The 41,285-nt window shown below is 69.9% G+C and carries 44 protein-coding genes (1 of these 44 running past the window's edge); 12 read left to right on the forward strand and 32 right to left on the reverse strand.

Going from position 1 to position 41,285, the window contains the following annotated elements; all coding sequences use genetic code 11:
• Window positions 1-124, reverse strand: the 5' end (the start) of a protein-coding gene (gene petA / locus RHOOR92_RS0115005; RefSeq protein WP_027490624.1) for a ubiquinol-cytochrome c reductase iron-sulfur subunit. It extends 482 nt beyond the left edge of the window; only the first 124 of its 606 coding nucleotides appear in the window; it begins with the start codon at window positions 122-124; the stop codon falls past the left edge of the window.
• Between the two features lie 160 nt (window positions 125-284).
• Between petA and RHOOR92_RS0115010 the strand changes: the two genes are divergently transcribed.
• Window positions 285-1,466 carry a trypsin-like peptidase domain-containing protein gene (locus RHOOR92_RS0115010; RefSeq protein WP_027490625.1) on the forward strand — a complete coding sequence of 394 codons (1,182 nt, stop codon included), beginning with the start codon at window positions 285-287 and terminating at the stop codon, window positions 1,464-1,466.
• Window positions 1,467-1,477: 11 nt separating this feature from the next.
• On the opposite strand, the gene RHOOR92_RS0115015 is transcribed toward RHOOR92_RS0115010, so the two are convergent.
• Entirely contained in the window at window positions 1,478-2,479 is a 1,002-nt protein-coding gene (locus tag RHOOR92_RS0115015; RefSeq protein ID WP_231378401.1) for a lytic transglycosylase domain-containing protein, read from the reverse strand.
• A gap of 358 nt (window positions 2,480-2,837) precedes the next feature.
• Here RHOOR92_RS0115015 and miaB point away from each other — a divergent pair, with 358 nt between their 5' ends.
• Both miaB and RHOOR92_RS0115025 read left to right on the forward strand, forming a co-directional pair.
• Window positions 2,838-4,190 carry a tRNA (N6-isopentenyl adenosine(37)-C2)-methylthiotransferase MiaB gene (gene miaB, locus RHOOR92_RS0115020; protein ID WP_081660250.1) on the forward strand — a complete coding sequence of 451 codons (1,353 nt, stop codon included), beginning with the start codon at window positions 2,838-2,840 and terminating at the stop codon, window positions 4,188-4,190.
• Entirely contained in the window at window positions 4,187-4,681 is a 495-nt protein-coding gene (locus RHOOR92_RS0115025) for a GNAT family N-acetyltransferase (RefSeq protein WP_027490628.1), read from the forward strand. The genes miaB and RHOOR92_RS0115025 overlap by 4 nt, the downstream gene beginning before the upstream one ends.
• A gap of 27 nt (window positions 4,682-4,708) precedes the next feature.
• Here the strand turns inward: RHOOR92_RS0115025 and RHOOR92_RS0115030 are convergent, their stop codons facing one another.
• Genes RHOOR92_RS0115030 through RHOOR92_RS0115045 form a run of 4 tightly spaced genes read right to left on the reverse strand, consistent with a single transcriptional unit; the run spans window position 4,709 to window position 8,407 of the window.
• Window positions 4,709-5,818: an ABC transporter permease gene (locus tag RHOOR92_RS0115030; RefSeq protein ID WP_027490629.1), complete on the reverse strand. Its 1,110-nt coding sequence runs from the start codon at window positions 5,816-5,818 to the stop codon at window positions 4,709-4,711.
• Complete coding sequence (locus RHOOR92_RS0115035) at window positions 5,815-6,765, reverse strand: ABC transporter ATP-binding protein (protein ID WP_231378402.1); 951 nt, start codon at window positions 6,763-6,765, stop codon at window positions 5,815-5,817. Before RHOOR92_RS0115035 ends, RHOOR92_RS0115030 begins: the two co-directional genes overlap by 4 nt.
• Window positions 6,762-7,736, reverse strand: coding sequence for an HlyD family efflux transporter periplasmic adaptor subunit (locus RHOOR92_RS0115040; RefSeq protein WP_027490631.1), 975 nt, complete (start codon window positions 7,734-7,736; stop codon window positions 6,762-6,764). Before RHOOR92_RS0115040 ends, RHOOR92_RS0115035 begins: the two co-directional genes overlap by 4 nt.
• On the reverse strand, window positions 7,733-8,407 hold the full coding sequence (locus RHOOR92_RS0115045; RefSeq protein ID WP_037115554.1) for a TetR/AcrR family transcriptional regulator: 675 nt from the start codon (window positions 8,405-8,407) through the stop codon (window positions 7,733-7,735). The genes RHOOR92_RS0115040 and RHOOR92_RS0115045 overlap by 4 nt, the downstream gene beginning before the upstream one ends.
• Before the next feature lie 110 nt (window positions 8,408-8,517).
• Here RHOOR92_RS0115045 and RHOOR92_RS0115050 point away from each other — a divergent pair, with 110 nt between their 5' ends.
• The 6 genes from RHOOR92_RS0115050 (at window position 8,518) to RHOOR92_RS0115075 (ending at window position 13,839) form a co-directional block, all read left to right on the forward strand.
• Window positions 8,518-9,498 (forward strand): PhoH family protein, encoded by a 981-nt coding sequence (locus tag RHOOR92_RS0115050; RefSeq protein ID WP_027490633.1) that lies wholly within the window; start codon window positions 8,518-8,520, stop codon window positions 9,496-9,498.
• Window positions 9,495-9,956, forward strand: coding sequence for an rRNA maturation RNase YbeY (gene ybeY / locus RHOOR92_RS0115055; protein ID WP_015448474.1), 462 nt, complete (start codon window positions 9,495-9,497; stop codon window positions 9,954-9,956). The genes RHOOR92_RS0115050 and ybeY overlap by 4 nt, the downstream gene beginning before the upstream one ends.
• A 117-nt stretch (window positions 9,957-10,073) precedes the next feature.
• Complete coding sequence (locus RHOOR92_RS0115060; protein ID WP_027490634.1) at window positions 10,074-10,913, forward strand: transporter associated domain-containing protein; 840 nt, start codon at window positions 10,074-10,076, stop codon at window positions 10,911-10,913.
• A gap of 14 nt (window positions 10,914-10,927) precedes the next feature.
• Window positions 10,928-12,145, forward strand: a complete 1,218-nt coding sequence (locus RHOOR92_RS0115065) for a DUF4105 domain-containing protein (RefSeq protein ID WP_027490635.1) — start codon at window positions 10,928-10,930, stop codon at window positions 12,143-12,145.
• 40 nt (window positions 12,146-12,185) lie between these two features.
• On the forward strand, window positions 12,186-13,202 hold the full coding sequence (locus tag RHOOR92_RS0115070; protein ID WP_027490636.1) for a magnesium and cobalt transport protein CorA: 1,017 nt from the start codon (window positions 12,186-12,188) through the stop codon (window positions 13,200-13,202).
• Between the two features lie 76 nt (window positions 13,203-13,278).
• Entirely contained in the window at window positions 13,279-13,839 is a 561-nt protein-coding gene (locus RHOOR92_RS0115075) for an NUDIX hydrolase (RefSeq protein ID WP_027490637.1), read from the forward strand.
• A 51-nt stretch (window positions 13,840-13,890) separates the two neighbouring features.
• On the opposite strand, the gene RHOOR92_RS0115080 is transcribed toward RHOOR92_RS0115075, so the two are convergent.
• Entirely contained in the window at window positions 13,891-14,253 is a 363-nt protein-coding gene (locus RHOOR92_RS0115080) for a hypothetical protein (RefSeq protein WP_027484452.1), read from the reverse strand.
• Between the two features lie 203 nt (window positions 14,254-14,456).
• Here RHOOR92_RS0115080 and RHOOR92_RS0115085 point away from each other — a divergent pair, with 203 nt between their 5' ends.
• A complete protein-coding gene (locus tag RHOOR92_RS0115085; RefSeq protein WP_027490638.1) occupies window positions 14,457-14,807 on the forward strand; it encodes a hypothetical protein in 351 nt (116 codons plus the stop codon).
• Between the two features lie 96 nt (window positions 14,808-14,903).
• Here RHOOR92_RS0115085 and RHOOR92_RS0115090 read toward each other — a convergent pair whose 3' ends face one another.
• The 11 genes from RHOOR92_RS0115090 to RHOOR92_RS0115145 form a co-directional block, all read right to left on the reverse strand.
• Entirely contained in the window at window positions 14,904-15,203 is a 300-nt protein-coding gene (locus RHOOR92_RS0115090; protein ID WP_007507420.1) for an STAS domain-containing protein, read from the reverse strand.
• Between the two features lie 10 nt (window positions 15,204-15,213).
• On the reverse strand, window positions 15,214-16,392 hold the full coding sequence (locus RHOOR92_RS0115095; protein WP_015448479.1) for a methyl-accepting chemotaxis protein: 1,179 nt from the start codon (window positions 16,390-16,392) through the stop codon (window positions 15,214-15,216).
• 17 nt (window positions 16,393-16,409) lie between these two features.
• Window positions 16,410-17,501, reverse strand: coding sequence for a chemotaxis response regulator protein-glutamate methylesterase (locus tag RHOOR92_RS0115100; protein ID WP_027490639.1), 1,092 nt, complete (start codon window positions 17,499-17,501; stop codon window positions 16,410-16,412).
• A gap of 77 nt (window positions 17,502-17,578) precedes the next feature.
• Window positions 17,579-18,229, reverse strand: a complete 651-nt coding sequence (cheD, locus tag RHOOR92_RS0115105; RefSeq protein WP_015448481.1) for a chemoreceptor glutamine deamidase CheD — start codon at window positions 18,227-18,229, stop codon at window positions 17,579-17,581.
• Window positions 18,226-19,110, reverse strand: coding sequence for a protein-glutamate O-methyltransferase (locus RHOOR92_RS0115110; RefSeq protein ID WP_015448482.1), 885 nt, complete (start codon window positions 19,108-19,110; stop codon window positions 18,226-18,228). Before RHOOR92_RS0115110 ends, cheD begins: the two co-directional genes overlap by 4 nt.
• Before the next feature lie 2 nt (window positions 19,111-19,112).
• Window positions 19,113-20,834 carry a methyl-accepting chemotaxis protein gene (locus RHOOR92_RS0115115; protein ID WP_027490640.1) on the reverse strand — a complete coding sequence of 574 codons (1,722 nt, stop codon included), beginning with the start codon at window positions 20,832-20,834 and terminating at the stop codon, window positions 19,113-19,115.
• Between the two features lie 18 nt (window positions 20,835-20,852).
• Window positions 20,853-21,359 carry a chemotaxis protein CheW gene (locus tag RHOOR92_RS0115120; protein ID WP_027490641.1) on the reverse strand — a complete coding sequence of 169 codons (507 nt, stop codon included), beginning with the start codon at window positions 21,357-21,359 and terminating at the stop codon, window positions 20,853-20,855.
• A 138-nt stretch (window positions 21,360-21,497) separates the two neighbouring features.
• Complete coding sequence (locus RHOOR92_RS0115130) at window positions 21,498-23,201, reverse strand: methyl-accepting chemotaxis protein (protein ID WP_027490642.1); 1,704 nt, start codon at window positions 23,199-23,201, stop codon at window positions 21,498-21,500.
• Window positions 23,202-23,347: 146 nt separating this feature from the next.
• On the reverse strand, window positions 23,348-25,339 hold the full coding sequence (locus RHOOR92_RS0115135) for a chemotaxis protein CheA (protein ID WP_027490643.1): 1,992 nt from the start codon (window positions 25,337-25,339) through the stop codon (window positions 23,348-23,350).
• Window positions 25,340-25,349: 10 nt separating this feature from the next.
• The gene (locus tag RHOOR92_RS0115140) at window positions 25,350-25,712 is read right to left on the reverse strand and encodes a response regulator (RefSeq protein ID WP_015448487.1); all 363 of its coding nucleotides are present in this window, start codon (window positions 25,710-25,712) and stop codon (window positions 25,350-25,352) included.
• 13 nt (window positions 25,713-25,725) lie between these two features.
• Complete coding sequence (locus tag RHOOR92_RS0115145) at window positions 25,726-26,127, reverse strand: STAS domain-containing protein (protein WP_231378403.1); 402 nt, start codon at window positions 26,125-26,127, stop codon at window positions 25,726-25,728.
• 122 nt (window positions 26,128-26,249) lie between these two features.
• Between RHOOR92_RS0115145 and RHOOR92_RS0115150 the strand changes: the two genes are divergently transcribed.
• Entirely contained in the window at window positions 26,250-27,392 is a 1,143-nt protein-coding gene (locus RHOOR92_RS0115150; RefSeq protein ID WP_007506929.1) for a flagellar hook-length control protein FliK, read from the forward strand.
• Window positions 27,389-27,643 carry a hypothetical protein gene (locus tag RHOOR92_RS0115155; RefSeq protein ID WP_027490644.1) on the forward strand — a complete coding sequence of 85 codons (255 nt, stop codon included), beginning with the start codon at window positions 27,389-27,391 and terminating at the stop codon, window positions 27,641-27,643. The genes RHOOR92_RS0115150 and RHOOR92_RS0115155 overlap by 4 nt, the downstream gene beginning before the upstream one ends.
• Window positions 27,644-27,679: 36 nt before the next feature.
• Here RHOOR92_RS0115155 and RHOOR92_RS0115160 read toward each other — a convergent pair whose 3' ends face one another.
• The 14 genes from RHOOR92_RS0115160 to fliQ all read right to left on the reverse strand — a co-directional run bounded on the left by RHOOR92_RS0115160 (window position 27,680) and on the right by fliQ (window position 40,616).
• On the reverse strand, window positions 27,680-28,033 hold the full coding sequence (locus tag RHOOR92_RS0115160; protein ID WP_007506937.1) for a DUF2802 domain-containing protein: 354 nt from the start codon (window positions 28,031-28,033) through the stop codon (window positions 27,680-27,682).
• Window positions 28,023-28,502: a chemotaxis protein CheW gene (locus RHOOR92_RS0115165; RefSeq protein ID WP_007506943.1), complete on the reverse strand. Its 480-nt coding sequence runs from the start codon at window positions 28,500-28,502 to the stop codon at window positions 28,023-28,025. The genes RHOOR92_RS0115160 and RHOOR92_RS0115165 overlap by 11 nt, the downstream gene beginning before the upstream one ends.
• A 37-nt stretch (window positions 28,503-28,539) precedes the next feature.
• Window positions 28,540-29,547, reverse strand: coding sequence for a flagellar motor protein MotD (motD, locus tag RHOOR92_RS0115170; protein WP_027490645.1), 1,008 nt, complete (start codon window positions 29,545-29,547; stop codon window positions 28,540-28,542).
• On the reverse strand, window positions 29,544-30,284 hold the full coding sequence (locus RHOOR92_RS0115175; RefSeq protein WP_007506948.1) for a flagellar motor protein: 741 nt from the start codon (window positions 30,282-30,284) through the stop codon (window positions 29,544-29,546). Before RHOOR92_RS0115175 ends, motD begins: the two co-directional genes overlap by 4 nt.
• A 5-nt stretch (window positions 30,285-30,289) precedes the next feature.
• Window positions 30,290-32,164: a chemotaxis protein CheA gene (locus RHOOR92_RS0115180; RefSeq protein ID WP_027490646.1), complete on the reverse strand. Its 1,875-nt coding sequence runs from the start codon at window positions 32,162-32,164 to the stop codon at window positions 30,290-30,292.
• A gap of 13 nt (window positions 32,165-32,177) precedes the next feature.
• Complete coding sequence (locus RHOOR92_RS0115185) at window positions 32,178-32,819, reverse strand: protein phosphatase CheZ (RefSeq protein WP_027484459.1); 642 nt, start codon at window positions 32,817-32,819, stop codon at window positions 32,178-32,180.
• The gene (gene cheY, locus RHOOR92_RS0115190) at window positions 32,816-33,223 is read right to left on the reverse strand and encodes a chemotaxis response regulator CheY (RefSeq protein ID WP_007506954.1); all 408 of its coding nucleotides are present in this window, start codon (window positions 33,221-33,223) and stop codon (window positions 32,816-32,818) included. Before cheY ends, RHOOR92_RS0115185 begins: the two co-directional genes overlap by 4 nt.
• Before the next feature lie 62 nt (window positions 33,224-33,285).
• A complete protein-coding gene (locus RHOOR92_RS0115195) occupies window positions 33,286-34,014 on the reverse strand; it encodes an RNA polymerase sigma factor FliA (protein WP_007506956.1) in 729 nt (242 codons plus the stop codon).
• Window positions 34,011-34,967 (reverse strand): P-loop NTPase, encoded by a 957-nt coding sequence (locus tag RHOOR92_RS0115200; RefSeq protein ID WP_027484460.1) that lies wholly within the window; start codon window positions 34,965-34,967, stop codon window positions 34,011-34,013. The genes RHOOR92_RS0115195 and RHOOR92_RS0115200 overlap by 4 nt, the downstream gene beginning before the upstream one ends.
• Window positions 34,964-36,217 carry a flagellar biosynthesis protein FlhF gene (gene flhF / locus RHOOR92_RS0115205; RefSeq protein WP_027484461.1) on the reverse strand — a complete coding sequence of 418 codons (1,254 nt, stop codon included), beginning with the start codon at window positions 36,215-36,217 and terminating at the stop codon, window positions 34,964-34,966. Before flhF ends, RHOOR92_RS0115200 begins: the two co-directional genes overlap by 4 nt.
• Before the next feature lie 112 nt (window positions 36,218-36,329).
• Window positions 36,330-38,423, reverse strand: a complete 2,094-nt coding sequence (gene flhA / locus RHOOR92_RS0115210; RefSeq protein ID WP_027484462.1) for a flagellar biosynthesis protein FlhA — start codon at window positions 38,421-38,423, stop codon at window positions 36,330-36,332.
• Between the two features lie 15 nt (window positions 38,424-38,438).
• Window positions 38,439-39,575: a flagellar biosynthesis protein FlhB gene (gene flhB / locus RHOOR92_RS0115215; RefSeq protein WP_007506960.1), complete on the reverse strand. Its 1,137-nt coding sequence runs from the start codon at window positions 39,573-39,575 to the stop codon at window positions 38,439-38,441.
• Between the two features lie 4 nt (window positions 39,576-39,579).
• On the reverse strand, window positions 39,580-40,350 hold the full coding sequence (gene fliR / locus RHOOR92_RS0115220) for a flagellar biosynthetic protein FliR (protein ID WP_027490647.1): 771 nt from the start codon (window positions 40,348-40,350) through the stop codon (window positions 39,580-39,582).
• Entirely contained in the window at window positions 40,347-40,616 is a 270-nt protein-coding gene (gene fliQ, locus RHOOR92_RS0115225) for a flagellar biosynthesis protein FliQ (RefSeq protein ID WP_007506969.1), read from the reverse strand. The genes fliR and fliQ overlap by 4 nt, the downstream gene beginning before the upstream one ends.
• Between the last annotated feature and the right edge of the window lie 669 nt (window positions 40,617-41,285).

The raw sequence follows: 41,285 nt of genomic DNA on the forward strand, positions 1-41,285 counted from the left end.
GCGCGCTGGGTTCCCACGACTTGATGAAGGGCACAGCCGCCGACACGATTCCGATACCACCAACCACCGCGGTGGTTGCTGTCAGGAAGCGGCGGCGGCCATGATCGACGACTTCGTTCGCCATCAGGCTCTCCGGTACTTGCGATGTCATGCCAGGTGGGGTTTGGGCCCCGCAAAAATCGCGTTAGTGTAGCGTCAGGCCCCGCCCCGTACAATAAAGCGCATCGCGGCGAAGTCCAGACGCCGCAACACTCGCCACGACTGCCGGGACCTCTCCTTTCGACATGAAACATGCCGCCGGCACGCTCCTCTTCATCGCGCGCTTTGCCATCCTCGGCCTCGCGATGGCCTTCGTGGTCGGCCTGTTCTGGCCAGGCAGTGGCGAGCACCTGCGCGAACGCTTCGGGCTGGGTGCGGCAGCGCCGACCGCGCCCGCGGCCAGGTCGCCCCATCCAGGCAGCGGGCCGGTCTCCTACGCCGACGCCGTGGCGGCCGCGGCGCCCTCGGTGGTCAACATCTACGCCAACCGGATCGTCACCGAGCAGGCCGTGCGGATGTACGACAACCCGGTGCTGCAGCAATTGTTCGGCGGCCAGCCCACCACCTTCCAGCACCGCGAGCAGACCCTCGGTTCCGGCGTCATCGTCAGCGCCCAGGGCCAGGGCTACGTGCTGACCAACAACCACGTGATCGCGCACGCCGCCGACATCCAGGTGTTGCTGTACGACGGGCGCATCGCCAAGGCCAGCCTGGTCGGCGCGGACGAGGAATCGGACCTGGCGGTGCTGAAGATCGACGCCAGCAACCTGCCGGTGATCCACATCGCCGGGCAGCCGCTGCGGCCCGGCGACGTGGTGCTGGCGATCGGCAACCCGCTCGGCCTCAACCAGACCGTCACCATGGGCATCGTCAGTGCGATCGGCCGCCAGTTGAACAGCTCCAGCGCCGAGGATTTCATCCAGACCGACGCGGCCATCAACCTGGGCAATTCCGGCGGGGCGCTGGTCAACGCCGAAGGCGAACTGGTCGGGATCAACACCTTGCTGATCGGCAAGGCCGCCGGTGCCGAAGGCATCGGCTTCGCGATCCCGGTGACCACGGCCAAGAAGGTGCTGGACCAGATCATCGCCACCGGCCACGTGGTGCGCGGCTGGCTCGGGGCCGACTATGCGTTCGTGCCGGTGGCCGCCAACGGCGGCCTGCCGGGGGCAGCACGCGGTGCGCTGGTGACCATGGTCTACCCGGGCGGCCCGGCCGCGCTGGCGGGCATTCGCCCGCGCGACATCCTGTTGCGCATCGGTGCCGACGACATCCTCGACCCGGCCGACCTGCGCCGGCGCGAGGCGGCGCTCAAGCCGGGCAGCACGGTGACCGTCTCCGGGCTGCGCAACGGCACTCCGTTCCACCTCGACGTCACTCTTGTCCAGCGCCCCGCCATGAGCGCCGGCAGCATGCCGGACGGCTGACAGCCGACGGCTCAGCCCGGCCCGCGCGACGCCAGCGGCGGATGGATCGCCGCGCCGTAGCGCCGGCGCAAGGTGTCCACCCGTTCCACGTAGACCTGGGTTTCGGCGTACGGCGGCACGCCCTTGTAGCGCTGCACCGCACCGGGGCCGGCGTTGTAGGCGGCCGCGGCCAGCCGCTCGTTGCCGTCGAAGTCGCGCAGCAGCAGGCCCAGGTAGCGCGCGCCGCCGCGGATGTTCTGGTCGGAGTCGAACGCGTCCAGCACACCCATGTCGCTGGCCGTGCCCGGCATCAGCTGCATCAGTCCTTGTGCGCCCTTGAGCGACAGCGCGCGCGGATTGAACGCGCTCTCCGCGTGGATGATCGCGCGCAGGAACGCCTCGTCGACGCCGTACTCGATGCTGGCGGCACGGATGGTGTCGGCGTAGGCGATCAGGTTCAGCCGTGTCGAATTCCAGTGGATCGGCGAGTGCAGGTCGCAGGCGGCGCAGGTCCTGATGTACTCGACGAAGGTCTTGGTCAGCACGTCGCCTTTCTGCAGCGGCGGCGAGTGGTCGCCCAGATACATGCTGCCGTCGGCGTGCACCACCTTATAGTAATAGGTGCGCCCGATGGGCCCGTTCGCCGATGCCTCGGCTTTCCGGGCATCCCATGCCGGCTGCGCCGCAGTGGGCGTTTCCGTTGCCGGAGGAAGCGGCACGCCACCGGTCACCACCGAGCCCCGGACCGCGGCCAGTGAAGCCCGCTCCTGCGGCTGGGCGTCTAGGCGGCGGGCACGGGTCTCGACCACCGCGCCGCGCACGCCGGCCAGCGAAGCCACCCCCGCTGCTTGCGCCTGCAACGGGTTGGCCGTGGTCTGCACCGTGCCGGCCACCCGGTTCAGCGCGGCCCGCGGCGGCGCCGCGCGGCGCCGAGGCGCGGGGGCGGCATAGCCGCCGATCGCCTTGCAGCCGTGGTAGCCGACCTTGCTGGAGCTGTACACCGCCTCGCCGCTGGCGCCGGCGCACTGGTACAACGTGCCCGCCCGTGCTGTCGGCCACCACAACAGCGCGCAGCCGAACGCGATCCCGCAAAGGATCGAACGTGTTGGGAAGCCCCCGGCAGGCCGATCGGCGCTTCCCCCTTGGCTTGCGACGCCGAACATGGGGCGCAGTGTGCCGCCATGCACCCGCCAACGCCAAGTGCGCACGTCTCATTCCATGACCTTTGCCGGGCAGGCACGCCCTCGCGGCCCTGCCGCTTGGAAACGGCGGGTGGCAGCCGCCCTGCAAAGCCCGCAAGTGCTTGATCTGGCAGGTGCGTCCGCGCGGGGGTAAACTGCGCGGTCGATCGGATGGCCAGTCCGGCCTCACGCACCACGGTACCCCACGCCCATGAGCGGCAAACTTTTCATCAAGACCCACGGCTGCCAGATGAACGAGTACGACTCGGCCAAGATGGCCGACGTGCTGAAGGCCTCGCACGGCCTGGAGCTGACCCAGGACGAGTCCGAGGCGGACGTGATCCTGATCAACACCTGCTCGATCCGAGAGAAGGCGCAGGAAAAGGTCTTCAGCCAGCTCGGCCGCTGGAAGCAGCACAAGCAGGACGGCAAGCCGGTACTGATCGGCGTCGGTGGCTGCGTGGCCTCGCAGGAAGGCGCGGCGATCGTCAAGCGCGCGCCCTATGTGGACCTGGTGTTCGGGCCGCAAACCCTGCATCGCCTGCCCCAGCTGATCGAGGCGCAGCGCGCCAGCGGCTTGCCGCAGGTCGACATCAGCTTCCCCGAGATCGAGAAGTTCGACTGCCTGCCCGAGCCGCGCGCGGAAGGCCCGACCGCCTTCGTCTCGATCATGGAAGGCTGCTCGAAATACTGCAGCTACTGCGTGGTGCCGTACACCCGCGGCGAGGAAATCAGCCGTCCCTTCGACGACGTGCTGGTGGAAGTGGCCAAGCTCGCCGCACAGGGCGTGCGCGAGGTGAACCTGCTCGGCCAGAACGTCAACGCGTACCGCGGCCCGACCCACGACGGCGGCGTCGCCGACCTCGCCGTGCTGATCCACGCGATCGCGCAGATCGACGGCATCGGCCGCATCCGCTTCACCACCTCGCATCCGCTGGAGTTCTCCGACTCGCTGATCGAGGCCTACGCCAACGTGCCGCAACTGGCGAACTACCTGCACCTGCCGGTGCAGGCCGGCTCCGACCGCATCCTCGGCGCGATGAAGCGCGGCTACACCGCGCTGGAGTTCAAGCAGAAGATCCGCAAGCTGCGCGCGGTGCGGCCGGACATCTGCGTGTCCACCGACATCATCGTGGGCTTCCCCGGCGAGACCGACGAGGATTTCGCCAAGACCATGAAGCTGGTCGACGACGTCGGCTTCGACCAGAGCTTCACCTTCATCTTCTCCTCGCGCCCCGGCACGCCGGCGGCCAAGCTCGCCGACGACACCCCGATGGCGGTGAAGCACGAACGCCTCGCGCGCCTGCAGGCCGCGATCAACGCGAACGCGAGGAAGATCAACGGGGCGATGGTCGGTTCCGTGCAGCGCGTGCTGGTGGAAAAGCCCAGCACGCGCAATCCGGACGAACTCAGCGGCCGCACCGAGAACATGCGCTACGTGAACTTCGCCGGCCACCCGCGCCTGATCGGCCAGTTCGTCGACGTGGTGATCACCGATGCGATGAGCAACTCGCTGCGTGGACGCGTAAAGCTGGCCGACGAACCGGCCGCGCTCGCTTCATGAGGGCTGGGCTGGTGCTGCGGGAGATCGGTGCGGACGAGTTCGCGCGGGTGTGGCCGCTGTTCCGAACGGTCCTCGCCGGCGGCGATACGTACATGTACCCACCCGATCTGGGCATGGATCAGGCGTGCGCGATGTGGACCACGTCGCCGTCGCGATGTTTCGTCTGCGAACGCGACGGCGAAGTGTTGGGTTGCTACCGGCTGGCGCCGAACCAGATCGGCCTCGGTGATCACGTGGCCAACGGCAGCTACATGGTGGCGCCCGAGGCGCGCGGCCAGGGCATTGCCTCGGCCATGTGCGAGCACTCGCTGGAACAGGCGCGCCAGACCGGCTTCACCGCGATGCAGTTCAACTGCGTGGTGGCCAGCAACACCATCGCGGTTCGCCTGTGGCAGCGCCACGGCTTCCGCATCGTGGGCACCGTGCCCGGCGGGTTCCGCCACGCACGACTCGGCCCCACCGACCTCTACGTGATGCACCGCACGCTGTGACCGGGTGGCCGCACGCGGCATGCCGGCTCAATCCAGCCGTTTGCGGAAGCGCCGGATCGCCAGCGCCATCATCACCAGGACGAACGCCGCCAGCGCCAGTACGTCGCCCCACATTTCCCCCAGCCCCGCGCCGCGCAGCATCACGCCGCGGATCAGGCGCAGGAAATGGGTCAACGGCAACACCTCGGCCAGCCACTGCACCAGCTTCGGCATGCCGGCAAACGGGAACATGAAACCCGACAGCAGGATCGACGGCAGGAACACGAAGAAGGTCATCTGCATGGCCTGGAACTGCGACTGCGCGCGGGTGGAGATCAGCAGGCCGAGCGCGAGGTTGGCCAGGATCAGCAGGCCGGAAGCCAGGTAGACATCGAGCACGCTGCCGCGGATCGGCACCTCGAACAGCCACGTGCCGAGCGCCAGGATCACGCTGGTCTGCACCAGGCCGATCGCAACATACGGCAGCACCTTGCCGACCATCAGCTCGGCGCTGGTCAGCGGCGTGGCGATCAGCAGCTCCATGTTGCCGCGCTCGCGTTCGCGCACGACCGCGATGGCGGTGAACAGCACCATCGTCATGGTCAGGATCACGCCGATCAGGCCAGGCACGATGTTGACCGCGGAGCGCCGCTGCGGATTGTAGAAGCCGACCACGCTGATCCGCCCGTCGACCGGCGTGCTGGTCAGCGGCGCGCGCGTGTCGGGCGCGGCGCTGTCGATCGGCACCTGCATCAATTGCGCGGCGGCGCCCTGCACTGCCGTGTCGCTGCCGTCGACCAGGATCTGCGCCACGGCGCGTCCGTCGATGCGGCGGCGCTCGAAATCCGCCGGCAGCACGATGCCGATGCTGATCCGGCCGCGCCGGATCATCGCCATCAACTCCTGCGGCGTATCCGCCCTGGCCACCGGCGCCACCACGCCGGTAGCCAGCATGTCCAGCACCAGTGCGCGCGAACCGGCGCTGTTGGCCTGGTCGACGATGCCGGCGTCGAGCCCGCGCAGATTGGTGTTGATCGCATAGCCGAACAGCACCAGCTGGATCACCGGAATGCCCACGATCATCGCCAGCGTGATGCGGTCGCGGCGCAGCTGGCGCAGCTCCTTGACCACGATCGCCCACAGCCGGCGCCAGTTCATGCGGCGCACTCCTCGCCGTCGCCCCTGTGCGTGGCGGCGACGAACACGTCTTCGAGATTCGGCGGTGCCGCCGCCAGTCCGGCTTCCTGCCCGGCCGCAGCCAACGCCTTGTCCATGTCCGGCGTCGCGCCATCGGCGCCGGTCAGCACGCGCAAGGTATTGCCGACCTGGGCCACGCCGAGCACGCCCGGCACATCGGCCAGCGCGCGCTGGGCGGCGCGCGGGTTGCCCGTCTCGACGAGGAAGGTGCGCCCCTCCAGTTGCGCGGTCAGCTCATGCGGCGTGCCGTCGGCAACCAGCACGCCCCGATCGAGGATCGCCAGCCGGTGACAACGCTCCGCCTCGTCCATCAGGTGGGTCGAGACCAGCAGGGTGGTGCCGATGTCGGCCAGTTCAAAAAGCTTCTCCCAGAAATCGCGGCGCGATTCCGGATCGACCGCGCTGGTCGGCTCGTCCAGTAACAGCAATTCCGGCTCGTGGATCACCGCGCCGGCCAGCGCGAGGCGCTGCTTCTGGCCGCCACTCAGGGTGCCGGCCAGCTGTTTCTGCCGATCGCCAAAGTGGTATTGCCCGATCAGCTCGTCGATGCGGCGCCTCGTCTTCGCCTTCGGCACGCCCTGGATCGCGGCCAGGAACTCCAGGTTCTCGCGCACGCCGAGGTCCTCGAACAGCGAGAAATTCTGCGTCATGTAGCCGATGTGCGGACGCAGCGCGTCGGCCTGCGCCGGGATGCGCAGGCCGAGCACCTCGATCTCGCCCTCGCTCGGCGTCAACAGGCCGCACAGCATGCGGATCGTGGTCGACTTGCCCGAACCGTTCGGGCCGAGGAAGCCGTAGACGCGTCTGGCCGGCACTTCGAGATCGACATGATCGACCGCCACCAGCTTGCCGAAGCGCCGGGTCAGGCCGCGCGCGCGGATCGCCACGCCGTCGGCATCGGTGGTCATTTCGCGGACCCGCGAAATTCGACGCGCACCGGCAGGCCGGCGGGAAGCTCGGCCGCATCCGCGCCCAGCGCGACTTCGGCCAGATAGCTCAGTCGCGCCGCGTCGTCGCCGATCAGCGCGTAGTACGGGGTGAAGTCCGGCTCGCTGCGGATCATCCGCAGCTTGCCGGCATACGGTTGCGCGCGGCCGGCCACGAAGACCCGGATCGCGTCGCCGATGTGCACGCCGGCGCGCTGCTGCACCGGCACGTAGATGCGCGCGTACGGCGCGTCACCGGCCAGCAGGATCGCCAGCGGCGCGCCGACCGGCGCCTGGTCACCGAGCTTGTACGGCAGGCTGTCGACGCGCCCGGCACGCGGCGCCACGACGGCCAGCTTGCCCAGCAGCACCTGCTGCGCACCGGCCTGCGCCTGCGCCGCCGCCACGGCGGCCTGCGCCTGCGCGATCTGCTCCGGACGGGTGCCGTGCAGCAGTTCGTCCAGCGCGGCCTGCGCCGCCGCCAGCTGGCCCTCGGCGTTGCCGGCCGCGGCGCGGGCACGGTCGAGGTCGGCGGCGGCCGCGTAACCGTTGCCCCCGAGCGGCACCAGTCGCGCGTAGTAGGCCCGCGCCTCGCGCGCCTGCGCCTGCGCGGCGGCGAGGTTCGCGCGCCCCCGGTCGATGTCCTCGCGGCGCGGCCCGGTTTCGAGCTCGGCCAGCAGCTCGCGCTGCTGCCGCGCCTGTGCCTGCGCCGCAGCGAGTTCGGCGCAGGTGTGCGCGGGATCGAGCTGCAGCAGCGACTGGCCGGCCTTGACCCGTTCGCCCTCGCGCACGTCGATCGCCACGATGCGCTCGGCGGCCGGCGCCGGCAGGGTGATGCGGTCGAACTCCAGCGTGCCCAGCGCCTGCGGCGGCGGCTTGCTGCAGCCGGCCAGCGCCGCCACGGCCAGCAGGAAGACCGCTGGCAGGCGGTGAATCGTGCGTGCGACGTTCATGCGGCTTCTCCGGATTTGCGGGTGCCCACGCCATGACCCAGCAGCGCGAGCGTGTGTTGCGACATCGCCGCGGACTCCAGCCCTTCGGCACCGAACATGCGCCGCCAGATCGGCGCGCCGGCAGCGGGAAACAGGGTCAGCCCGACCAGCGAGACGACCAGCAGGCGCGGATCGAGATCGGCATTCAGCCGTCCATCCGCCTGCGCCGCTGCGAAGCGCCGGGCCAGCAGCTGCGGCAGGCCCGGCACCGCCTGGGTGAACAGCACCTCGCGCAGCGCACCGCCGTCGCACAGCACCTCGCGCACCCATAGCGGCGGCAGCCATGGATGTCGCGCCACCACTTCGCCGATGCCGCGCACGAAAGCTTCGATCAATACCCGCGGATCGTCGCCGGCCCGTTCCAGTTGCACGCGCAACGGCGCCAGTGCCGGCAACAGGCGCTCCTCGACCAGCGCCTGGACCAGCCGTGGCTTGTCGCCGAAGTAGTAATGCAGCATCGCGGGCGTGACCTCTGCCTCGCCGGCGATCGCGCGCAATGACGTCGCGCCTATTCCCGCCCGGGCGAACTGCGCGATCGCGACATCCAGCAGGCGCGCGCGCAGGTCCAGGTCGTCGCCGCTGGGACGCCCGGCGCGGCGCCCGGCTTTCGCGCGCTTGGTCGAAGTAGCCATGCACATAAATTAATTCAACATTTAATTTCATGCAACTGGCGACATCGCGGCCGTCACGGCCGACTGTCGTCATGGCTCTTCCCGCAGCGGCGCGCTACTCTCGCGCCCCTATGAGCGAACTCAACCAGCGCGACTTCACCCTCGACCCCGAAGACAACGCCCGCCTCGCCAACCTGTGCGGGCCGTTCGACGAACACCTGCGCCAGATCGAGCTGCGCCTCGGCGTGGAAATCAACCACCGCGGCAGCATCTTCCAGGTGATCGGCGAGGACGCTCCCGCCAAGGCCACCGAGAAAGTGCTGCGCACGCTGTACGCCGCCACCGCCGACGAAGCGCTGACCGGCGCGAAGATCAACCTGCAGCTGGCTGAATCCGGCATCGACGCGATCACCGAGGCAGCCGCCGAAGGCGCCCAGGAAGTGGTGATCAAGGTCAAGCGCGGCGTGATCAAGGGCCGCGGCCCGAACCAGGCGCGCTACCTGCACGCGATCGCCAGCCACGACATCAACTTCGGCGTAGGCCCGGCCGGCACCGGCAAGACCTACCTGGCGGTGGCCAGCGCGGTCGAGGCGCTGGAAGCGAACCGCGTGCAGCGGTTGATCCTGGTGCGCCCCGCGGTCGAGGCCGGCGAGAAGCTGGGCTTCCTGCCCGGCGACCTCAGCCAGAAGGTCGACCCCTACCTGCGCCCGCTGTACGACGCGCTGTACGAGATGCTCGGCTTCGAGAAGGTGGCCAAGCTGATCGAGCGCAACGTGATCGAGATCGCGCCGCTGGCGTACATGCGCGGGCGCACCCTCAACGATTCCTACGTGATTCTCGACGAGGCGCAGAACACCACGGTCGAGCAGATGAAGATGTTCCTCACCCGCATCGGCTTCGGCACGGTGGCGGTGATCACCGGCGACGTCACCCAGGTCGACCTGCCGCGCAACACGCGCTCGGGCCTGCGCCAGGCGATCGAGGTGCTGCGCGGGGTGGGCGGCATCAGCTTCACCTTCTTCACCTCGCGCGACGTGGTGCGCCACCCGCTGGTGGCGAAGATCGTGCGCGCCTACGAGGCGTTCGAGCAGAAGGACGAGGACGGCGCATGAGCGCCCCGCTGACGCTCGCCGTGGGCTATGCGGTGCCGCGTGCCGGCCTGCCCGCGCCGGCCAGCTTCCGCCGCTGGGTCGAGGCGGCGCTGCGCGGGGCGAAGCGGCGCAAGGGCACCGAGCTGGCGATCCGCATCGTCGACGCCGACGAAGGCCGCGCGCTCAACCGCGACTATCGCGGCAAGGACTACGCCACCAACGTGCTGTCGTTCCCCGTCGAACTGCCGCCCGGGGTGGCGCTGCCGCTGATCGGCGACCTGGCGATCTGCGCCCCGGTGGTGCTGCGTGAGGCCGCCGAACAGGGCAAGGCGCTACGCGACCACTGGGCCCACCTGACCGTCCACGGCGTACTGCACCTGCTCGGCCACGACCATATCGAAGACGCCGAGGCCGAAGCCATGGAAGCGCTGGAAACCCGCATCCTGGCTGGCCTGGGCATCGCCGACCCGTACGCCTGAGCCACCGGGCGGGCGGCGGGCGAAGCGGAGGCACCTGCGGCGCCTGTGCCTGAACCGTCACGTTTTTTCCGCTAGAATCGGCCTTCCGCCCGGTTTCGGGCAGACTCCCAACGAGTAATGAGCGACGACCCTGGCAGTACCAGCGGCCCGGCCCACCGAACCTGGTGGGATCGACTGGGCCACATGTTTTCCGGCGAACCGCGCAACCGCGACGAACTGATCGAGGAGTTGCGTTCCGCCCAGAGCAACGGACTGCTGTCCGTGAACACCCTCACCATGGTCGAGGGTGCGATCAAGGTCACCGAACTGAGCGTGGACGACGTAATGGTCCCGCGCGCGCAGATCGTGATGCTGGCGGCCGACTCGCCGCTGCCCGACATCCTCGCCGCCGTGGTCGAATCCGGCCACTCGCGCTTCCCGGTGCACGGTGAGGACAAGGACGAGATCCTCGGCATCCTGCTGGCCAAGGACCTGCTGAAGTACTTCGGCGCCGCCGAGCATTTCGACATCCGCGCGATCCTGCGCCCGGCGGTGCTGATCCCCGAGTCGATGCGGCTGAACGTGCTGCTGGAGGAATTCCGCCTCAGCCGCAACCACATGGCGCTGGTGGTCAACGAGTACGGCGGCGTCGCCGGCCTGGTCACCATCGAGGACGTGCTCGAGCAGATCGTCGGCGAGATCGACGACGAGCACGACGACGAGGTGGAGCCCGAGCTGATGCACGAGCAGCCCGGCGGCGACTGGCTGGTCAGCGCATTGACCCCGATCGAGGACTTCAACGAACAGACCGGCGCCAACTTCCCCGACGAGGAATACGACACCGTCGGCGGCATGGTCACCGCCGGGTTCGGCCACCTGCCCGAAGTCGGCGAGGAAGTCGCCATCGGCGATTACCTGTTCCACGTCACCGAGGCCGACGACCGCCGCGTGCAGGCGTTCCGCGTGGTCAAGCAGTAGGCGCGCCCCTGCCGATGCACCGCATGCACCTGATCCGCCGCAAGCTCCTGCTGGTCGCACTGCTGGTCCTGGCCGCGCTTTCGCCGGCCCATGCCGGCGTCGCCAACGCGCCCGGCGCCAACCTCGAGGTCTCGCTGATCACCTACGGCCCCGGCGAAACCTACTGGGAGCGCTTCGGCCACGATGCGATCGAGCTGCGCGACACGGTCTCGGGCGAGGCGGTCAACTTCAACTACGGCGTGTTCGATTTCAGCGAGAAGAACTTCCTGCTGAACTTCGCCCGTGGCCGCATGCACTACCTGATGGACGCCGCCCCCAGTGATGCCGACGAACGCTACTACGTCGAGGCCGGCCGTTCGATCACCCGCCAGCGGCTGGCGCTGACGGCCGAACAGGCCGCCGCGCTGCGCGACTTCCTGCTGTGGAACCTGCGCCCGGAAAACGCCGGCTACGCCTACGACTACTACGTCGACAACTGCACCACCCGCGTGCGCGACGCGCTGGACAAGGCGCTCGGCGGCATGCTGGCGACGCAACTGAAGGCGCATGCCGGCGGCATGACCTACCGCCAGCAGACGGTGCGGCTGATGAGCGCGCAGCCGTGGCTGATGCTGCTGCTCGACCTGGGCCTGGGGCCGTATGCCGACCAGCCGCTGGACGCCTGGCAGGAAAGCTTCCTGCCCGACGTGCTGCAGGCGCAGCTGCGCGAAGTGCGCCTCGACGACGGCCATGGCGGCCGGCGCCCGCTGGTGCTGGACGAACAGCTGGTCTCGCCGAACCGGCTGCAGGCGCCGCCGTCGACCGCGCCCGACCTGCGCCTGCCACTGGCCCTGGCTGGCCTGCTGCTGGCCGCGCTGATCGTGCTCGCCCGCCGCCGCTGGCCTACCGGCTACGCCCTGCTCGGCACGCTGTACCTGCTCGCGGCCGGCGTGACCGGCCTGCTGCTGCTGGCGCTGTGGACGCTGACCACCCACCACTCGGCGTGGGCCAACGCGAATCTGCTGCTGTTCAACCCGCTGGCGTTCGCGCTGCTGCCGACGCTGTGGCGCGCGCGCCGCGGCCTCGCCGCCTCGCGCTTCATCGATGGCGTGATCGCGCTGCAGCTGCTGGCCTGCATGGCCGCCGTGCTGCTGCACCTGCTGCCCGGCACCGTGCAGCAGAACCAGCCGTGGCTGCTGTTCGCCCTGCCGTGCTGGCTGGCGCTGGTCTGGAGCCTGCGTCGCCGCCAGTGATGCAATTGCCCCGTCCACCGGCGCGGGGCATGATGCGCGCATGAATCCGATCACGCCGCCGAGCGCACCGCCGAGCAGCAGCCCGCCGATGGTGGTCAACTGCATCGCCTACCGCAGGGACGGCAGCCGCATCGGCGAGGTCACCATCGATGCGATCAGCGACGTGCTGGCCGAGCCGGACACCTTCGTCTGGGTCGGCCTGTACGAGCCGGACGAGACGCTGCTGGAGAAGATCCAGGACGAATTCGGCCTGCACGACCTGGCGATCGAGGACGCGCACGCCGCGCACCAGCGCACCAAGCTGGAAACCTACGGCGACTCGCTGTTCCTGGTGGTGCAGACCGCGCAGCTGGTCGACGGCGAACTGGCGTTCGGCGAGACGCACATCTTCTTCGGCCCGCGCTACCTGGTCACCGTGCGCCACGGCGCCTCGCAGTCCTACGCGCCGGCGCGGCGCACCTGCGAGCACGCGCCGGAATTGCTGGCGAACGGGCCCAGTTACGGGCTGTACGGCGTGCTCGACTTCATCGTCGACAACCTGCTGCCGATCGTGCGCGACTTCCGCGAAGAGGTGCACCAGCTCGAACACGACATCTTCGGCGAGACGTTCAAGAGCAGCACGGTGCGCCGGCTGTACGACATGCAGCGCGACCTGATGACGCTGCGCCTGGCGGTGGCGCCGCTGCAGGACATCATCAACCAGCTGATCCGGCTGCACCCGCACCTGATACCCGAGGTGCTGCACGCGTACTTCCGCGACGTCTACGACCACGCCTTCCGCGTCAACGAGGCGATCGGCGCGATGCGCGAGATGCTCACCGCCGCGATCAACGTCAACCTGTCGCTGGTCAGCCTGCGCCAGAACGAGGTGATGAAGAAACTCGCCGGCTGGGCCGCGATGCTCGCCGCGCCGACCCTGCTGACCAGCTGGTACGGCATGAACTTCGCGCACATGCCCGAGCTCGGCCAGCCCTGGGCGTACCCCGCGATCATCGTGGTGATGGCCTGCGTGGTGGGTGGCATCTACCTCGGGCTGAAGCGCGCGAGGTGGCTGTAGCGGGCGGCGGGCGGTTGTCGCTGCCGCGCGAACCGTTCAAGATGCCGTTCGATACCCGCCCCGCACGCGACCACCGATGAACGACCCCAGCCGCATCCCCGCCGACGCCGACGCACCGGTGGAAACCCTGTACGAAGGCCGCTGGCTCAGCCTGCGCAAGCGCGGCCGCTGGGAATACGCCGAGCGCAACAACCCCGGCGGCGCGGTGATCATCCTGGCGGTGACGCCGGCGGACAAGGTGCTGTTCGTCGAGCAGTACCGCGTGTCGATCCTGCAGAACACCATCGAGATGCCGGCCGGCCTGGTCGGCGACCTGGCCGGCCAGGCCGACGAGAGCGCGCAACTGGCCGCGCAGCGCGAGCTGGAGGAAGAAACCGGCTGGCGCTGCCGGCGGGTGGATTTCGTCCATTGCGGCCCATCGTCCTCGGGCATGAGCACCGAGATGATCACCTTCGTGCGCGCCCGGGAACTGGAGAAGGTCGGCCCCGGCGGCGGCGACGAGACCGAGAACATCGTGGTGCACGAGGTGCCGCGCCGCGAGGCCGGCGCCTGGCTGTTCGCGCGCGCCGCCGAGGGCTATTCGATCGACCCGAAGCTGTTCGCCGGGCTGTGGTTCATCGAACACGCCGACGGCTGAGCGGCGGCGGGGTTCCGGGCGCAGCCTTGCCGCGCCGCGGCAGCGGGCCGCTCACCAGGTGCGCACGTCGACCACGCTGACCGTGTAGCTGCTCATGCCGGACTGGTAGCGGAACAGACGGCCCAGGTCGAACTTCACCACGTCGCCGGGGGCGATGTTGGCCGTGCCGGCCGGCCACGCCTGCTTGCTCTGGATGACGGAACCGGCATCGTCCTTGATGTCGATGCGGATCTGCGCGGCCGAGGCCGCGGCGCAGTTGTTGACCAGCTCGCCGCGCAGGCTCATGCGGGTGACCGTTCCCGTGTTGTTGACCGCGGGCTTGAAATCCTTGATGGCGAAGTCCTTCGGATTGCAGTCGGCCTGGGCGGCCAGCGGGGCGAACAGCAGTACGGCGGAAATGATCAGCGTCTTCATGAGGTTTGGGCCATCCCGAGGCATGCCTTCGATGCGGGCATGGAAAATCATCGGCATGCCGGCGGAATTCTTTAGCCGGCCCCGCCCGGCGCGTGGCCGCAGAGAGCCGGCCACCCGCCGCTAAAGTTCTTCGCGCTGGCGTCGATAGAGGGAGGTCCCGTCCCCCGCGTTGCGGTCCCCCCACTGTCCGATGGAGTTTCCCCATGAAGGCTCTCGTTGTTTCCGCCGTGTTGCTGCTCGCTCCGCTGGCCGCCCAGGCTGCCTGCGCGCCTGGCGATTTCGCGATCAAGGATTTCAAGCCCGGCGTCGCGGCGTCGCGGCTCAGCCTGCGCGGCGAACTGGTCAACAACTGCGCCGCGGCCTCGGCCGCGCAGGTCCGCATCGAGGTCAAGGACGCCGCCGGCAAGGTGCTGCAGAGCAAGCAGGGCTGGCCGGCCGGCACCGCCAACATCCCCCCCGGCGACGTGGTGAAGTTCGACCTGGGCCGCCTGTTCCGATACCAGCCGGACATCGACAGCTACACGGTCAGCGTGGTCGACGTGCGCACCTGGTGAGGCAGCCGGCAGCGTGACGCGACGAAGGCTCCGCAAGGAGCCTTCATCGTATCCGGCGACGCCGCGTGCACGTCGCGCCGGCAGACAGGCAGGCGGTCAGTGCAACACGAACAGCTTGTCGAAGCCGGCCACGCGCAAGGTGCCGCGCAGCTCGCCGGAGGCATTGACGATGCGGATGTCGGCGCGGTCGGCGCCGGCGTGCTCGCGCAGCAGCAGCAGCATGCCGAGCGCCGAGCTGTCCATCCCGGTAACCTCGCCCAGGTCGATCACGTAGCTGCGCGCGGGCTTGCCGCTGCCCAGGCAGGCGTCGTGGAAATCGCGGTGGATGCTGAAGTCGAAACGCTCGCCCAACTGCAGGGTCAGGCAATCGAGTTCGCTGTCGTGGTGGACGATCATGGGGCCATCCTCAGAAGAGTTCGATTTCGCCGGCGTCCATCGTGTTCTGCAACGCCGGGCCGCGCGAGCGCAGGCGCGCCTTCTCGCGCTGGATCGCCAGCCGGCTGCGCACGCGCTGGGCACGTTCCTCCAGCGCGTCGGCCTCCAGCGGGGCGCACGCCAGTTCCTCGATGTCGCGGGTGCATTCGGTGGTGACTTCCTGCAGCTCGGTCAGCCGGGTGCGGGTCTGGCTGATCAGCTGGCTCAGGATGTCCTCGAACTGCAGCGAGCGGATGGTGGTGGAGACGTCGCTGCCGAGGCCGCGATTGATCTCCACCGCCTGGTCGGCCACCGCGCTGGTGCGCGCGTCGCTCTCGGTGACGTGGGCGGTCATCGCGTCGATGCCGCCCTTGGCCGACAGCGCCACGTTGAGGTCCTGCGAGGCCATCGCGCCGATCAGCCCGCGCAGCTGTTCCATCGCCGAGCGCGCGCGCTCGACATGGCCGCCGATCTGCTCGTTGAGCTGGTTGGAGTTGCTGGCCAGGTTGCGGATCTCGCCGGCCACCACCGCAAAGCCGCGGCCGGATTCGCCGGCGCGCGCCGCCTCGATCGCCGCGTTCAGCGCCAGCAGGTTGGTTTCCTCGGCGATGGTGTTGACGTTGCGCAGCAGGCCAAACACCGCGTCCATCTCCTTCGCCATGCCGTCGATGCGGTAGACGATGCGCAGGCTCTCGCGCGACATCTGCACGATCATGCCGACGAAGTGCTCCAGCAGGTCGCCGGTGCGGGCGGCGAAATCCTGCACGCTGACGCCGCCGTCCTGCACCTCGATGATCTGCTTGAGCAGCGACTGCTGCAGCGCGGTCTTGCTGGACAGCCCGTCGAAACCGCCGCCCAGCTCGGACACCGCATCGCGCAGCAGGTCCAGGCCCTGGTGCAGCTCGCGGGTGGCATGGCCGAGCTCGTCGACCAGCGCGCCGCGCACGTCTTCCAGCGCCTCGCGCACCGGTTCGGCGCGGGCGCCGGCGGCGGCCTGCACGGCCAGCGGCGCGGCGGGCCGTGCCGACAGCGCCCACGCCGCGGTCAGTGCCGCCACCAGCAACGGCGCCAGCCAGGCCGGGTGCCAGGCCAGCGCCAGCAGCAGGGCGACGGCGCTGGCGATCCAGCCGGCGGCTTGGCGTTGGAGCAAGAGAGCGGGAGTGAATGGCATGATCCGGTATCCGCGAGTCAGGCGCCGCCGGCGCCGGTATGGGGGTGGCGGGCCAGCGCCAGCAGGCGCGCCGCCATGTGTTCGATCGACTGCATTTCGCCCGCGGCGTCGAGCTTCCAGGCGGCACCGGGCATGCCCCACACCACCGAGCTGGGCTCGTCCTGCACCAGCGTGGCGGCGCCGGCCTGGCGCAGTTCCAGCAGGCCGCGCGCGCCGTCGTCGCCCATGCCGGTGAGCAGCGTGGCGATGGTGGCGGCGCCGGCGCTGGCCGCCAGCGAGCGGAACAGCACGTCGACGCTGGGGCGGTGCCGGTTCACCGGCGGGCCGTCGTGCAGCCGGCAGACGTACTTCGCGCCGTCCCACATCACCAAGAGGTGGTGGCTGCCTGGCGCGATGTAGGCATGGCCCGACTGGATCGGCTGGCCGTCCTGCGCCTCGCACACGCGCATCGCCGAGCAGCGGTCCATGCGCGCGGCGAACGGGCCGCTGAAGGCGGCCGGAATGTGCTGGGTCACCAGGATCGGCGGCGCGTCCGGCGGCATCGCCTCCAGCACCACGCGCACCGCCTCGGTGCCGCCGGTGGAGGCCCCGATCGCGATGATCGGGCTGCCGCCGCGCGTGCCCGCAGTCTGCGCGCGCGGCAGCACCGCGTCCGCCGACAGCCGTGGCGTCACGTCCAGCTTGCGCACCGTGGTGCGCGCGCGCGGCCTGGCCTGCGCCGCCTGCTTGACCTTGGCGCAGATCTCCAGCGCGTGCTCGCCAAAACTGCTGGCCAGGTCGCTGCTCGGCTTGGCCAGGAAATCCACCGCACCCAGTTCCAGCGCGCGCAGCGTCACCTCGGCACCCTGCGTGGTCAGCGACGACACCATCACCACCGGCATCGGCCGCAGCCGCATCAGGTTTTCCAGGAAGGTCAGCCCGTCCATGCGCGGCATCTCGACGTCCAGGGTCAGCACGTCGGGGTTGAGCTGCTTGATCTTGTCGCGGGCGATCAGCGGATCCGCCGCCGTGCCGACGACCTCGATGCCCGGATCGCAGGCAAGCATGGTCGACATCAGCTTGCGCACCAATGCGGAATCGTCGACTACCAGAACACGCACTCTATCCATTGCTCACCTTGCCATGCAGCCACGGCCCCGTCGCCCGCGACGGTGGCCCGATCGATTGCCACGCCGGAACCGCGACGCTAGAACAGCTCGACCTCACCCTTTATCGGATCGTTTGCCAAACGCTTGAGGTAGCCGCGCTCGTCGGCCACCAGCGCCACGTCGTCGCTGCGGCGCAGCTGGCGCACACGGACCCGCCCGCTGTGCGGGAAGAACTGCACCTGGCGCGGGTAGACGTCGCCCAGGTCCTCGGCCGCCAACTGCAGCCGCTCGGCCTCGATGTAGCGATGCACGAAGTCGATGTTGCGTTGGCCCACGTCGCTCAACTGGGCCAGCACGCGGCCGCCGCCGAACACCTTGACGCGCAGGTTCGCGCGCTGGCCGCCCGCCTTCAGGATCGCGTTGATCAGCTGCTCCATCGCGTCGCTGCCGTAGCGCGCGGCGCGCCCGATGGCCGACGACCAGCTGTCGCGCTCGCCCATCGGCTCGGGCAGCATGAAGTGGTTCATGCCGCCGACGCCGCGCTCCGCATCGTGGATGCAGGCCGACACGCACGAACCGAGCACGGTGCTGACCAGCTCGTCGCTGCCGCTCACGTAGAACTCGCCCGGCAGCACCCTCACCACCATGCGGCCCTGGGCCGGGTCCCAGAACCGGCGCAGGTGCTCGAAGCCGGGCATGGCCTCGGGCAGCGTGGTGGTACGGCGCTCGGCCGTCACTACCGGCGTCATCCGAGCTTCCGGTAGACGGTGCGGCCGATCAGCTCGAAATCGTCGTTGATACCGTGCAGCGACTCGGAGTGGCCGAGGAACAGGTGGCCGCCGGCCGGCAGCAGCGCGGCGTAGCGGCGGAACAGGCGTTGCTTGGTCGGCTGGTCGAAGTAGATCACCACGTTGCGGCAGAAGATCGCGTCGAACGGACCGCGCATGGGCCACTCGTGCAGCAGGTTCAACGGCTGCACGGTCACCAGTTCGCGCAGGCGCGGATGCACGCAGGCGAAGCCTTCGTACTCGCCGGCGCCGCGCAGCATCCAGCGGCACCGGCGCTCGTCGCTGATGCCGGCCAGCCGTTCCAGCGGATACACGCCGTTGCGCGCGGTTTCCAGCGCCTGCGGCGACAGGTCGGTGGCGAGGATCTTCGCGTCGATGCCCGCCGCGCCGTGCCGCTCCAGCGCCTCGGCCAGCACCATCGCCAGCGCATACGGCTCCTCGCCGGTGGAACAGCCGGCCGACCAGATCCTTAGACGGTCGCCGCTGCGGCGCTTCTGCTGCAGCCACTGCGGCAGCAGTTCGTCGACCAGCAGGTCGTAATGGTGCTGTTCGCGGAAGAAGGAGGTGACGTTGGTGCTGATCACGCTGGCGAGGTTGTCCAGCTCGCTCTGCGGGTCGTGCCGCAACAGCTCGCAGTACGCGCCGAAGTGGCGCAGGCCCAGCGCACGCAGCCGCCGCGCCAGGCGTCCCTGCACCAGTTGGCGCTTGTGTTCGCCCAGCGCGATGCCGCAATGCTCATAGACGAAGTCGCGCAGGAAGCGGAACTCGGCATCGCCGAGCGCCACCCCGCCGCCGTCCGCCGGCACGGCATCGCCTTGAACCATGCCGGCAGCGGCGCGCACGTTCAGAACTCCTTCCAGACGCCGGCATCCGCCGTCTCGGCGGCAATGGCGCGCGGCGGCGCCTTGCGTACCGCGGCGAACACCGCCTCGGTGGCGCGGGCCACGTCCTTCGCGCGCTCCGGCGGTGCCGCCGGCGACGCCGCGCCATCATCGGCCAGGCGGAAGAAGCCCACCTGGTTGGACAGGTCGCCGGCCTGCTCCTGCATGGCGCGGGCGGCGGCCGAAGCCTCTTCCACCAGCGCGGCGTTCTGCTGGGTCATCTCGTCCATCTGCATCACGGCGTTGTTGACCTGGTCGATGCCGGCCGACTGCTCCTGGCTGGCCGCGGCGATCTCGGCCACGATGTCGGTGACCTTCTTCACGCTCTCGACGATCTCGGCCAGCGCCTTGCCGGACTGGTTGACCAGCTCCGAGCCGCAACGCACCTTCTCCTCGCTCTCGGCGATCAGGCCCTTGATCTCCTTCGCCGCGCCGGCACTGCGCTGCGCCAGGCTGCGCACCTCGCTGGCCACGACCGCGAAACCACGGCCCTGCTCGCCGGCGCGCGCCGCTTCCACCGCGGCGTTCAGCGCCAGCAGGTTGGTCTGGAACGCGATCTCCTGGATCAGCCCCACGATGTCGCCGATCTTGCGGCTGGAGGCGTCGATCTCGCCCATCGCGGCAATCGCCCTGCCCGCCACCTCGCCGCCACGCTCGGCCTGCTCACGGGCGCCGCGGGCCAGCTGGTTGGCGTGGCTGGCGTTCTCCGCGTTCTGCTTCACGGTGGAGGTCATCTGCTCCATCGACGAGGCGGTCTCTTCCAGGCTGGAAGCCTGCTCCTGCGTGCGCTGGCTGAGGTCGTCGTTGCCGCGCGCGATCTGCTGCGCCGCGCTCGACACCGCATCGGAGCCGTGGCGCACCTCGCCCACGATCGCGCCGAGGCGCTCGTCCATGCTGCGGAAGGCGTCCAGCAACCGGCCCAGCTCGTCCTGCCGCTTGACCTTGATGACATGGCCCAGCCGGCCTTCGGCGATGGCATGCGCCACCTTGACCAGATGCGTCAGCGTGCCGCTGATCGAGCGCACCAGCAGGGTCGACACCAGCAGCGCGAACAGCAGGCCGCCGAGCAGCGCGGCAAGCACCAGCGCCCGCACCAGCTTGTAGCGGCCGACCTGGGTCTGATAGAGCTGCTTCACCTCGTCGCTCTGCGCCTGCATGAGCTTGTTGATGCTGTCCATCCGCAGCATCAGTTCCGGGCGCACCTGCATTTCCAGCAGGTCGCCGGTGCCTTCGTCGTTTTGCGCCAGCGCGTCGTAGATGTCCTTGAGGTTGCTCGCGTAGTCCGCGTCGGTGGCGTGGTAGGCCTTGTACTTCGCCGCGATGTCCGCGCTCATCGGCACCGCCGACAGCTGCTTGTTTACTTCCACGATCTCCTTCTGCAGGCGCACGGATTCGGCGACCTTCTGCTTCACCTGGTCGGGCTTGCCGATCGCCCCGGCCGCTTCGCCGAGCACGATGAAGTCGGTCAGCGACTTGGCGCGCAGGCTGCCGATCAGCTGGGCCGGCACCATCGCCTCTTCGTAGCTGCGCCGCATGCCCTCGTTCTGCCAGGACATCATGCCGAGGCCGACCGCCGCACCGGCCGCGAGCATCAGCCCGAGCAGCGCGAACACGCCGATCAGGCGCGCCTTGACGGACAGCGTCGGCAACTTGGTGAAACGTGCCATGAATTTCTTGATGTTCATCGTGATTCCCGGATCGGATCAGGCGGCAACTTCGACATTCCGGACGTCCGTCAGCGCGGCATCCAGCGTTTCAACGTCTTCCGGACGCATCAGCTTCTCCACGTCCAGCAGCATCACCATGCGCTCGACGTGAGTGGCCAGGCCCTTGAGGTAGCGCGTGTCGACGATCGCGCCCATGTCGGGCACCGGCTTGATCGCCGCCGGCTCGATGTCCACCACGTCGGACACCGCGTCCACCACGATGCCGAACAACCGCTCGGCGACCGCCACGATGATCACCACCGTGCTGTCGCCGTAGCTTTCGCGTGCCAGGCCGAAGCGCAGGCGCAGGTCCATCACCGGCACGATCGCGCCGCGCAGGTTCAGCACGCCCAGCACGTAGTCGGGGGTCTGCGGGATGCGGGTGACCCGCGACCAGCCGCGGATCTCGCGCACCGACAGGATGTCCACGCCGTATTCCTCGCCCGCCAGGTCGAACGTCAACTGCTGGACGGTGGGGGCCGTGGCCGCGTTGTCTTCGTACATGGATCGTCTACCTCGTGATAGGCGCCTGCGGGCGCCCGGCCTCGATGTTGTATCGGCCCCGCCAGAGAGGACTTGAGCACGCCGCCGCAGCCCGCCGCCCGCGCCGCCACGTCACCGCGACGACGCGGACGCCACCGCTCAGAACTCGCTCCAGCCGTCGGCCGCCGCGACGGCGGCGACCGGCCTGGCATGTCGCGCAGGCCGCGACGGCATCGACAGCACGCGCGCGCTCGGCGCGGCGGGCGTGGCTGCCGGCGCGGCCGCGTGCTCGTCAAGGTGGAAGAACGCCACCTGCCGCCGCAGTTCGTCGGCTTGCTCCTGCATCGCCCGCGCCGCCGCCGCCGCCTCTTCCACCAGCGCCGCGTTCTGCTGGGTCACCTCGTCCATCTGCATCACCGCGCGGTTCACCTGGTCGATGCCGGCGGACTGTTCCTGGCTGGCCGCGGCGATCTCCGCCACGATGTCGGTGACCTTCTTCACGCTGTCCACGATGCCCGCCAGCGCCGCGCCGGACTGGTCCACCAGCACGCTGCCGGCGTGCACCCGTTCCACGCTTTCCTTGATCAGGCCCTTGATCTCCTTCGCCGCCGCCGCACTGCGCTGCGACAGGCTGCGCACCTCGCTGGCCACCACCGCGAAACCACGGCCCTGCTCGCCGGCGCGCGCCGCCTCCACCGCCGCGTTCAGCGACAACAGGTTGGTCTGGAACGCGATCTCGTCGATCAGTCCCACGATGTCGGCAATCTTGCGGCTGGATGCGTTGATCTCGCTCATCGCTGCCACCGCCTGCGCCGCCACTTCGCCGCCGCGCTCGGCTTGCTCGCGCGCACCGCTGGCGAGCTGGTTGGCGTAGCCGGCGTTCTCCGCGTTCTGCTTCACGGTGGAGGTCATCTGCTCCATCGAGGCGGCGGTTTCCTCCAGGCTCGACGCCTGTTCCTGCGTGCGCTGGCTCAGGTCGTCGTTGCCCTTGGCGATCTGCTGCGCCGCGCAGCTCACCGCCTGCGAACCGTGCTGCACTTCGCCCACGATGCCGGTCAGCTTGTCGCGCATGCGCACCAGCTCGGCCAGCAGACTGCCCACGGCGAAGGCCTTGCCGCCGTCGTCCCGGCCGAGATCGCCGTTGGCGATGCGCGTGGCCATGGCCACCGCAAAACCCGGCTCGCCGCCGATGCTGCGGCGGATGCTGCGCAGCGACACCCACACTAGGGCGATCACCAGCAGGCCCAGCAGGCCGGCCCGGGCCAGGTTCACCATCAGCGTGTGGCGGAACTGCGCGTCGATGTCGTCGAAATAGGCGCCGGCGCCGAAATGCATGCCCCACGGCTGGTAGCGCTCGGTGTAGGTGAGCTTGCCCACCACCTTCCTGGTACTTGGCTTGAGCCAGTCGTAGTAGGTCACGCCGCGGCCGTCCTTCATGTCGACGTCGTGCATCGCCTGGAAGATCGGCTTGCCGTTCTGGTCAGTCATCTCGCGCACGCTGGTGCCCAGCTTGTCCAGCATCACCGGGTGCTCGGTCAGCACGTAGTTGTCATCGAACGCGAAGACGTAGCCGGCGCCCTTGTCCCACTGCATGTCGTGGATCTGCACCAGGGCCCGCTTCTGCGCCTCGGCCTCGCTGAACTCGCCCTTGGCGGCACGCGCGTGGAAGCTGTTGGCCACCGAAATCGTCGATTCGATCTCGCTGCGCAGCAGGCGTTCGAGCCCTTCCATCTGGCTGGCGCGGCTCTGCAACGCGTTCATCACGGTCAGGCCGAACAGCCCCAGCACGACCACCGACACCACCATGACCAGCCGCGCATTCAGGCTGAGCCGATCGAAGAACCCGCGTATGACGGACAACATGTCGCAAACCTCGACTTCGGAAAAGAAACCCGCCGGCCACGACGGCCATGCGGGGTGGCGCGCAACGGCGCCGAAACCCATCGCAAGAGGAAGCACCCGCTCCGTTCGCGTCCTTCTTCGCGCCGCCGCCGCGGCCACGGCGTGTCTCAGGCGGCCTTGCTGCGCCGCCCCAGCCGCACCACGCCACCCACATCGACGATCAGCGCGACCGAGCCGTCGCTGAGGATGGTCGCGCCGGACACGCCCTGCACCCGCTGGTAGTGCTTCTCCAGCGACTTGATCACCGCCTGCTGCTGGCCGAGCAGGTCGTCCACCAGCAGGCCCACGCGGCGGCTGTCGTCCTCGATCACCACCACGATGCCGCGCTCGACCTCGGTGATCGCGTCGGCGCAGTCGAAGGCGCGGTGCAGCCGCATCAGCGGCAGGTACTCGCCGCGGAACTGGAACACCTCGCCGCCGCCGGCGATCCGCCGCACCGCCTCGGCGCCGAGTCGCTGCGACTCGACGATCGAGGTCAGCGGCACGATGTAGCGCTCGTGGCCCACCGCGGTCACCAGCCCGTCGATGATGGCCAGGGTCAGCGGCAGCGCGATGGTGAACACGCTGCCCTTGCCCGCCTCGCTCTTCACGCCGACGCTGCCGCCGAGGTCGCGCACGTTGCGCCGCACGACGTCCATGCCGACGCCGCGGCCGGACAGGTCGGTGGCCTGCGCGGCGGTGGAGAAGCCCGGCTGGAAGATCAGCTCGGCCACCTCGATGTCGCTGGGTTCCTGGCCGGCGCCGAGCAGCCCGCGCTGCTGCGCCTTGGCCACGATGGCGGCGCGATTCAGCCCGGCGCCGTCGTCGCTGATCTGCACCACGATGTTGCCGCCTTCGTGATAGGCGTTGAGCTTGAGCGTGCCGGTCTCCGGCTTGCCGGCGGCCTTGCGCTGCGCCGGCAACTCCAGGCCGTGGTCGATCGCGTTGCGCACCAGGTGCACCAGCGGGTCGCCGATCTTCTCCAGCACCGTCTTGTCCAGCTCGGTGTGCTCGCCGTGCAGCTCCAGCCGGACCTGCTTGCCGAGCTTGCGCTCCAGGTCGCGCACCAGCCGCGGGAAGCGGTTGAACACCGAGCCGATCGGCAGCATGCGGATGCGCATCACGCTCTCCTGCAGCTCGCGGGTGTTGCGTTCGAGCTGCAGCAGGCCTTCGCGCAGGCGCTCCAGCTGCGAGGGCTGGAAGTTCTCGCCGATGTCGCTGAGCATCGACTGGGTGATCACCAGCTCGCCCATCATGTCGATCAGCGCATCGACCTTGTCGATGCCGACGCGGATCGAACTGCCTTCGCCGGCGGTGGTGGCTTCGCGTGCCGGCGGCGCGGCGGGCGCGGGCGCTGCTGCGGGAGCGGCAACCGCCGCCAGTGCCGCCGCGGCCGGCGATTCCGCGGCCAGCGCCGCGATGGCCAGCTCGCAGTCGCCGTCGAGCCAGTCGAACACGGCGTCGACGTCGCCGCGCGCCACCGCGCCGTGCAGGCGCAGCTCCCAGCCGAGATGGCAATGGCCGGGATCGAGCTCGGCCAGTCGCGCCGGCGCACTGTCGAGCACGAAGGCCCGCCGCACTTCCAGCCGGCCCAGTTGCCCAAGCTCGCGGAACAGCCGCAACGGATCGTTGCCGGTCTGCAGCAGGTGCGGCAGCGCGACGAAACGGATGTCCCAGCCGTTCGCCGATGCGGCCTTCGGCGCGGCCGCGGCGGGCGCCGTCGCCAGCTCGCCGCTGACCCGCCGCACCAGTTCGCCGCGCAGCGCCTCGCTGTCGGCGTCAGCCACCGGCTGGCCGCCGGCGGAGCGCGCCAGCATGGCGCGCAGGCAGTCGACCGAGCGCAGCAGCAGGTCGATCAGCTCCGCATCCACCGCGCGGCGCTCGCTGCGCACTTCCTCCAGCAGCGATTCGACCACGTGGGTGAACGCGGCGACGTCGGCGAAACCGAAGGTCGCCGCGCCGCCCTTGATCGAATGCGCGGCACGGAAGATCGTGTGCACCAGCTCGTGGTCGGTCGAACCCGAATCCAGCGCCAGCAACGCCGTCTCCATCGCGTCCAGCCCTTCCAGGCTTTCCTCGAAGAAGGTCTTGTGGAATTGAGTCAGGTCGACGGCGCCCATGGATCTTCCTTCAGCCCAGCACGCGCTTGACGGTGGCCAGCAGCTGCTCCGGGTCGAACGGCTTGACCAGCCAGCCGGTGGCGCCGGCCGCCTTGCCTTCCATCTTCTTCTCGGTGTGCGACTCGGTGGTCAGCATCAGGATCGGCACGCCCTTGTAGGCGTCCATCGTGCGCAGCTCGCGCACCATGGCGATGCCGTCCATCACCGGCATGTTGACGTCGGCCAGCACCAGGTCGAACGCGCTGCCGCGCGCCACGTCCAGCGCCAGTTGCCCGTTCTCGGCCTCGGCCACCTCGTGGCCGGCGCCGCGCAGGGTGAACGCCACCATGCCGCGCATCGAGACCGAATCGTCTACCGCAAGAATCTTTGCCATGCTGCCACCTCGTTCAGGCCGGCCCTGCGGCCGGCAGTTCCAGAATCCGCGCCAGGCCGAGCAGGCCAGCCGCCTCGTTGAACGCCTCGCTCGCGCCGCGCCAGTCCAGCGCGCCGCCGCGTGCCTGCAGCTCACGCCGCAACAGCACCAGCAGCTGCAGCGCCGCCGTATCGACACGCTCCACCTGGCTGGCATCCAGCACCACGCTGGCGCCATGCTCCAGCGCACCCAGCAGCTGCGTCTTCAGCGCGGCCTGGGCGGCGATGCGGCAGTCAGCCGGAAGCACCACCGCGGCCGCGCCGTCCGGCGCCGCCTGCCGCTCGTCCTGTTGCTGCTTCACCGCCCGTTTGCCGGCCATGCCGCCACTCCACGCGCGCTCGTTGGCGCTGACGAGTTGCTTATCGGCCGTCGCCACGATCGCTTTAGGGATCGCCAGCCGTGCCCCGGCATCGAACGCGGCTCAAGTTCCCCCGCGCGCGGCCGATGTCCTGCTGGACGAACCCGATCGCCCCCACCGGCCCGCGTGCAGGAACCGACTTGATCATCCAACCGACCAGCCTGGCCGCCCTCACCTGGGCCGGTGCCGCTTCCGGCACCAGCGCGCAAAGCTGGCGCATCGGCACGGTGCTGTCGGCGCGGCCGCTGGGGCTGAACCCGCAGGGGCTGCTGGTGCTGCAGGTCGGCGCGCTCGCGGTGGAGACGGAACTGCCCGGCAGCCAGTTGCCGGCGCAGTTCCAGGTCCGCGTGCTGAGCCTGGGTGCGCAGCCGCAACTGGAGGTGCTGTCGCCTCCCGCCGACCCGACCTTCCAGCGCGTGCTGCGCGAACGCCTGCCGCAGCAGAACGGCTATGCACCGCTGCTGGCCACGCTGGGCACGCTGGCGCAGCGGCCGGTATTGCGCCAGTTGCCGCCGGACCTGCGCGCAGCGCTGGCCCTGCTCGAACAATCGCTGCGCACGCCCGCCGAAATCACCCGCGGCGAAGGCCTGCGCGAGGCCGTCAGCCGCAGCGGCCTGTTCTTCGAATCCCGCCTGGCCAGCCCGCACGGCAACCTGGCGGCGCTGGCCGAGGACGACTGGAAGGGCGCGCTGCTGCGCCTGGCCGGGCTGCTCGACCGGCGCGCGCCGGCGCCGGCGCCGGCCAACCGCAGCGATGCCGCACCACCGATGCTGCAGCGTGGCATGCAGGCGCAACCGCGCGTGCCGCTGCCGCTGGTACCGGCCGACGATGGCGTGGACCCGCTGCTGGATCGCCTGCACGGCGACGTCAAGGCAGCCCTGGCACGGGTCGAGGTGGCCCAGCTGGAAGCCGGCACGAGCCCGCTGCCGGCATGGATGATCGAGATTCCGCTGCAGGGCGAGGGCGGGCGCGACGTGCTGCAGTTGCAGCTGGAGTTCAGCGCCGATCCCGTCGACGGCAGTCACGGCTGGACGCTCGGTTTCGCGCTGGACCTGCCCGCACTGGGCCCGCTGCAGGGCGAACTGCAACTGCGCGAGCCGCGGCTGACGGTGCGCCTGTGGGCCGAGCGGGCACAGACCGCGCAACGCATGGAGCGCCAGTTCGGCCCGCTGCGCCAGCGGCTGGCCGCCTGCGGCGTGCTGCTCGACCAGCTGAGCTGCCAGGTCGGCCTGCCGCAACCGCCGGGCCGGCACAGCGCCGTGCTGCTGCAGGCCACCGCATGAATGCCTCGCCGCCCCCGCGCCGGGTCAGCCTGCGGCTGGCCGGCGGCAACCACGCCGAGATCAAGCCGATGCCGCCGGAGGCGCTGGAAACGCTGCTGGCCCGCGCGCAGGTGCTGGGCCTGCCGCTGCATCACGATCCGCAGATCGCCGCCCTGCTGGCCTCGCTGCGCCTGCGCGACGACGTGCCGGTGCTGCTCTACGCGGCCGCCGCCTCGGTGCTGGCGGCCGTCTACGACGCGGCGGAAGAATGACCCGCGCGGCTCACGCCGGCCGGCGACGCAGCGCTTTCAGGAGTTGGCCGGGTGCATCTGCAGCACCAGCCTCGCCTCGTCGCGCGACAGGCCGCAGCGGCTGACCAGCTGGTCGAGGTCGGCGCCTTCGCGCGCCAGCCGTTGGGCCAGTTCGTAGGATTGCCGCAGCGGCGGCGGTTGCTGCTCGATCCGGCCGAGCTGACGCTCCAGCCGCCCCAGCGCGGTCACCAGCATCGAGGTCGGCACGTCGGTACAGGCATAGCCCGCCTCGCGCGACAGCGTGCCGACACGCCGCTGCAGTTCGCGCAGCTGGCGCCAGCCGTGGAACAGCAGCAGCGACTGCACCAGCGCCAGCGCCAGCAGGACGCCCACGCCAAGTTCAAGCCACATGGCCACCCCCGTCCTCGGCCCGGCACAGCCGGCGCACGTCGAGCAGGGCCACGAACCCGCCCTGCCAGGCCAGCACGCCGCTGACCGGATCGTCGTCGCGGCTGGCGCGCCCCGGCGGCGGCGGTGCGACTTCGATGCCGTCGCTGCACAGCAGTTCGCCGACCGCATCCACGCGCAGGCCGACGCGCTGGCCCGCCTGCGACAACATCACCACCCGCACCATGACCGGGTTCGCCGCCGACGCCTCCGCCAGGCCCAGCCGGCGGCGGCCGTCCATCACCGGCACGATGCGCCCACGCAGGTGGCGCACGCCGAGCAGGTCCGGCGCGGCGCCCGGCACCGGGGTCAGGTCGCCGTCGCGGATGACTTCGCTGACATCGTCCAGCGGCGCCGCATACAGCTGCGTGCCGATGCGGAACGACAGCCAGTGGCGGGTGTGTGTCGCGGACGCGGGGACGGCAGCATTCATGCGACTACTCCATGGCCGGTGACGACATGCATCGGATTCATTGGCTCGAACCGGCCTGACGCGCGGCGCCGGCGGCATGCGGCAACACCGCGGCGTCGCTGTCCGGCAACCGCTGGCCGGACGCGCCGCCGCTGACGGCGCGCACAGTCGGCAGTATATCGACCGCCGGCGGCGGCGCCGCCGCCAGGCCGGCGATCCCGCCGACGCTTTCCGGGGTGGCGTGGTCGCGCGGCGCGGTCGGGTGGTCGCTCATCACCACCACCAGCACCCGCCGGTTCTGGTTGCGGCCTTCCTCGGTGGCGTTGTCGGCGATCGGGCGCGTCTCGCCCCAGCCGATGATGCCCAGCCGCGCCGGGGCGATCCCGTTGGTGGAAAACAGCCGCGCCACGCGGGCCGCGCGCGCCGCCGACAGTTCCCAGTTCGACGGGTACAGCGTGTTGCTGATCGGCTTGTCGTCGGTAAAGCCCTCCACCCGCAGCGGGTTGCCGAACCGGGCCAGGATCGTCGCCAGGTCGCGCAGCACCGCCGTGGCCGGCTCCGACAGTTGCGCCACGCCGCTGGGAAACAGGATGTCGGTGCGGATCTCGATTTCCAGCCAGTCGGGCTTGTGCCGGACCACCACCAGCTTGCGGTCGATCAGGGGCTGCAGCGCCTTGCGCACCTGGTCCTCGATGCGTCCCAGGGTTTCCTGCGGCTTCGACTGATGGCCCGCCTCGCGCCCGCTGCCGCCGCTGGCCGGCACCGGATGCGGCGGGATCGGCACCGCGATCGGCACAATCGACGAACCCGACTGCCCGGCCGGCGCGGCGATCGCCGGATCGACGTTGTGCGGCCGGATCCGCGTCGGCGGCAAGGGCGCGATGGCGTGGCTGGAGCCGTTGAACGCCTCGATCAGCGACTCGGACATCACCCGGAACTTGCCCTCGTTGACCACCGAGACCGCGTACATCACCACGAAGAACGCGAGCAGCAGGGTCATCAGGTCGGCGTAGGGGATCGCCCAGGCCTCGTGATTGACGTGTTCCTCGTGCTTGTGCCTTCTCATGCCACGTAACCTTGCAGGCGCGCCTCGATCTGCCGCGGGTTGTCGCCCTGGGCGATCGACACCAGGCCCTCGATCAGGATCTCGCGCATCTGCGTCTGCTTGCTGATCAGGCCCTTCAGCCGCGCTGCCATCGGCAGCATGAACAGGTTGGCCAGCGCCACGCCGTAGATGGTGGCGACGAAGGCGGCGGCGATACCGTGGCCGAGCTTGCTCGGGTCGGCCAGGTTCTGCATCACCGCCATCAGGCCCATCACCGCGCCGATGATGCCCAGCGTGGGCGAGTAGATGCCGGCCATTTCGTACACCTTGGCGCCGGCCAGGTCGATCGCCTCGCGCGTTTCCAGGTCCACCTCCAGCACGCTGCGGATCGCCTCCGGCTCGCCGCCGTCGACCAAGAGCTGCAGCCCCTTGCTGACGAACGGGTCGGGCTCCGCCTCGATCTGCGGCTCCAGCCCGAGCAGGCCCTGCCGCCGCGAGATCTCGCTCCAGCCGACGATGCGGCTGATCAGGTCGCCCGGCTGGTGCCGGGGCGGCCGGTAGACCATCGAGAGCATCTTGAACGCTTGCTTGAGCACCTTGCCCTGGTTCTGCACCAGCAGGGCGGCGGCCGTGCCGGCGAAGACGATCACGAACGCCGCGGGATTCCACAGCGCACCCACGGTGGAACCCTTGAGGATGGTGCCCACGATGATGACCACGAAGGCCAGAATGGTGCCGATGATGCTTACCAGATCCATGCCGATCAGCCGGTCAGTTGCGGTGAAGTGGAAAGTTGCCCGGCATCGCCGGCCAGGCCGGCCAGGTCCATCACCAGCGCCAGCCGGCCGTCGCCGGTGACGGTGGCCCCGGCGATGCCCGGCACGCCGTCGAACAGCGGCCCCAGCGGCTTGACGATGACGTCCTCGCGGCCGAGTACCTCGTGCACCAGGCAGCCGAGGCGCTGGTGGCCGATGTGCAGCACCACCACGTGCCGCCCCGCCGCCACCATCGCGGCGGCCCAGCCGGCCAGGTCGAGCAGCGGCAGCGCGCGACCGCGGTGACGGGCCACCAGGCGCCCGTCCAGCAGGCAGTCCTGGTCCGCATCGAGTTCGAACACCTCCTCCACGTTGCCCATCGGCAAGGCGAACAGGCGCGTGCCCACGCGCACCATCAGCACGCGCAGCACCGCCAGGGTCAGCGGCACGGTCAGTTCCAGTTCGCTGCCGTGGCCCAGCTGCGAGCGCACCTGCAAGGTGCCGCCGAGTTCGGCCACGCGGGTCTTCACCACGTCCATGCCGACACCGCGGCCGGAGATGTCGGAGACCGCCGCGGCGGTGCTGAAGCCCGGACGGAAGATCAGCTCGTAGCACTCGGCCTCGCTCAGCCGCGAGGCCTGCGCAGCGTCGATCACGCCCTTCTCCACCGCCTTGCGGCGCAGGATCGCCGGATCCATGCCGCGACCGTCGTCGCGCACCGCGATCACGATACGCTCGCCGCGCTGGCTGGCCGACAGGCACACGCGCCCCTTGCGCGGCTTGCCTGCCCGTTCGCGCTCGGCCGGCTGCTCCACGCCGTGGTCGAGCGCGTTGCGCAGCAGGTGGATCAGCGGATCGGCCAGCGCCTCGACCAGGCTGCGGTCGAGGTCGGTGCCCTCGCCTTCCAGCACCAGTTCCACGTCCTTGCCGAGCTGGCGCGCCAGGTCGCGCACGATCCGCGGGAAGCGCTGGAACAGCCGGCCGACCGGCTGCATGCGCATGCCCATCACGGCGTTCTGCAATTCGTCGGTGACCCGGTCCAGCTCGCCGGCCGCGGCGGCCAGCACCTCGCTGCCGTGGCGCGCGGCCAGGCTGAGCAGGCGGTTGCGCACCAGCACCAGTTCGCCGGCGTGGTTGACCAAGAGGTCCAGCCGCGCGGTGTCGACCCGCACGCTGTTTTCCGCCGGCGCCGCATGATGCGCCGCCGTGGCCGCGGCGGGTTTCGGCGCAACCATTTCGGCCACCGCCGCCGGCGCCATCGCGGCTACCGCGGCCGGCTGCCCGGCCTTGCCGTGCAAGGCGTCCAGCAACGCCTCGAACTCGTCGTCGTCGATCGTCGCGGACGCGGCCGGCGCGACCGGCAACGCGGCCGGCGCGACGGTACCCGGCGCAGCGCTGCCGTACATGCTGTCCAGCAGCGCCTCGAACTCGCTGTCGTCGATCGCGCCGCCGTCCGCCGACGGCGCCGGCGTGGCCGCTGGCGCCACGACCGGAGCCGGCCGGGCTCCCGGCAGCAGCGATTGCAGCAACGCCGGCGGCGGCATGTCCAGCGGCGCTTCGGTGCTCACCGCAGCCATCATGTCGTTGAGCAGGTCGAGCGCCTCGAGCAGCGCATCCATGTGGACGGCGCCGAGCACCACCTTGCCGTTGCGGGCCTCGTTGAGCAGGTCCTCGGCGTGATGGCACAGCACCACCATCGGCTCGAGCGCGAGAAAGCCGGCGCCGCCCTTGACGGTGTGGAAGGCGCGGAACACCGCATTCAGCAGCTCGCCGTCGCCCGGCGCCGCTTCCAGCCCGACCAGCTGCTCGCCCAGCCGCTGCAGCAGTTCACCGGCCTCGACCAGGAAATCCTGGCGCAGCTCGCTGTCGAATTCCGCATTCATGACCGGCGACTCGTCAAAACCCGAATTCGCTGAGCAGGCGGTCGGCATCTTCCTGGCTGGACACCTTGGCCGCCTTGGCCGGCGCCTCGCTGCCGGCCAGCGCACCGGTCAGGCGCACCAGTTCCAGCAGCGACGACTCGACCGTGCCGATGAAGCTGGCCACCTTCTTGATGCGCTGCCCGGTCAGGTCCTGCCACGACTGCGCCAGCACCATGTCGGCGAGGCCGTCGCGGCAGCTGCCGGCGAACGCCACCGCCTCGCGCGCCAGCACCGCGGCGGCGTCGTTGCCGTTGGTCCACTCCAGCACCTGGCCGGCATTGCGCGTCAGCGACTCGGCCTGCGGCCGCATGCGTTCGGCGAAGTCGAGGCTGCGATGCGCCGCCTGCGCGCTCATCTCCAGCGCGTCCTGCAGGTGCTGGCGCGCGTCGGCCACGATGCCGGGCACGCCTTCCTGGGTCAGTTCGCCGCCGAGCCGGCGCACCGCGTCGTGCAGGTCGCGGGCCAGCTGGCCGAGCGCGCGGAACAGGCGCTGCTCGCGCTGGCGCACCATCACGTCCAGCGCCTGCTCGAACGCCTGGCCGTCGGGGCTGTTCAGCAGATCGCGCAGTTCGGGCGGCAGCGTCTCGTCGATGGCGAGGGAGGAAGAAACGTTCATGCGCTGACTCCACTGGCGGCGATCCGTTCGAAGATCTTGGTGAGTTTTTCCTTGAGCGTGACCGCGGTGAACGGCTTGACGATGTAGCCGTTCACGCCGGCCTGCGCGGCGGCGATGATCTGGTCGCGGTTGTTCTCCGCGGTGACCATCAGCACCGGCAGGCCCTTCAGCGCCTCCTCGGCGCGGATCGCGCGCAGCAGGTCGATGCCGGTCATGTTCGGCATGTTCCAGTCGGTCACCACCAGGTCGAACGGCTGGCTGCGCAGCAGCGCCAGCGCGCTCTCGCCATCGTCGGCCTCCTGGATCAGCGGGTTGCTGAAACCCAGCTCGACCAGCAGGTTGCGGACGATCCGGCGCATGGTGGAAAAATCGTCCACCACCAGGATTTTCATGTTCTTGTCCAAACGCTTTCTCCACGTGCGGTACAGGCCGAGGTCCGGCCGCGGGGATTCAATGGGTTACTGGATCAACTGCGCCAGCCGGCAAGTCGTGCGCGTAGCCGGATCACCGCCTGGCCATGGATCTGGCACACGCGCGACTCGCTCACGCCGAGCACGGCGCCGATTTCCTTGAGGTTCAATTCCTGCTCGTAGTACAGCGACATCACCAGCTGCTCGCGCTCGGGCAGGCCGCCGATCGCCTCGGCCAGCGCCTCGCGCATGCCGTCGCGCTCGATGTTCTCCGACGGCCCCAGGCTGCCTTCGTCGGCCACGTCGAGCACCGTGCCTTCCTCGCCGTCGTCCGAGGCGGTGAGGCTGAGCAGGCGCACGCAGGCCGCATCGGCGAGCACCTGGTGGTACTCCTCCGCGCTGATGCCGAGCCGGCGGATCACCTCGGCATCGTCGGCCTCCGCGCCGGTCTCGGTCTCGATCTGGCGGATCGTCTCGGCCACCTCGCGGGTCTTGCGGTGCACCGAGCGCGGGGTCCAGTCGGTCTTGCGCAACTCGTCCAGCATCGCGCCACGGATGCGGATGCCCGCATACGTCTCGAAGCTGGCCCCCTTGTCGTGGGCAAAATGGCGCGCCGCCTCCAGCAAACCGATCATTCCCGCCTGGATCAGGTCGCCCACATCGACGCTGGCCGGCAACCGCCCCATCAGGTGATAGGCGATCCTCCGCACCAGCGGCGCGTGCCGACGCACCAGTTCGTCGGCACTCTCGCGGGAGAGTTGCAGATATTCCGAAGCCACACTCATCTCGGCACCCCACCCACCGGTGTTGTCCGGCCAGCAAAAAAAGCAATCCGGTCGAGACCCGCGCGCTCGGGCTCCACCCACTTATCGGCCGCACCGGCCAATTGCTTGAATGCCAGCGCGGCATGGCTGGACGGCCACAGGTCGACCACCGCGCACTGCCGGCGAATGGCCTGGCGCAGGCGCTCGTCGTGCGGCACCCAGCCGCCGAACTCGATCACCACGTCGAGGAAGCGGTCGCTGACCCGCGCCAGCTTCTGGTGCAGAGCGCGCGCGTCGCCCTCGTTGCGCACCATGTTGGCGACCATGCGGATGCGGCGCACGCCGAAGTCGCGGCTGAGCACCTTGGTCAGGCCGTAGGCGTCGGTCAGCGACGCCGGCTCGTCGCACACCACCACGATCACCTCGGCGGCGGCGGCGGCGAACATCGTCACGTTGTCCGACAGGCCGGCGGCGGTGTCCACCAGTAGGTATTCGGGCGGCTGCGCCAGTTCGTCGAAGGCGCGGATGATCGCCGCATGCTCGCCGTTGTCCAGCTGCGCCAGCCGGCGCGCACCGGAGCCAGCCGGCACCACGCGCAGGCCGCGCGGTGCGGACAGCATCAGTTCGTCCAGCGTGCACTCGCCGTCGAGCAGGTGGCCGATGTGGCGCGACGGCGCGAGGCCCAGCATCACGTCGACATTGGCCAGGCCCATGTCGGCATCCAGCAGCACCACGTCGCGCCCGGCCACCGACAGCGCCATGCCCAGGTTCACCGCCACCGTGCTCTTGCCGACGCCGCCCTTGCCGCCGGCCACCGCGATGGTGCGGCAGTGCCGGCGCGCGGCGGGTGCGGCGGCCAGCAGGCTGCTGGCCTGGTGGTGTGCGGGCGGCGCCTCCGCGGCGGGCCGGCGGGTCATCGCCGACAGCATCTGCGTCAGCCCGGAAGCCTGGTCCATCGCCAGTACCCCGCTCATGCGCCAGCCACCGCGAAGCCGAAGCGCTCGGCCATCAGGCCGTCGTCGGGCGGCGGGCTTTTCAGCGACTGCGCGGCGCGGCATACCAGCACGCGTGCGTCCGCCGCGGCGATGTCCTCGGGCACGCGCTGGCCGTCGGTGACGTAGTCCAGCGGCAGCCGGTGGCGGATCAGCACCGACAGCGCCCCGCCCAATGCCGGCGCCTCGTCCAGCTTGGTCAGGATGCAGGCCTGCGGCCGCAGCGGCAGGTAGGCGCGCACCGCTTCGTCCAGCGACTGCGATTGCGCGTTCGCCGCCAGCACCAGGCAGGCGCGCAGGCCGCTGGCGTCGGCGAGGATCTCCAGTTGCTGGTTGAGCCGCGGGTCGCTGCCGGCGACGCCGGCGGTATCGATCAGCACGGTATGGCTGCCGCGCAGCATCTCCAGCACCTTGCGCAGGCTCGCCGCGTCGTAGGCCGGGTAGACCCGCGCGCCGAGCAGCCGGCCGTAGTGCTCCAGTTGCGCGGCGGCGCCGATGCGGTAGTGGTCGGTGCTGACCAGCGCCACCTGGTCGGCACCGTGGCGCATCACCGCGCGGGCCGCCAGCTTGGCGATGGTGGTGGTCTTGCCCACGCCGGTCGGCCCGACCAGCGCGACCACGCCACTGTCGTCGCCGGACAGGTCGCGGCCGCTCACCAGCAGGCTGCGGCTGAGCATGCCCAGCGGCAGGTAGCGCGCCTGCTCGGCGTTGATCGGCTCGGGCAGCTCGGCCACGAGGGCGCGCGCCACGTCGGCTTCGATGCCCAGCCGGGTCATCTCGCGCAGGATCCGCGCGCGCAGCGGCTGGCGCCGCTCCATGTCGTTCCAGGCCAGGCTGGACAGCTGCATCTCCAGCATCTCGCGCAGGCTGCCCAGTTCGCTGCGCAGCTGCGCGGTGTCCTGTGCGGCGCGTTCCACCAGCGGGCGCATCGCCGGCCTCTCGTTCGCCGGCGGCGGTACGGCGGCCACGCGCCGGCGCGGCGGCGGCGCGGTCGCCGCGGCCGGCTCGGGCTGAGGTTCGGCGATCGTCGCCTGGGACGGTGCGGCCGCGAGCGGCGCACCGTGCCGGACCGCCTCGCGCACCAGCGACTCGTCGTAGTCGATCGCGGCCACCAGCTCGATGCCTTCATCCAGCCGGCGAGTGGACAGGATCACCGCTTCCGGTCCCTGCTCTTCGCGCACTTCGCGCATCGCTTGGCGCATGTCCGGCGCCACGAAACGTTTGATCTTCATGTCCGATTGCTCCGCTGCATCACGCGGACGACGCGGCGGGCGCGGCGGGAGAGCCGCCGAGTGGAAGTTCCGGTTGCGCGTTGCCTGACCATCGCCATCTCATCCATCCTGTTCACCGCCCCAGCGCCTGCACCAGTCGCACCCGACGGTTGTCGGGCACCTCGTTGTAAGCGAGTACGTGCAGGTTCTGTGCCACGTGACGGGTGAAGCGCGCGAGCCACGGCCGCAGCAGCGGCGCGACCAGCAGCACCGCCGGTTCGCCGCTCAATTCCTGGCGCCGCGCGGCGTCGGCCACGCTCTGCTGCAGGCGGTCGGCCAGGCCCGGTTCCACCGCGGCGCCGGCCACGCCACCGCCGCCGGACAGCGAGCCGAGCAGGATCTGTTCGAGCTCCGGCGCCAGCGTGATCACCGGCACCTCGGTGCCCAGCCCGGTGATCTCCTGCACGATCTGCCGGCCCAGCGCGACGCGCACGGCGGCGGTCAGAACGCCGGGATCCTGACTCTGCCCGGCGTGCTCCGCCAAGGATTCGACGATGCTGCGCATGTTGCGGATCGGCACCCGCTCGGCCAGCAGGTTCTGCAGCACCTTGACCACCACGCCCAGCGTCAGCCGCTTGGGCACCAGGTCCTCGACCAGCTTCGGCGCGTTGGCGGCGAGCCGGTCCAGCAGTTGCTGCACGTCCTGGTGGCTGAGCAGCTCGTGCGCGTGGCCCTGCAGGATGTGCGACAGGTGGGTGGCGATCACCGTGGCCGGGTCGACCACGGTGTAGCCGTAGCTCTGCGCCAGCTCGCGCTGGCCGCTCTCGATCCACACCGCTTCCAGCCCGAACGCCGGATCCTGCGTGGCGATGCCCTGCAGGGTGCCGTGCACCTGGCCCGGATTGATCGCCATCAGGCGCTCGTTGTGCACCTCGGCCTCGCCCATCGGCACCCCCATCAGGGTGATCCGGTAGGTGTTGGGACCTAAGTCGAGGTTGTCGCGGATGTGCACCGCCGGCACCAGGAAGCCCAGCTCCTGTGACAGCTTGCGGCGCACCGACTTGATCCGCCCCATCAGCTCGCCGCCCTGGTGCACGTCGACCAGCGGGATCAGCCGGTAGCCCACTTCCAGGCCCAGCGGATCGACGCTGGCCACGTCCTCCCAGCCCAGCTCCAGCCGCTCGGCTGGCGCCGTCGCGACCGGCTTCTCGGCAACCGACTCGGCCAGCCTGGCTCGCGTCTCGCGCTCGCGTTTCAAGAGCAGCCACGCCACGCCGCCGCAGCTGGCGCCGAGCAGCAGGAACGCCACGTTCGGCATGCCAGGGATCACCCCCATCACGGTCAGCACCACTGCCGCCACGCCGAGCGCGCGCGGCTGGCCGAACACCTGGCCGATCACCTGCTTGCCCATGTCCTGCGATTTCGACACGCGGGTCACGATGATCGCCGCCGCCACCGACAGCATCAGCGCCGGCACCTGCGCCACCAGTCCGTCGCCGATGGTCAGCAAGGTATAGGTCTTGGCCGCTTCGCCGGCGGACAGGCCGTGCTGCATCACGCCGACGAAGAAGCCGCCGACGATGTTGATGATCAGGATCAGGATGCCGGCGGTGGCGTCGCCGCGCACGAACTTGGAGGCGCCGTCCATCGAGCCGTAGAAGTCCGCCTCCTCGCGCACTTCCTGGCGCCGCTCGCGCGCCTGCTCCTGGGTCAGCAGGCCGGCGTTGAGGTCGGCGTCGATCGCCATCTGCTTGCCGGGCATGGCATCGAGGGTGAACCGCGCGGTCACTTCCGACACGCGGGTGGCGCCCTTGGTGACCACCACGAAGTTGATGATGGTGATGATCGCGAACACCACCAGGCCGACCGCGAAGTTGCCGCCGATCACGAACTCGCCGAACGCCTCGATCACCTTGCCGGCGGCGCCGGGGCCGTCATGCCCGTGCAGCAGCACCACGCGGGTGGAAGCGATGTTCAGCGCGAGCCGCAGCAGCGTCGCCATCAGCACCACGGTGGGGAATGCGGCGAACTCCAGCGGTCGCATCACGTAGACCACCGCCAGCAGGATCACCAGCGACAGCGCGATGTTGAAGCTGAACAGCATGTCGAGCAGGAACGGCGGCAGCGGCAACATCAGCATCGCCAGCATCACCAGCATCATCACCGGCGCGCCAATACCCCGTCGCGCCAGGTGTTTGAAATTGCCCAGTACATCTGCACCCGTCATGGATTTGACTCGTCGTTATTCGCGGTAAGGCCCCATCAGGTCCGGATCGACCTCGGGGGTGGGCGCTGCCGGTGGTGTCTCGCCCTGCGCCGTGGCTTGCTTCAGCTGGTAGACGTAGGCCAGGACCTGGGCCACCGCCACGTACAGCGCGGCGGGGATTTCCCGGCCCAGTTCAGTCGTTGCATACAAGGCGCGTGCCAACGGCGGCGCCTCGACCAGCGGGATGCGATGGCTGCCCGCCACCAGGCGGATCTGCTGGGCCAGCACGTCGACGCCCTTGGCGATCACCCGCGGCGCGCCGGTGCGGCCTTCGTCGTAGCGCAAGGCCACCGCGAAGTGGGTGGGATTGACCACCACCACGTCGGCCCGCGGCAAGTCCTCCATCATGCGGCGGCGCGCCTGCGCCTGCTGCACCTGGCGGATGCGCCCCTTCATCTCGGGGTTGCCTTCGCTTTCCTTCATCTCGTCGCGGATCTCCTGGCGGGTCATGCGCAGGTTTTTCGCGTGGTCGAATTTCTGGTAGATGGCATCGATGCCGCCGATCAGCGCCAGCATCGCGCCGAACCACAGCGCGGCGCGGCCGAGCAGGCCGATCGACTGCGCGATCCCGGCCAGCACCGAACCGCGGCCGGTGGCCTGCAACTCGCCCTGCCAGTGCCGCAGCAGCAGGGCCAGCACCGCGCCGATGAACAGCAGCTTCAGCAGCGCCTTGCCCAGCTCGACCAGACCGCGCATCGCGAAGATCCGGCCCAGCCCCTTGACCGGGTCGAGCCGCTCGAACTTCGGCTGCAACGCCTGCGCGCTGAAGTTCATCCCGCCCAGCAGCAACGGCGCGGCCAGCGTGGCCAGCATCGTCGCCAGCGCCACCGGCGCGAACAGCCCCAACGCCTCGTACACCACCGCATGCAGCGTGCGGCCCGGCAAGTCATCGCTGAACAAGGCGTCGCGCGAGTAATGCATGCCCAGCGAGAAGATCCGCCTGGCATGCACCAGCGCCTGCTCGCCGCCGCTCATCAGCGCCGCCACGCCGGCCAGCACCACCAGCGCGCCGGACAGGTCGCGCGATCGCGGAACCTCGCCCTTCTCGCGCGATTCGCGAAGCTTCTTCTCGGTCGGTTGTTCGGTTTTTTCCTGGTCGCTGTCGTCGGACATGGCCTCAGCCTCCGAACAGTTGGCGCATCAGCGACCAAGCGCTATCCTGCAGCGCCTCGAACGCGCCCGGCAGGCTGCGCAGCGACAGCCACAGGGCGATGAAGCCCAGCGACACGGTGATCGGGAAGCCCACTGCGAACAGGTTCATCGACGGCGCCGCGCGACTGATCGCGGCGAAGCCGATGTTCACCACCAGCAGCGAGGTCACCGCCGGCAGCGCCACCCGCACCGCGCCGGCAAACAGTTCCGCGGCGAAGCCGACCACCGCGTGCAGGCCGTTGGCGTCGATCGTCGGCACGCCCGGCGGCAGGCTGCGGAAGCTGTCGGCGAGCAGCGCGATCAGGCGCAGATGGCCGTCCATCGCCAGGAACAGCAGGGTCACCAGCAGCAGGTAGAACTGGCTGAGCACGTTCGAGCTGCCGCCGGCCTGCGGGCTGATCACCTCGGCAAAACCCAGGCTCATGCTCTGCCCTACCAGCTCGCCGCCGAACGACACCGCCTCGAACACCAGCTTCAGCACGAAACCCACCGCCGCGCCGATCAGCACCTGTGCGGCCATCGTCGCCACGCCGGCGCCGCTGAGCGGGTCGATCGCCGCCGGCGCCAGCGGCGCCAGCACCAGCGCCAGCACCACCACCACGCCGACGCGAACCCGCGCCGATACCACCGTCGCGCTGAACACCGGCGCCACCAGGCACAGCCCGCTGACCCGGCCGACCGCCCAGAACAGGCTGCCCAGCCACGCCGGCAACTGCGCCAGATCCAGCGCCGTCATCTGACCGCACCCGGCAGGCTCTCGATCAGCTGCGTGGTGTACTGCACCAGCAGGCGCAGCATCCACGGCCCGGCGATCAGCGCCACCAGCGCCATCGCGATCAGCTTGGGGATGAAGCTCAGCGTCATCTCGTTGATCTGCGTGGCCGCCTGGATCACGCCCACCAGCAGGCCCACCGCCAGCGCGGTCAGCAGCAGCGGCGCGGCCACCAGCATCGCCACGTAGAGCGCGTGCTGGCCGATTTCCATGATGGATTCGGGGGTCATGGGCAGGCTCCGGTAGTGTGCTTCGCCGCAGCAGCGGCGGAGCGCTGTCGCGCCTGCAGCTGCAGGAGCGCACTTGTGCGCGATGCTCTTGCTTCGTTCAGGGCAAAAAGCTTCAGAGGCAAGAGCTTTCGTGCGCCTGCGGCGCCCGAGTTACTTCTCTTTTGCTTGTCCAAAAGAGAAGTAACCAAGAGAAAACGACCCCCCGCTTGGCGCTTGCCGGGCATCCTGCCCGGCAAGTCCGTGAGCCGGGGCCGGGCTTTTCGAACGGGCATCCTGCCCGTGCGAAAAGGAACCGACATCCCTGTCGGTTCCCGCTGCGCGGCCTGTCGACCCCGACTCACCGCCGCGCAAGGGACCCCGGTAGAGCAGCGGGCCATCGTGGCCCGCACTCGGTGATGAAGCCGGGAAGCAAAAGCCAGAGAGCAAGGCCCAGCGCTGCTGTTGCACTGCCGTTGATCCGGCTGTTGATCTGGCTGTTGCTCTGGCTTTTCTGAAGAGTGCGGGCCACGATGGCCCGCTGCTCTACCCGGGGCCCCTCTGCAGCGGCGGGCGGGCGAAGGAAAGCCCGCAGGGTGGCCGGCAGGGATGCCGGCCAGTTTGGCGTCAGGGCAGGATGCCCTGTCGACAAACCCCGTAGCCCGCACGCGGACTTTCCGGGCAGGATGCCCG

The organism is Rhodanobacter sp. OR92, assembly GCF_000427545.1.
Lineage (GTDB): Bacteria > Pseudomonadota > Gammaproteobacteria > Xanthomonadales > Rhodanobacteraceae > Rhodanobacter > Rhodanobacter denitrificans.

Bases quoted from the DNA above. Each gene is read 5' to 3' on its own strand.
- RHOOR92_RS0115140 (WP_015448487.1), bottom strand. From the start codon at position 25,712: ATGGCAAAGATTCTTGCGGTAGACGATTCGGTCTCGATGCGCGGCATG.
- RHOOR92_RS0115185 (WP_027484459.1), bottom strand. From the start codon at position 32,819: ATGAACGTTTCTTCCTCCCTCGCCATCGACGAGACGCTGCCGCCCGAA.
- RHOOR92_RS0115165 (WP_007506943.1), bottom strand. From the start codon at position 28,502: ATGAATGCTGCCGTCCCCGCGTCCGCGACACACACCCGCCACTGGCTG.
- flhB (WP_007506960.1), bottom strand. From the start codon at position 39,575: ATGTCCGACGACAGCGACCAGGAAAAAACCGAACAACCGACCGAGAAG.
- RHOOR92_RS0115075 (WP_027490637.1), top strand. From the start codon at position 13,279: ATGAACGACCCCAGCCGCATCCCCGCCGACGCCGACGCACCGGTGGAA.
- RHOOR92_RS0115130 (WP_027490642.1), bottom strand. From the start codon at position 23,201: ATGTTGTCCGTCATACGCGGGTTCTTCGATCGGCTCAGCCTGAATGCG.
- miaB (WP_081660250.1), top strand. From the start codon at position 2,838: ATGAGCGGCAAACTTTTCATCAAGACCCACGGCTGCCAGATGAACGAG.
- RHOOR92_RS0115080 (WP_027484452.1), bottom strand. From the start codon at position 14,253: ATGAAGACGCTGATCATTTCCGCCGTACTGCTGTTCGCCCCGCTGGCC.
- motD (WP_027490645.1), bottom strand. From the start codon at position 29,547: ATGAGAAGGCACAAGCACGAGGAACACGTCAATCACGAGGCCTGGGCG.
- RHOOR92_RS0115195 (WP_007506956.1), bottom strand. From the start codon at position 34,014: ATGAGTGTGGCTTCGGAATATCTGCAACTCTCCCGCGAGAGTGCCGAC.
- flhF (WP_027484461.1), bottom strand. From the start codon at position 36,217: ATGAAGATCAAACGTTTCGTGGCGCCGGACATGCGCCAAGCGATGCGC.
- fliQ (WP_007506969.1), bottom strand. From the start codon at position 40,616: ATGACCCCCGAATCCATCATGGAAATCGGCCAGCACGCGCTCTACGTG.
- ybeY (WP_015448474.1), top strand. From the start codon at position 9,495: ATGAGCGCCCCGCTGACGCTCGCCGTGGGCTATGCGGTGCCGCGTGCC.
- cheD (WP_015448481.1), bottom strand. From the start codon at position 18,229: ATGACGCCGGTAGTGACGGCCGAGCGCCGTACCACCACGCTGCCCGAG.
- RHOOR92_RS0115155 (WP_027490644.1), top strand. From the start codon at position 27,389: ATGAATGCCTCGCCGCCCCCGCGCCGGGTCAGCCTGCGGCTGGCCGGC.
- RHOOR92_RS0115200 (WP_027484460.1), bottom strand. From the start codon at position 34,967: ATGAGCGGGGTACTGGCGATGGACCAGGCTTCCGGGCTGACGCAGATG.
- RHOOR92_RS0115035 (WP_231378402.1), bottom strand. From the start codon at position 6,765: ATGACCACCGATGCCGACGGCGTGGCGATCCGCGCGCGCGGCCTGACC.
- RHOOR92_RS0115120 (WP_027490641.1), bottom strand. From the start codon at position 21,359: ATGTACGAAGACAACGCGGCCACGGCCCCCACCGTCCAGCAGTTGACG.
- RHOOR92_RS0115175 (WP_007506948.1), bottom strand. From the start codon at position 30,284: ATGGATCTGGTAAGCATCATCGGCACCATTCTGGCCTTCGTGGTCATC.
- RHOOR92_RS0115135 (WP_027490643.1), bottom strand. From the start codon at position 25,339: ATGGGCGCCGTCGACCTGACTCAATTCCACAAGACCTTCTTCGAGGAA.
- RHOOR92_RS0115100 (WP_027490639.1), bottom strand. From the start codon at position 17,501: ATGGATAGAGTGCGTGTTCTGGTAGTCGACGATTCCGCATTGGTGCGC.
- RHOOR92_RS0115025 (WP_027490628.1), top strand. From the start codon at position 4,187: ATGAGGGCTGGGCTGGTGCTGCGGGAGATCGGTGCGGACGAGTTCGCG.
- RHOOR92_RS0115045 (WP_037115554.1), bottom strand. From the start codon at position 8,407: ATGGCTACTTCGACCAAGCGCGCGAAAGCCGGGCGCCGCGCCGGGCGT.
- RHOOR92_RS0115160 (WP_007506937.1), bottom strand. From the start codon at position 28,033: ATGTGGCTTGAACTTGGCGTGGGCGTCCTGCTGGCGCTGGCGCTGGTG.
- flhA (WP_027484462.1), bottom strand. From the start codon at position 38,423: ATGACGGGTGCAGATGTACTGGGCAATTTCAAACACCTGGCGCGACGG.
- RHOOR92_RS0115085 (WP_027490638.1), top strand. From the start codon at position 14,457: ATGAAGGCTCTCGTTGTTTCCGCCGTGTTGCTGCTCGCTCCGCTGGCC.
- RHOOR92_RS0115070 (WP_027490636.1), top strand. From the start codon at position 12,186: ATGAATCCGATCACGCCGCCGAGCGCACCGCCGAGCAGCAGCCCGCCG.
- RHOOR92_RS0115050 (WP_027490633.1), top strand. From the start codon at position 8,518: ATGAGCGAACTCAACCAGCGCGACTTCACCCTCGACCCCGAAGACAAC.
- RHOOR92_RS0115115 (WP_027490640.1), bottom strand. From the start codon at position 20,834: ATGAACATCAAGAAATTCATGGCACGTTTCACCAAGTTGCCGACGCTG.
- RHOOR92_RS0115010 (WP_027490625.1), top strand. From the start codon at position 285: ATGAAACATGCCGCCGGCACGCTCCTCTTCATCGCGCGCTTTGCCATC.
- RHOOR92_RS0115095 (WP_015448479.1), bottom strand. From the start codon at position 16,392: ATGCCATTCACTCCCGCTCTCTTGCTCCAACGCCAAGCCGCCGGCTGG.
- RHOOR92_RS0115030 (WP_027490629.1), bottom strand. From the start codon at position 5,818: ATGAACTGGCGCCGGCTGTGGGCGATCGTGGTCAAGGAGCTGCGCCAG.
- RHOOR92_RS0115060 (WP_027490634.1), top strand. From the start codon at position 10,074: ATGAGCGACGACCCTGGCAGTACCAGCGGCCCGGCCCACCGAACCTGG.
- RHOOR92_RS0115180 (WP_027490646.1), bottom strand. From the start codon at position 32,164: ATGAATGCGGAATTCGACAGCGAGCTGCGCCAGGATTTCCTGGTCGAG.
- RHOOR92_RS0115090 (WP_007507420.1), bottom strand. From the start codon at position 15,203: ATGATCGTCCACCACGACAGCGAACTCGATTGCCTGACCCTGCAGTTG.
- RHOOR92_RS0115065 (WP_027490635.1), top strand. From the start codon at position 10,928: ATGCACCGCATGCACCTGATCCGCCGCAAGCTCCTGCTGGTCGCACTG.
- fliR (WP_027490647.1), bottom strand. From the start codon at position 40,350: ATGACGGCGCTGGATCTGGCGCAGTTGCCGGCGTGGCTGGGCAGCCTG.
- RHOOR92_RS0115040 (WP_027490631.1), bottom strand. From the start codon at position 7,736: ATGAACGTCGCACGCACGATTCACCGCCTGCCAGCGGTCTTCCTGCTG.